Here is a 57,671-nt window from a genome sequence, read left to right on the forward strand (position 1 = left end):
AAGAAATTTCATCATCATAATCAGCTTTGTTTTTAAGTATACTTTTATTCCATAAATATAAGATTACAAATCTAAAGGCGGCAGTCAGGTTTCCAGCTTTCCGTTATATCTTTTTATGCTGAATTTATTTCAACATCTCGCGCTATTAAAACAAGTAATATAATAATCTGTAACAGGTACTGAATCGAGTTTAGCATAAAAAGGATGTCACTTCTCCCGAAACTTCGTGATAGGGCTAAACATGTTTGCCAGTTTCAGACATTACTGAAATTATGAGCTTATAAAATAGACAGATCCTTCAGGTTTCTAAAACCTTAAGGGTCTTTTCTGTTCTATAATTCCAACCCATAAAGGGTTTTAAACCCTTTATGGGTTATCGCTTTCAAACATTTTAATTCATAAATTCGTCACAATTTTTACAGCAACACTATGATCTCAATGCACCTACACGGTGATTTTTTCAGAAACTTAAAAAGTTTAATCGTGTAATTGTGTAAACGTTTACACAATTACACGATTAAACAATAGTAAAAGAATCCCTATCATTTAAAAACCCTAACTTCTTTCTTGTAGTTTCTTGTTTGTCTTTAAAAAGAATTGCACGTACAATTCCGACTTCGTTTTTCTTTAAATTAGAAAGTTCTTCACCCAAATAATCTACAAGCAAAGAATTGCCCGAATATTCATAACCATTCGCATCTTTTCCAGTTCTATTTACTCCAACAACATAACTCATATTTTCAACGGCACGTGCTTTTAAAAGTGTATCCCAAGCTTTAATTCTAGTTACAGGCCAATTTGCCATATAAATTAAAAGATCGTAATTTTCAGTGTTTCTAGACCAAACAGGAAAACGTAAGTCGTAACAAATTAACGGACAGATTTTCCATCCTTTATAATGAATCAACAACTTTTCTTTTCCAGCAGTATATACTTTATCTTCACCAGCCAATGTAAAAGAATGTCTTTTGTTATAGGTTTTAAGTTCTCCTGAAGGAAAAACAAAAACCAATCTATTATAGTATTTTATGTCTCCTTGAGCGCTATTGAAGGATTCTTTAATGACCAAACTGCCACAAATAGCTGTCTGCTTTTCAAAAGCCATTTTTTGCATCCAAGAAACCGAAAAACCATCCATTTTTTCTGCAACCTTTTCAGGATGCATCGTAAAACCCGTTGCAAACATTTCTGGAAGTATAATTAAATCAATTTTAGAAGCTAAATTTTTTATTTTTTCTTCAAAAAAAGCACTATTCTGTTTAGGATTCTCCCAAACCAAATCTGCTTGAATTCCAACAATATTTAATTCGTTTTGCATATTTAGGCGATAAAAATTTAAAGATCCATTACTCAAAAATAAGATAAAAATTGTAATTTGGTTCTTTCATTAAAACCTCTCGAGTTGCGTTCGAGCAGATATTAATTTTTATATGTCTGGTCGAGCGCAGTCGAGACCTAACTTTTTCTATGCAATCCTTTATTTCAGATACTTTAGATTTCATTTTAAAGACCACAAAGTCATTTGAAAATGTAGTGTTTATATTGCCTTCGCAAAGAGCAAAAGTATTTTTAAAACAAACTTTAAAAGATAAAATTTCTGTCGGATTTTTACCAGAAACGCTAAATATAGAGCAGTTTGTACAACAAGTTTCAGGAATCGAAAAAGCAGATAGCATTCAATTGTTATTTCATTTTTATACCATCTATAAAAGTTTAGAAAAAAATCCAGATTCTTTTGATACTTTTTCTTCTTGGGCATTTACAGTTTTGCAAGATTTTAATGAAATTGACCAACATTTAATAGATACCAAAGAGATTTTTGTGTACTTAAGAGATATTCAACGTTTAAAAAAATGGTCTGTTACAGGTACTTTTCAGGAAACAGAATTTATGAAAGATCATTATTCTTTTTTAGAAAAGTTGAATAGTTTTTATACGCCTTTGTATCAGTTTTTGCTAAATAAAAAGATAGGCTATCAAGGTTTAATGTATAGAGAAGCTTGCCATAATATTGATGGGTATATTCAAAAAAATGCACATAAAAAATTCTTTTTTATTGGTTTCAATGCATTAAATAAAGCTGAGGAATTTTTGTTTCAAAAAGTATTAGAAACTGAAAATTCAGATATTTATTGGGATTTAGATGAGATATTTTTCAACTCCAATCATCAAGCAGGAACTTTTATAAGAAAGTATAAAAAGGAATGGAAATATTACGAAAAGAACCCTCTAAAAACATTGAGCAATTCTTTTGCTACACCAAAAAACATTCAAGTAATTGGTGCTTCTAAGAATACGACTCAAATAAAATATGCTGGTGAGATTTTAGAAAAATTTTCAGATTTTAAAAATACAGCACTTATTTTAGCAGATGAAACATTGTTGCCAATTACACTAAATTCGCTTCCAAAAAACATCAACGCAATCAATATTACCATGGGATATCCTTTAAAAGACATTCCTACAACTAGTTTGTTGTTTTCTATTTTTCAGTTGTTTGTATCTCAAGAGAAATTGCAAAAAACACTGGCAAATGAATTTTACCATAAAGATGTGGTTCGCTTTTTAAAACACCAATCTATTTATAAACTATTGTCTAAAAATAAAAATGCTACTGTTGATGATTTTACGGAAGAAATTGGAAAAGAAAATCATATTTTCATCAGTAAAAAACAATTCGAAAATTTATTAAAAAATACTGACGAAGCCATTCAACAAGTAATTTTTTCAATTTTTAGTCCGTACACATCCATCAATGAATTTATAGAAAGAATTCTAAACTTAATCAATATCTTAAAAGAAGATGTAACAGCTTTAGAAAAAGAATATTTATTTCGTTTTCACACTGCTTTTACACAGTTGAAAACATTGCAAACGGAATACGAATATTTTACAGATTTAAAAACATTGTCTTTATTTTTTAAACAATTAATAGCTTCAGAAACCTTGTCTTTTCAAGGAGAACCCTTAAAAGGTTTGCAATTAATGGGAATGTTAGAAACCCGTGTTTTAGATTTCGAAAATATTATTTTAACCTCTACTAATGAAGGTGTTTTACCTGCAAGTTCTCAACAAAATTCATTCATTCCTTTTGATGTGAAAGTTGCATTTGGACTGCCAACATATAGAGAAAAAGATGCTATTTTTTCATATCACTTTTTTAGGTTATTGCAAAGAGCAAAAAATGTTTTTATCTTATACAATACAGAACATGATGTTTTTGGAAGCGGAGAAAAAAGTAGGTTTGTGACGCAATTAGAAATGATGAGAGCAGATATTGTTCAGAAAATAATAGCGCCAAAAGTAATTTCTGACAAAACGGAACTTAAAGAAATTAGTAAAACGGAAGCAACTTTTGACCGATTGAAAGAATTGGCTGCAAAAGGAATTTCACCCTCTGCATTGACCAATTATTTGCACAATCCTGTTTCGTTTTACAAACAAAAAATTTTAAGAATAAAAGAATTTGACGATGTAGAAGAAACCGTTGCTTATAATACTTTAGGTACTGTAGTTCATGAGACTTTAGATGAATTATATACTCCTTTTGTAGGGAAATTTCTGTCTGTAGAAATGATTGCTCAAATGGAAGCAGTCGCAAAAGATTTAGTGGTAAAACATTTTAAAATTCATTTTAAAAATGGCAATTTGGCAACTGGAAAAAATCGTTTAATTTTTGAGGTGGGCAATAGATTTGTGTCTAATTTTTTATCCAAAGAAAAAACGTTGCTAAAAGATAAAAACAACCAATTAAAAATTATTGCTACAGAAGAAAATTTATCCGCAGAAATACAAATCGAAGGCATTGATTTTCCTATAAAATTGCATGGTCAGGTAGATAGAGTTGATGAGTTAAATGGCGTTTTAAGAATTATAGATTATAAAACAGGGATGGTAACTGGTACTAATTTACGCGTTCCAGCATTCGAAAATTTACGAGACGAAAAATATTTAAAAGCAATTCAGGTTTTATTATATGCGTACTTGTTTACAAAAAGTAAAAACTATAGGTTCAGTCAGCCTTTAGAAGCCGGAATTTATTCGTTTAAAAATCTAAACAGTGGTTTTTTGGCCATCAATTTTTCTTCTAATTACAGACAACCAGATTTAGAAATTACAGAAGAAAAATTAGAAGAATTTATAACAACAATCAAAAGCTATATCAAAGAAATTTACAATCCAAAAATTGATTTTATGGAGCCTGCTGATTTGAGGTATTAGCGATTTTTCAATGAATTCTAATTTATAAAAACAAATCTAAGCGATAATAGTCGAGAGTTAAAAGTAAGAAACTTGTAGGTTTCGACTCCGCTCAACCTAACATAAAATACTATTTTCCCTTTAAAACCAACAAAGGTACTTTAGAGTAAAATTCTTCTTTTAAGATGGTGTTTTTCTCCCAAAGTTTTTTAAAGAAACCTCTTTTACGTCTAAATACACACAACATATCTGGATTGTGTGTTTTGATGTGTTCTAAAACACCTTGAAACGTTGTCGCATTTTCAGTAAACGTTAGTGTACCCTGAATCTCTTTTAAGTCTTTATGAAGTACAAGGTCTTCTTCTGTATAATTGGGTGTTTTAACTAAGAGTAAATGTACTTTCGCTTTAAATTTATCAATTATAAACTGTAATGGTTTTAAAACAGTTTTGCTTTTTACAATTCCAGATTTAAACGCCATTAATATATTAGAAACAGGTGCGTAGGTATAGCCATCAGGAACAGCTAACAAAGGCACATTTGTTTGTTTTACTAAACTTCCTGCGGTTCTCCCTAAAAAAAGTTCTTCTTTAATAGAGTTGCTTTTTGCACCCACAATGATAAGATCTATTCCTAATTCATTATCAATTGCCTCTACACTATCTACCACACTACCTTTGGCAGAAATTAATTTGATGACCACATTTTTTCTATCACAAGCATTTACCATGGTTTTTAAATACAGGTTTGTTTCGCGCTCAATAATAGCATCAACATTTATCATGGTTCCTGCTTTAGCGTGTGAACTGTAGGCTCTAAAAACAAAGATATTCGCATGAATATCTTCCGCGAAATCAATAGCGTATTGCAAGGTGTTTTTTGCACTTTCTGTAGATCCAATAGGTACTAAAATATGTTTCATCATGATAAATTTTAACGGTGCAAAGTTAGTTAATTTTCAGAGAATCTGTTCTTTTTCCATTTTTTAGATATGTACATTTGCAAAAAATAGTTTTTTTTGAACACAAACATTCGTTTTAAGAACATCAACAGACTAGCAATTCCCGCCTTAATTGCAGGTATTGCAGAACCCGTTTTATCTATTACAGATACCGCAATTATTGGCAATATAGATAGCAATGCTACAGAAAGTTTGGCAGCTGTTGGTATTGTAGGCGCATTTATTTCGATGTTGGTTTGGGTTTTTGGACAAACGAGAAGTGCCATTTCATCTATAATTTCTCAATATGTAGGCGCTAATAAATTAGAAGAAGTAAAAACATTACCAGCACAAGCAATTGCTATTGTTCTTTTGGTGAGTATATTCGTTTTAGCAATTTCATATCCTTTTTCTAGGCAGATTTTTCAATTTTACAATGCTTCAGGAGAAATTTTAGACTATTGTATTACTTATTTTAATATCAGAATTTTTGGTTTTCCGTTTTCATTATTAGTTTTTGCCATTTTTGGAACATTTAGAGGCCTGCAAAATACCTATTATCCAATGATCATTGCTATTGTTGGTGCCTCATTAAATATTGTTTTAGACATTGCTTTTGTTTACGGAATAGAAGGGTTTATTCCTGCTATGAATATCGAAGGAGCTGCCTACGCAAGTGTTATTGCTCAAGTATCGATGGCAGTTATTGCCGTTGTTTTGTTGTTGAAGAAGACCAGTATTTCCTTAAAAATAGTATTTCCTGTACATGCTGAAATTCCAAAATTGCTAGAAATGATTGGCAATCTATTTGTAAGAACCATTGCCTTGAATGTCGCTTTATATTTTGCAACTTCTTATGCAACGGGTTATGGTAAAGAATACATTGCAGCGTATACCATCAGTTTAAATATTTGGTTGTTAGGCGCATTTATGATCGATGGGTATTCTAGTGCTGGAAATATTTTATCGGGTAAATTATTGGGCGCAAAAGATTATAAATCTCTACTAACATTAAGTACTAAACTTTTTAAATATGGCGTTGTTGCTGGAACAGGTATCGCTTTATTAGGTTTGTTATTTTACGATTCAATTGGAAGAGTTTTTACCAAAGAAGTACTTGTTTTAGAACAGTTTTACACTGTTTTTTGGATTGTTTTGATCACACAACCTTTAAACGCAATTACCTTTATTTTTGATGGAATGTTTAAAGGAATGGGAGAAATGAAATATCTAAGAAACTTATTAGTTTTGGCAACAGGTATTGTTTTTATTCCGACTTTATTGATTTTTGATTATTTCGATTATAAATTAATTGCTATTTGGATTGCCTTTACACTTTGGATTCTTGCAAGAGGCTTGCCTTTGGTTTTTAAATTTAGAAGTACTTTTTTGCCACTTGCAAATGATGTAAAGAGTTAAAATGTCATTTTGACGTTGGAAAGAATCTCAAAATATAACATAATTTTATAGATTTCTCATTAGCTTTTCTTTTGTATTACCAAAATTAAAATGCTTTTTGATGGAAAGTATCTAACGAAATTTACGAAAGCATCAAAAAGGCTCATTTCAAAATGACATATTTCGAATTAAACCTTATTTTTACAAAAAGAACATTTCTATGACCACAACAAGACAAAACGGAAGTCTTTATACAGCTATTCAAAATAAAATTGCAACCATTGAATTCGGACATCCTGCAAGTAATTCTTTTCCAAGTGAATTATTAGCAAGATTAACAAGTGAAATCATTTCTGTTGGAAATAATGATGATGTTTCTGTAATTATTTTAAAATCTGAAGGAGAAAAAGCTTTTTGCGCAGGAGCATCTTTTGATGAGTTGGTCGCAATTTCAAACCTAGAAGAAGGAAAACAGTTTTTCTCAGGTTTTGCAAACGTAATTAATGCAATGAGAACTTGTGGGAAGTTAATCATTGGTAGAATTCAAGGAAAAGCAGTTGGTGGTGGAGTAGGTTTAGCGGCAGCTTGCGATTATGTGTTGGCGACAGAAAATGCAGCCATAAAACTATCTGAATTTACCATTGGTATCGGCCCTTTTGTAATAGAACCCGCAGTAACTCGAAAAGTTAGAGTTTCAGGAACTGCAGAACTAACTTTAGACGCTAGCAATTGGAAAAATGCCTATTGGGCAAAAGAAAAAGGTTTGTATGCAAAAGTGTTTGGATCCTTAAAAGAGTTGGACGAAGAAGTTGTATTGCTTTCAGAAAAACTGGCCTCTTACAATCCTACTGCTTTGTCAGAAATGAAAAAAGTCTTATGGAAAGGAACACAAAATTGGAACGATTTATTAGCAGAAAGAGCTAAAATTTCAGGTACGTTGGTCTTGTCTGACTTCACCAAAAAAGCATTAGAAAATTTTAAAAAATAATACGAATGAAAATCATTTCAACAAATATTGGCGAACGCAAAGAAGTCGATTGGAAAGGTAAAAAAGTAGCAACAGGTATTTTTAAATTTCCTGTTTCTAACTCTATTTTTTTGGATATTGAAGATGTAAGAGGTGATGAGATTTCAGATAGAAAATACCATGGAGGAATACTGCAGGCAATCTATGGATATTCATTAAAACATTATGATTTTTTCAAAACAGATTATCCGAATTTAGATTGGCAACACGGCATGTTTGGAGAGAATTTAACAATAGATGATTTAGATGAAACCAAAATTCATCAAGGAGATACATTTAAAGTCGGTGAGACTGTTTTAGAAGCGACTGTGCAAAGAAACCCTTGTTATAAATTAGGAATTCGTTTTAACGATATAAAAATCCTAAAACAATTCTGGAATACTACTTTTTGCGGCGTATATTTTAAAGTTTTACAGACAGGTTTTGTAAAAGTTGGTGATGAATTTACACTAATAAAAAGTTGTCCAAAAAACCCAACAATTGCAGATTTGTATGTTGCTAAAAGAATTGAAAAAAATATGTAATGAAGTCTGTCATTGCTCTGAAAACAGGAATCTATATTTCATTTTTAACCCATACTATAAGTTTTTTAAAAAGCGATCTTTCCTCTTTTTCAAAAATTCCTTTTCCAAATTATTCGTCACTTTATCTAAAGCAAGGTCAATATATTTTAGAGCCTCTTTTTTCTTGTTGATTTTTGCAAAATAATCTGCTTTTGCGCCATAAAATAAATACGCACGTTGTGCTAAATCTTGTGGATGTATTTGTTTAAAATAATAGTTGGCTTTTACATATTTTTTATTTTGAATGCAGACTACCGCCATTGTTAATAAATGAAAGGCTGAAGGTTGTAATTCGTGCAAACGCTTATACCAATGTAAAATTTTATCCCAGTTTGTTTGCTCAAAATTAGGCGCTTTTATATGTTCTGCAACAATGGCAGCTTCATAATGATAGGTAGAAAATTCGTCACTTTCAACAGCTTTATGCATCATCGTATTTCCTAATTGAATTAGTGGAAAAGACCATTTATTTCTGTCTTGATTTTTTAAATCTAACAACTGGTTTTCAGTATTAATTTTTGAATCTAGTCTTGCGGAATGAAAACACATCAAAGCAAACAAAGCATAACTAGATGAAATTTGAGTATGCTTATTTTTTAACAAAATCTTACACAAGCGAATGGCTTCTCCACACAATTCTTTTCTTATTAAAATTTCTTTTTTATTAGAGTGAAAACCTTCATTAAAAATAAGATAGATAACATTTAAAACACGCTCAATTCTTTGAGAGAGTTCTTTCCCTTGTGGAATTTTAAAGGCTAAATTTGTTTTTTTAATGGTATTTCTGGCCCTTAGCAATCGTTTTTTAATTGTTTCCTCTTTCATTAATAAGGCTGAAGCAATTTCTTTGATACTAAAACCAGCAATTGTTTTTAAAGCAAATGTAATTTGATCTTTTGAATCTAATTTTGGATGACAAGCAGTAAAAATCATCCGAAGTTGAGCGTCTTCAATTTCACTTTCTAAAAAAAGTTCTTTTATTGTAATTGCAGCAATTCCTTTTTCTATTTCTGCAAGGTGTTTCTGTTCTGATTTTAGCTTTCTGAAGATATCTAAAATTCGGTTTTTAGCAACTTTGGTTAACCAAGCTTCAGGGTTTTCTGGTTGTTCTTTTCGCCAAAGAATACTGGCTTTTAAAAAAGTATCTTGTACTGCATCTTCAATAATTTCCAGATTTGAGAGTCCAAAATAGCGTGTTAAAACAGCAACCATCTTTCCACTATGATGGCGAAAAAGATGGTCTATGAGTTTTGTTTCCATTAATGATCAAATACCATTATCTCGCGAATTTCAACAGTTCCTCCCAAATCGTAATCAGGAAAATCTTTTGCGATTTCTTGAACTGCACTAAAATCTTTTGCTTCCACAGTATAATAACCACCAACAATTTCTTTTACTTCTGCAGAGGTTAAATCTGTTACTGTTCTTTCTTTGCCAGCAATACGTCTTATTTGTGGTGTTAAAGCTTCACCACCTCTTAAAATTCCTGCTGCTTCCATTTTTTGTCCCCAAGAAAACCATTTTCCCATTCTGTGTTGCATTTCTTCTGGAGAAAGTCCTAAATCGGTGTAATCGGCACCAATAAAAATCATCATAAATTGTTTCATAATTTAAAATTTTTAAGTTTTATATGATTAAGACGTTTATCAAAATTAAAAAGAGGACACTTTTTTACTCTTTTCAATTCAGTTAAAGATATAAAATAAAAAAAATAGTTGTTTTGTAGTACAACTGTTTTCAATCAAATAATTAAGAAGACTTTAAAGGTTACTCATTTAGCGCTTTTTGAAACTCTTTTTCAAAATAGGGTAAAATGTCATCTGTCCATTTTTTGTTTAGCGCTGTTTTAGCATATACAACAGCTTTATCATATTTTACTTGGTTTTTTTCTGAAATTGCTTTTTCAAACTTACCAGATGTTAAAAAGTACATTAATATTTCAACATCTGTTTTGCCATAAAGATCTACATATTTCTTTTGGTTTTTTAATGTAATGTTTGCAATGGTATCAGAAACGTCTCGAGCAAAGTATAATAATGGCGAAAAGTATTCTTCTGATAAAATATCTTTCTTAGAATTAAAATATGCATGTAATTCTGATGGATTTACCTTCGTATTTGTTCGATTTACATAATCAACATAAAAATTTGGATATTGAGTCACATCAATTGTATTAGAATAGCCTACTATTATTTTGCTTGCTTTATTTAACTCGATACTTTCATTTGCAAATTTTAATACATTTTCACTTAATGATTGAAAATCTTCTCCTGGAAAACCATACTTTCTATTTAAAACAAATCCTTTTTTGTTAAGTACTAGCCCCGTAGGATAACTACTTACATGGTGTTTTTTAGATAAGTGGAAAATAGTATCATTTTCTGCATTGTACTTTAACAATATAAAGTCTTTTTTAAAGATGTTTTTGATGGAGTCGTTTTGAAAAACCCATTTATCTAATTTTTTGCAGGGTGCACACCAAGTTGTATAAAAGTCAATAAAAATTAGTTTATCTTCTTTAGAAGCTATTTTTAATGCCTCTTTATAGTCTTGGTCAATTGCGATTAGATTTTGATGTTCAATTGTAATGTTACTTTTTTTGCATCCGAATACAACAAGAGTAATTGCTATGAGTTTGATGAAATTTTTATTAATTTTCATTTTTTTCAACTTTGGTTGGTTCTTAATTTTAGAACCTTTAATTTATAAAAAGGTTACATTTTTAAGTTGAAAAAATAGTTAGAGAAGCGTCTTTTTGTTTTAGAAACTAAACAGTTTCTTCTTTTTTATGTAAAAAACGAGTGAGTTTCATAGAAAGATCTAGCAAAATAATTTTTGCATTTCCATTTCTTTCTATATGATACATCGCATCATTTAATTCTTTTTCTATTTCTAGAATATTTCCTGAATGTACAAAAGGTGCAAATTTAGAAAGGTCAAAACCCGTTTTTGTTTCCATAAAAACCAACTGATCTGACTGATAGTTGAGTAACAAAGCTTGTCTAAAAAACTGCAAACAATATTCTAAAAAACGTTTTTGAGTTTCACGTCCGGTTTTGGCAATAGTTTCAGACCAAGCAACTAATTGTTGCACAACAGAAGCATTTCCTTTGGCTTTAAATGCGGTTCTAATCCATGCAATAAACCATTCTTCGAAAACATTATCTGCAGCATCGTTGTGTAATATATGAACCGCTTTGTTATAATTTCCTGCTGCTTGATGCGCAATTTTAGCAGCTTCATTTTCAGAACAATTTTCTCTTTCAACCAAAGCATTTGCAATATCTTGTTCGCTTAAAACAGGAAAATGTAAAGCTTGGCAACGAGATTTTATAGTATTTATAATCTGTTCTTCATTTTCTGTAATTAAAATAAAGACAGTCTTATTTGGTGGTTCTTCAATGAGTTTTAAAAGTTTGTTGGCTGCAGCAATGTTCATTTTTTCTGCCATCCAAATTAGCATCACTTTAAACCCACCTTCGTAACTTTTTAACTGTAATTTTTTTACGACATTTTCCGCTTCATCAACACCAATAATACCTTGTTTGTTTTCTACGCCAATATGTTGTAGCCAATTAAATAAACTTCCGTAGGCTTGATTTTTAATAAAATCGCGCCAATCTTCTAAAAAAAGATTACTTACGGCGTGTTTTTTTACAGCATCGTTTGTGGTTACAGGAAATGCAAAATGCAAATCGGGATGTTGTAGTTTTTCACATTTTATAGTACAGGCTTCAGAATTTTCAGAAAAATTACATAACAAAAATTGCGCATACGCAATTGCCATGGGTAAGGTGCCACTACCTTCTTTACCAACAAAAAGTTGTGCATGCGGAATTCTGCCATTTTCAGCAGAGACTGTCAAATGGTTTTTTATATGTTCTTGACCTATGATTTGGTTGAAAAGCATCTACAAATATAAACGTTTCTCGAACTTTTATTAAGAATTTTGTACTTTTAATGCTTCAAAAAAATAAAATAAGTATGAAAAAACTTTTACAAGTTTTAAACGGAATTGCTTTTTTTTCTGTCGTTTATATGAACTATTTATCGAATACAGGATTCATGAATAATACAACGATTGGCGAAGTTTCTAGAGACTTTAACTCTCTATTTACACCTGCCAGTTATGCGTTTTCAATTTGGGGTATCATCTACTTGTTGTTATTTGGTTTTGTAATCTATCAAGGTCGGAGCCTTTTTGTAAAAGTAAGAGACAATGCTTTTGTAGAAAAGATTGGTTTTTGGTTTTTCATCTCTTGTATAGCCAATATTGCTTGGGTTTTTTGTTGGATTTATGAATACACAGGTTTGTCTTGCATTTGTATTTTTATACTACTTTTCTCACTCTTAAAAATTGTAGTAAACAATAAAATGGAACTTTGGAATGCACCTTTTTCTGTGATTTTATTTCTTTGGTGGCCGTTTGTAGTCTATAGTGGTTGGGTAACAGTTGCAAGTATTGCAAATGTGTCTTCGTATTTGGTTAAAATTGGTTGGGATGGTTTTGGAATTTCGCCAGTAATTTGGACAATACTAATGATTGGTATTGCAACAATTATAAATTTACTAGTTACTTGGAAACGCAATATGAGAGAATTTGCGTTGGTTGGTGCTTGGGCTTTGATAGCAATTGGCATTGCAAATACAAATAACATACTTGTAATAATTTCTTATGCAGCAGCTGCAGTTTTAATAATAAGTACTACTGTTCATGCCTATCAAAATAGAAAAAACAATCCATTTAAAAAAGTACAAAGCTAAAAGACCCAATTTAGGCCTCTTTGTAGAAAGATTTAAGTACGCAAACGATGTATTAATTTTTGAGGTTTCAACTTTTTAAAACCTAAAGAAATAGGTATTTTTGTTGAAAATGTAAAGACCAAAATGAAAACACTAAAAGATTTTAATTTCGAAAATAAAAAAGCAATTATTCGTGTAGACTTCAATGTGCCGTTAAATAACGAGTTTCAAGTAACCGATACCACAAGAATTCAAGCGGCAAAATCTACTATAATTGATATTTTAGAACAAGGAGGAAGTTGTGTTTTAATGTCTCATTTAGGGCGTCCAAAAGGATTTCAAGAGGAATTTTCTCTAAAGCACATCGTAAAGTCTGTAATAGATATTATTGGATGCAATGTAAAATTTGTTGAAGATTGTATTGGTGATAAAGTGGAAGAAGCGGTTGCAAATCTAGAATCTGGAGAAATTTTACTCTTAGAAAATCTTCGTTTTTATGAAGAAGAAACAAAAGGTGATGTTCAGTTTGCTGAAAAATTATCAAAATTTGGCGATATTTATGTAAATGATGCGTTTGGAACTGCACATAGAGCGCATGCATCAACAACAATTATTGCACAGTTTTTTGAAGAAAATAAATGCTTTGGAAATTTATTGGCAAGAGAAATTGAAAGTATCGATAAGGTTTTAAATAATTCAGAAAAACCAGTATTGGCAATTTTAGGAGGTGCAAAAGTATCGTCTAAAATTACAGTGATTGAAAATATTTTAGACAAAGTAGATCACCTTATTATTGGTGGTGGAATGAGTTTTACTTTTGTAAAAGCACAAGGTGGAAAAATTGGAAATTCTATTTGCGAAGATGACAAAATGGAATTAGCGCTAGATATTTTAAAACAAGCCAAAGAAAAAGGAGTAGCCATTCATATTCCTGTGGATGTTGTTGCTGCAGATGATTTTTTTAACGATGCAAACCAGAAAGTTTGTGACATTGATGCAATTCCTGATGGTTGGGAAGGTGTTGATGCTGGGCCAAAATCTAGAGAAATTTTTGATGGAATTGTAAATAAATCTAAAACTATTTTGTGGAACGGCCCTTTAGGTGTCTTTGAAATGGAATCTTTTGCTGCGGGAACAATTGCATTAGGACATTCTATAGACAAAGCCACTCAAAACGGTGCGTTTTCTTTAGTAGGCGGTGGAGATTCTGTGGCGGCAGTAAAACAATTTGGTTTTGCAGATAAAGTAAGCTACGTTTCTACTGGAGGTGGCGCTATGTTAGAAATGTTAGAAGGAAAAACGTTGCCTGGAATTGAGGCAATACTAAAATAAAAAGCCCATCCTAACCTTCCCAAAGGGAAGGAACACTCAAGAGAAAGTCACTATTTTTCTTGAATATAATTTATTTTGATAAGCGTATAATCTTTAAAAATTATACGCTTTTGTTTTGAATACAAATATGCTTTAATTTAGCAAAAATAATTATTAAAATGTAGACAAGTAATTTTTTAGGCAGAGTCAAACCTGCAAAAATCTGTATCCACTTTTTTTATTACCCAATTACATTTACACATCAAAAAATATGAAATATACAACATTACCAAACACCCATATAAAAGTTAGCAAAATCTGTTTAGGAACCATGACTTGGGGAAATCAGAATACTCAAGAAGAAGCTTTTGAACAAATGGAGTATGCGTTAGCACAAGGCGTAAACTTTTTTGATACCGCAGAACTATATCCTGTTCCTGCAACTCCAGAAACCTATGCAGAAACAGAAAGGATTATTGGAAACTGGTTTGCTACAACTGGCAATAGAGACAAAGTAGTATTGGCAAGTAAAATTGCGGGTGGTGGTGATTATACAAAGCATGTAAGAACAGGTGGTTTTACCAAGCAAAATATCACAGAAGCTATTGAAGGAAGTTTAAAACGCTTGCAAACAGATTATTTAGATTTGTATCAATTGCATTGGCCTTCACGTGGTGTTAATTGTTTTGGAACAAGAGATTATCCTTATAAAACGGCTTCTGCAGCAGCAGAAAATCATTTAGAGATTTTAGAAATTTTAAACGAGTTTGTAAAAAAGGGAACCATAAAAGCGATCGGACTTTCCAACGAAACTCCTTGGGGAACTATGAAATATTTGCAAAGTGCAGCAGCTAATAATTTAGTAAGGCCTTCTACAATTCAAAATTCTTATTCTATGATTCATAGAGCCTATGAATATGGAATGTCTGAAGTTTCAATGAGAGAAGATATCGGTTTGTTAGCATATTCACCCTTAGCACAAGGTGTTTTGTCTGGTAAATATTTAGACGGGAATTTACCTGAAGGTGCAAGAGGAACCTTGTTTCCACGTTTTATAGCACGTTATATGGGTGATGGATCTTTAGAAGCGGTAAAAAGATATGAAGCGATTGCTAAAAATGCAGGAATTACATTATCTGAAATGTCTTTGGCATTTATAAATCAATTGCCATTTGTGACGAGTAATATTATTGGTGCTACAAAAATGAGTCAGTTAAGAGAGAATATTAATAGTATCAATATTAATTTATCGGAAGAAATTCTAAAAGAAATTGAAGAAGTTCATGCAGCTATTCCAAATCCTGCGCCGTAATTGAGTTTGTAGTATTTCAGTATTCAGTTGGCAGTAAATAAAAAAAGTCCGAAGTAATTCATTTTACTTTGGACTTTTTTATTTATGATTTCTGCCTTTCGACTTTTCGACTTCGCTCAAGATAGACTTTGGTAGGAGTCTATTTTAAGGGAATAATTTATAAATATCTTCTCGTTTTAAAAAACGAGCAATGGTAATTGTTTCATCAGAATAAAAGATTCCTAATCTATAATCGCCAATTCTAATTCTGTAAGCGTCAGAATATCCAGACATTGATTTCACATTATTAATTTCTGATAAGTTTTCGGATTTTTTTAAATCAGCAACAACTTCAGCTAATTTTAGTTTTAACTTACTATTTTTAATTTTGTTTACATCTTTTAAAGCTTGACGTAAATAAATAATTTCCATTATTTTAAGGCATTTAAAAACTCTTCCTCACTAACAGTGTCTGTTCTATCTGCTTGTTGCATTAAAAGTAAAAGGCCTAAATCTTCTTTTTGTTCTTGGGTTAAATTATCTAATTGTTCTTTCTCTTTTATTTTTACAAACAATTCAATAGCCTTTTCCATCAAGGCTTTTACACTTAATCCTTCAAAAGCGGATAGTACTTTTAGTTTAGTGAGAATAGCATTATCTATTTCTATCAATTTTTTCATTTTACTATTTTTTTCATATGGATAAACAAATATATAAAATATATATAATATATTTATTTCAAGAAAAAATCCAATGAGATTTATTTTCATCAGATTATTATTTGTTTGCCATTCTTGCCTCTCGACTTTGCCTAAGATAAACTCTGGCAGGAATCTATTTTTTATCGCTTGAAGCCTGTCTCCAAAAAAAAATGTTTCTATTCTGAATCAACCAACTTTATAGCACTCGCTATAAATCTGCCGTTTTTAACAACTCCAACCAGTTCACCTTTTCGAATCACTTCACAAAAACCAGTATGTTTGTCGTGCGCATCTCCAAAATCATCAATAGAAAAACCATCAACAAAATAAGCTTTGTCGTCTATACGAACGGCTAAACTACAACCGTTTTCAGAATCTAAATCAAACTGACATTGACCACATGATACTTCGGCAATTTGTTTGATTTCTTTTTTATTTGAGCAAGATGCTAAAATTAGGAAACTTAAAAGGAGTATTTTTTTCATGATTTCTTTATTTAGTTTTATAGTCTTGAAGCAAGTTCAGCTTTAATATTTTTCATGTTCATGAATTGCAAGGGTAAAATTGCTCCACAAGAAATAGCAACACCAAAGAGTGCAACAAAAGTTCCGTTATTTTCTTTCGTTACCATTCCATAAATAGTAATTGATAAAAGTAAAATGATAACTATAGATAAAGCAATTGTAATTGCTTTTAACAAATATAAGTTAGATTGTAATTGAGCCGTTGTTTTATCGTTAAAGCTATTTTCTTTCATTTTATTATGACCTTATTTTACACAGCAGTAGCGTTAAAACATACTGCCTTCCTATAAAAATTACTAAAAACAATAAACTATCAAACTTTCCCCTTCGGGGGAAATGTCCTTTAGGACAAAGGGGCTTTCCAAGAATCTCTCAACCCAACCGTTTTATTAAAAACCAAATGCTCAGCAGTCGAATCATCATCTACATTAAAATACCCTAAACGTTGAAACTGAAAACGTTCGCCAATTTTTGCAGATTGTAAACTTGGTTCTACAAAAGCATTGATAATTTCTAAAGAATTAGGATTTATAAACTCCATATAATCTTTGTCTTTATGAGCATCTGGTGCTTCCTCTAAAAACAGTCTATCATAAGCCCTTACTTCTGCTTTTACCGCATGTTTTACAGAAACCCAATGCAAGGTTCCTTTTACTTTTCGCATACTTTCTTCGGTTCCACTTCCAGATTTTGTTAATGGATCATAGGTACATTGAATTTCAATTACGTTTCCATTTTCATCTTTTGTACAACTATTAGCCGTAATAAAATACGCATTTTTTAAACGGACTTCTTTTCCTAATTTCAAACGGAAAAATTTCTTATTCGCTTCCTCTCTAAAATCTTCTTTTTCTATATAAATTTCTCTCGAAAATGGCACTTCTCTAAAACCTGCACTTTCATCTTCTTGATTGTTTTCTGCGCTTAGCATTTCTTCTTTTCCTTCCGGATAATTGGTAATGACAACTTTTACAGGATCTAAAACAGCCATTACTCTATTGGCTGTTTTATTTAAATCTTCCCGAATTTTAAATTCTAAAAGCGCCACATCAATTACATTTTCACGTTTAGAAACCCCAACCGTTTCAATAAAATTTTTGATGGATGCTGGCGTATACCCACGTCTTCGCAAACCAGAAATGGTTGGCATTCTTGGATCGTCCCAGCCAGCAACAATTCCGTTTTCAACCAAAGTTAACAATTTACGCTTGCTCATAATGGTATAGCTCAAATTCAAACGAGAAAATTCTCGTTGTTTTGGCGGATTTGGATATTCAGATTTGGCAAATTTATATACATGGTCTCTAAACCAATTGTACAATTCTCTGTGCGGTTTAAACTCTAAAGAACATAAAGAGTGCGATATTTGTTCCAAATAATCACTTTCTCCATGCGTCCAATCATACATTGGGTAAATACACCAATCAGACCCTGTTCTATGATGCTCTTTATACATAATTCTATACATCAGCGGATCACGCATGAGCATATTATCGCTGGTCATATCAATCTTTGCACGCAACGTATGTTCGCCTTCTTTAAATTTTCCATCTTTCATTCCTTGAAACAATGCCAAGTTTTCTTCTACAGATCTGTTTCTAAAAGGACTATTGGTTCCAACTTGTGTTGGCGTTCCTTTTTGCACACGCATTTCTTCAGAAGATTGCGAATCTACATAGGCTTTCCCATCTTTAATCAATAAAATAGCCCAGTCATATAACTGCTGAAAATAGTCTGATGAGTATCGTTCTTCTGCCCAATTGTAACCCAACCAAGAAATATCATTCTTAATGGCATCTACATATTCTTGCTCTTCTTTTGCCGGATTGGTATCGTCAAAACGCAAATTTACAGGTGCATTGTATTTTTCACCCAAACCAAAACTAATTCCGATTGCTTTGGTATGACCAATGTGTAAATATCCGTTGGGTTCTGGCGGAAAACGGAAACGTAAATTTTCTTTTGGCATTCCATTTGCCAAATCTTCTTCAATAATTTGCTCTAAAAAATTAAGCGATTTTTTCTCTTCAGACATCGTTTTACATGAAAAAATTAAGTGGTAAAATTACATAAAATATTGCATTGCAATTGAGAGTTTTGTAACAAAATTGTAAATTCAACAACTAATCATAAAACACTATTTACCATGAGCGATCAAATTAGAAATTATACCTGTCCTAAATGCAACTCAAAAACGTATAAATTAGGGCAAATGCGTGCCACTGGAGGTACATTTTCAAAAATATTCGATATCCAAAATCAGAAATTTACCAGCGTAACTTGTGGGCATTGTACCTATACAGAATTTTACAAAACCAAAACAAGCGGAATTAGTAACGTTTTTGATTTTTTTACGAGTTAGTGAAATTCAATTTTAAGAAACTTACAAGACGAACTTAAAATTGTAAGTGGAACTAATACCGAATTTATTTCGGAATCTTATGACTAAAATTGAGCTTATCGAAATATGGGCGCCTGTCTGCCGCAGGTAGATTCCCTTTCAGGTCAGGCTTTCCACTGTAGTTTTTTTATGCTGAATTTATTTCAGCACCCCACTTTCAATAGAAGTAACTTAATTATTTGTACAGATGCTAGTCGAGTTCAGCATAAAAAAAGCTGTCGTTTCAATCTTTAACGCAGACCTATTTACCAGTTAAAGTTTTCTAAAAATGGAATTTACTATTTATTAATTATCGTAAATTTGCAAGTAATGAAAGATGAAGAAAAGAAACCAGACTTAGTAGTTTTTAATGAAGAAACGCAACAATACGATGCCGCTTTAAAACCCTACGGAACTTCCGCAAGTTCGCCAGTAATTAAACCCTTAAACACCGCAAGTTGGAAAAATGATGGAATACAGCGTGTCAACAAGCAATTAAAATCGAAGTTCGACGAGGTTAAAAAAGAGTACGAAACCTTAATGCAAAAGTTTCAGTATAACGATTTAATTTACAATGCAAAGTTTAATTTCGAGCCAATTTTTGGTGAGAATTATCACTTATATCATAATAAAAATAAAGAACCATTTTTGTCGATCATTTCCCCAGAACAGTGTAGCTTTGAGTTCTTGGGATCTTTTAGATTAAATACAGACAAAATGTGGGAAAAGATTGATTTAGATGATAATTCCAATGTCAGTTCGAGCGCAGTCGAGAACTAATTTGGTCACTTTATTATTTCTATTCAGCTCTGTGTGACATTAACACTTAAATTAAACTTAATTGGGAATCATAAAAATAAATAACATCAAATTGTATGCTTTTCATGGTTGTTTAGACGAAGAAGCAAAAATTGGTTCAGAATATCGCGTAGATGTTGAAGTTAAAGCCAATTTAAGAAAATCTGCAAAAACAGATAATTTAGCAGATACAGTAGATTACGTGCATTTAAATCATATTGTAAAAGAAGAAATGGCCATTCGTTCGAAGTTATTAGAAGAAGTAGCACAGCGCATTTTAAATAGGTTCTTTAAAGAACTTAGAATGATTCGAAAAGCGACTGTTGCTGTGTCAAAAATAAATCCGCCAATGGGTGGTAATGTAGAAGAAGTGGTTATTATTCTCACAAAAAAGCGATAACACAAAAAAATACTTGCAATACTTGTAAATTTGCGTAAATTTGCAATCCTTAAAATAGATTTCTGTTACCCAATCAAGTTGGTTACAAGGAATAACAATATTAGGTTTCGAAGTAAACTTCGATTAAATTTTCAAGGTGTCTTGGCCGAGTGGCTAGGCAATGGTTTGCAAAACCATGTACAGCGGTTCGAATCCGCTAGACACCTCTAAAACGTTTCAAGAAATTGAAACGTTTTTTTTATGAAAAATTTTCATCTTCCCGTTAAATCACCTCTAATAGTTCCTTTTATATAGAAGTGTCATCTCGTTGATTTCAGATTTACAGGTAAAGACGAATGTCTAAAACTAAATAATGGCACTATATATGTTGTTAATGAAAGTATTATATAAGTATTCTGAATTCTAAAAGTGCGATTTAGACAAAATTTATTATTTTATTATGCTAAATTAGCAGTATATTTTCAACGAAAATCAATTTTATGAAACAACTATTATGTAAAGTATGCTTACTTTTTAGTCTATTTGCTAGTACAAGTCTATTAGCACAAGAATTAGTTGCAGAAAAGGGAAGTTTTGGAGTGGATGAACAACATAAAATGATTGTTTGGCATGTTTCAAATTTAGACGCTGTTAAGACTACCCAAAAAAAATTGAATAGGATAAGATTTCATAAAAGCTTCAAATTAAAAGAGGCTACCATAGACAGCCTTTCCTATACAAAAAGAATTGCTGTATCCAATGGAGATACGTATACATTGTATATTTCTAAGCTTCCATTGATTCACTTAGCAGTAGATACTTCTAAAATAAAAAGTAATTTTAAAATACCAGCTTATTTTACATTGTTCAACAATAATAAATATATTAAAACTACCACTGGTGTGAGATATCGTGGAAATTTATCGTTGTCTTTTGCAAAAAAGTCATTCGATTTAGAGTTTTGGAAAGATAGTATTAGCGAACAGGAAATTGATATAAAATTAAACGGTTTACGGTCTGATGGTGATTGGATTTTGGATGCGATGTTTAACGAGCCCTTACGTTTGCGGTCTTCTGTAGTAACTAATTTATGGACTAAAATTCACAAACCTTACTATTCAAAAAAAGAGCCGAAAGCAAAAAGTGGTTTTGAAGTTAGCTATGTAGAAGTATTTCTAAATAATAAATATCATGGTATTTATCAACTTTCTGAATCTATAGACAGAAAACAATTAAAGCTAAAAAAGAATGTAAAAAGCACTGTTAATGGCGAGTTATTTAAAGCAAACTCTTACAAAGGTGGCCCCGATTTTACAAAATCGCCCGAAAAATATGATGATCATTTAATTTTTTGGAATGGCTGGGCAACGAGTTATCCGTCTGATATTTATCAATTTAGTTGGAGAAATTTAGCTGAATTTTCAAATTTAGTGGTGCATGGTTCAAATGAGGAATTTCTTAAGAACATAGAAAATAAGGTTCAAATTTCTAACGCAATAGATTACTATCTTTTTGTAAACTTATTACAAGCAACAGATAATCTCGGAAAAAATTATTATTTAGGAAAGTATGATAAAAACGAGCCTTACTTTTTTATTCCATGGGATTTAGATGGTGTTTGGGGAATTATTCAAGACGGAATTCCTGTATGGGATACAAATGACGCACTAGAGAATGGTCTTTTAAAAAGACTATTAGAAGTGAATCCAAATGGTTATAAAGAGAAAGTAAAAACAAGATGGGCAGAATTACGATCAAAAGAATTTAGTAACAAAGCGCTATTTTCAAAAATTAACAAGATTTATAATAAATTCACTGTTGAAAAACTCTACGAACGTGAACAATTGGTTTGGAAGAACAAATTAAACGAAACTACAAATGAAGCTCATTATGACCATTTGAAAACATGGCTAACAAAAAGGTTAAACTTTCTTGATGCCCACTTTAAAAACTTATAATTATTTTAAAAGTTCTTTTCTAGCGTTGGCATCAATTATAAATTCTTTATGATTTTCTATCAATAACCCTTGAGTTTTACTTGAAAATTTTTTATTTCCATGTCTTACATCGGTTCTTATGATTTTTCCATTAAAATCGGTAGATACTTTTTTTACAAACGTATGGCCAACTACTATTTTTTCTGACTTGTAATAGTTTAAAATACTGTCAAGTTCTAAAACAGTAATTTTTTTATAATTAGGTCTTTTAGTAAAAAAACCCCTGTACCAAAGAGGCCCTCTCGAGTTAAATAAAAATCTAACAACACTTTCTTTTGATCTGTTTTTATTTCGAAAGTCTATACGCGCCAAATTATTTATGTCTCTTAAACTTAATTTATAATTTAAAATTTTAGGACTCAAACCCGCATGAACAAAAATATAATTGCCTATTTTTTCAATTATATTTTTTGTTGTTAACCATTTTCCTAATTCAGAATTTACAGAATACATATACTTAAGCGCTTCTTTCTTATCCTTTATTTGACTTATTTCTTGAGCAGCTTTGATATATTTTTTACGGTTATACCTATAATCACCATTAAAATTAAGTATTTCATGATTTCCCAAGATAAAATGCACAACACCATTATGTTTTTTTGCTTGCTGTTCAAGCTTGTATATTAACCATAAAACTTGCGTGACATTTTTACCTCTATCTACAAAATCTCCAACTAAAACTAAATGTCCATCGCCGTACATCCAATTATGATTTTCATCAATTAACTGATTGGAATATAAGAAGCCAGCGAAAGCTTCATAGTTACCTTCAATATCAGAAATTACGACCATTTTTTTTGGTAAGTCATAATTTGTTTTAGGAATTGTATACTTTTTTTCTAAAGAAACGTAGAATTCATTTTGATCTTTATTATCTACACGAACAATGATTGAATCTTTATTAAATTTAGGTAGAATTACAAGTCTATTTCGTGAATCTACTCGAAATAAAGTATCGTTAATGATATACGGCCCATCATTACCATTATATAACGGTATGTTTTTCTTTTTTTTGCTAACGCTATCTGTTTTTAGTAATTTATCTAAGATGTCTTTTTGAGCAAAACATTTTGTATTGGTTATAAATAAAAAGAAAATTCCTAAGTAATAGAAGTAGAGAGCGCTGTTTTTTAAGGATGTAGTTTTCATTTTTTTAAGGGGAATTTAGAATAAATTAATAAATTTTATAGAGGTTAGTAGCTAGTTACTTATTAAAAATAATAATTAACTAACGATGTCTGGTTGTCCCGAAATTTCGGGAGCAGTCGAAACCTATATAAAGCAGACCAATATTTCTCGATAGCTTTGCTAGCTACTTTCAATGAAAATACATTTTCATTTTAGTAATGCTACCATTGACGTAGCTTGTAAGTTACTGTTTTACAAATTATTAATATATGTCTGGTCGAGCGCAGTCGAGACCTCATTAAAACCTCTCGAAAACTGCGTTTGCTACTTTCAATCAAAAAATATTTTGATTTCAGTAATGCTCGAGGAGACATTACGTCATTCCAACCGCTTGATAAAAATTTTTCTCGGGTCTCGAACGGACAATAACGAATAACTCAAGTGTCTGGTAAACAGTATTTTAAAATTTGAACTTAGTATGTATTTAACTACTGATCTCTAAAATTGTAATCATGTAAACGTTAAAAATAAACATAATATTTCAATTTATTTTAATATTCAAAAAACGTGCCTGAATTATAGAAATCATTAATAGAGTAAATAAAATTTAATCAAGTATATTTTACTTAGGTGTGTCAATGTAATTTTGTTTTTCATTTCTCTTAGCATTTCTAATTTTATTCGTTTTAAAAATGCTTGCGTTCTCTCAAATTTGTAAATAACCTTCCAGTTTATCCATAAATCTGTTTTCAAAATAGATGATTTAAGTTGGGATGCAAACTCTAAAGGAAAGATACTTCAGTCAAGCGACTATCGGTTTTATATATCATATTAGGCAATATAAATGTTAACAGAATTAAACTAGAAACCTTAGTTCATTGAGATAGTAAACTCGAAATTAATTATTGAGCTGCAATTGTATTACCTACTTCTTTTTTTTCCAAAGACCTTCCATTTCTTCTAACGTTTTCCCTTTGGTTTCAGGAACATATTTTAGGATGAATAGCATGGCTAAAACACTCATAACACCATACACCCAATAGGCAAAACCATGGTTAAATAGCCCTGTTAAATACGAATTGTCATTCATCATTGGGAAGGTTAAAGAAACTACATAGTTAGAGATCCACTGGGCTGCGACTGCAACAGCTAGTGCTCTTCCTCTTATTTTATTTGGAAAAATTTCTGCTAATAGTACCCAAGCAACAGGTCCCCAGCTCATTGCAAAACTTGCTACATACAACATCATACAAAACAATGCGAAGTAGCCTGTGGCACCAGAGAAAAAGACAAAACCTAAAGAAATCATAGCTACTGCCATACCTAAGGCACCGATAATCATTAATGGTTTTCTACCATATTTGTCTACAGTTTTTACAGCGATAATGGTAAATAAGAAGTTTACAACGCCTACAATAATAGTCATTAACAAGGCACTATCTGTACCTGAAGAAATTGTTTTAAAAATTTCTGGCGCATAATATAAAACTACATTGATTCCTACAAATTGCTGAAAAACAGAAATTAAGACTCCAATAATAATTACGAGCCACCCAAAAGATAAAATATGTCCTGAAGTTTTTTCATTCATCGAATTTTCAATTTCTGTCAAAATCCTATGACCTTCTTCTTGACCGTTTACCTTTATTAAAACTTTTAACGCCGCTGTTGGCTTGTTGCGCAATACTAATGAGCGTGGTGTATCTGGTACAAAAAATAACAATCCTAAAAATAAACCAGCAGGAATTATTTCTGATGCGAACATCCATCTCCAACCCACAGCATTTAACCATTCATCTGAACCACCACTTCTAGAAATAAAGTAATTGACAAAATACACCACCATAAAACCACCAACAATGGCTAATTGATTGAAAGAAACCAATTTTCCTCTACTTTTAGCAGGTGCAATCTCTGCAATATACAACGGTGATAACATAGATGCTAAACCAACGCCAATACCTCCAATAATTCTGTAGACAATAAAAATTGTTGAAAATGTATGATCTAACTCGCCAATGGGTGCTAAAAACATTTCTGGCATTGCAGAACCTAATGCAGAGATTAAAAATAAAATAGCTGCAAGTATCAGTCCTTTTTTTCTTCCTAGTTTTTTACTTACGATGCCTCCAAAAATACCTCCAATAATACATCCTATTAATGCACTAGACACTAAAAAACCTTTAAAAGCACTTGCCGCAGTTTCAGAGAGTCCTTTTGGCATTACAAAAAAACTATCTAAAGAACCTACCGTTCCTGAGATTACACCTGTATCGTAGCCAAATAGTAAACCTCCTAAAGTGGCTACTAATGTAAGTTTAATTAGATATGCTGAATTTGTTGATTGAGCCATGATTTTAGTTTTAGACCTAGACAGATCATTAGTAAGAAGTTGTATTGATGTTGAATAACCCAGACCTCACAGGTTTTTAAAACCTGTGAGGTCTTTAGTGAGTTCTATTATTAGTTTTAAATGTATTGATTGATAATATTTTCAAATAATTCTTGCTTTCCGCTCTGTAAAGTCAATTCACCGTTTTCTTGAGCGATGCTGTACAAATCTTTAAGGTCTAATTTTCCAGCTTCAAAAGCTGCACCTTTTCCTGCATCAAAAGAACGGTATCTTTTTTCTCTTAAAGATTTGTAAGACGAAGAAGTCATAATTTTATCCGCAGTAATTAAAGCTCTTGCAAAGGTATCTGCGCCACCAATATGTGCGTGAAATACATCTTCCATATCTGTTGAATTTCTTCTGATTTTTGCATCAAAATTAACACCGCCACCTTGTAAACCTCCAGCTTCTAAGAAAACCAACATGGCTTCTGTTGTTTCTTGAATATTGTTTGGAAACTGATCTGTATCCCAACCATTTTGGTAATCTCCTCGGTTGGCATCGATACTTCCCAACATGCCTGCTTTGGCTGCAACTGCCATTTCGTGTTGCATGGTATGTTGTGCTAACGTTGCGTGATTTACTTCGATGTTCATTTTAAAATCTTGGTCTAAACCATATTCCTTTAAGAATCCAATGGCTGTTGCCGCATCAAAATCATATTGGTGCTTCATTGGCTCCATGGGTTTTGGCTCTACAAAGAACGTGCCTTTAAATCCTTGTGCTCTTGCATAATCTCTTGCCATGGTTAAAAACTGTGCCATGTGGTCTAATTCACGACCCATATCTGTATTTAACAAAGACATATATCCTTCTCTACCTCCCCAAAACACATAGTTTTCTCCGTTTAGTTTTATAGTGGCATCTAAGGCCAATTTTACTTGTCCACCAGCTCTTGCCATTACATTAAAATCAGGGTTTGTTGCAGCCCCATTCATATAAAGCGGATTTGAAAAACAGTTGGCTGTTCCCCACAATAATTTTATGCCACTGTCTGCTTGTTTTTCTTTGATATAATCTGTAATAGTGTCTAATCTTTTTTCAGATGCTGCAAACGTTGCACCTTCTTGAATTAAATCGAAATCATGGAAACAGAAATACTCAAAGCCCATTTTGTTGATAAATTCAAACGCTGCATCTGCTTTGTCTTTTGCTGCTTGAATGGCATCTGATGATTTGTCCCAAGGAAAATTCTGTGTCCCAGATCCAAAAGGGTCAGAACCTTGTCCGCAGAAGGTATGCCAGTACGCAATGGAAAATTTAAACCATTCTTTCATGGGTTTTCCGGCAACTATTTGCGCTGGATTATAGTATTTGAATGCCAAAGGATTGTCTGATTCCTTTCCTTCAAATTTTATTTTGCTAATTCCTTTAAAATATTCTTTAGTTGCCATAATAAAGTGTGTAATTGTTTATTTATTTAATCTTTTGCTATTAGCCTTTGGGCATTGGCTTTTGCCAAAGGGAATCGCTAAAGGCTATTATTATTATTATTATTTATTCAACACGAGTTCTAACTCTTTTTTCCATTTTTTATAGGCTTTTAGATAGGGCTTTTTATCTTTAAATGGCACAAACGTCATTACATGATCATTATCCATAATTGTTTTTCCAAACTTTTTAAAACCTCCTTTGTGCAAATCGGCTGCTCTTGCTGCGCCTATTGCGCCTGTGGTGTTGTAAATTTCTATTTCTTGTTCTATTAGAGTGGCTATTGTATTTGCGAAAATTTCTGAACGAAATAAATTGTCATTTCCTGTTCTTATAACCGTTGGATTAATTCCATCTGATTTTAAAATTTCCATTCCGTAGAAAAAAGAGAATGCAATGCCTTCTAAAGCGGCTCTACAGATATGACCTTTGTGATGATTGTTGAGGTTTATATTTACAATTCGAGTACCTATTTCTTTGTTATTTAGCATTCGCTCTGCACCATTTCCAAACGGAATGAAACAAACACCCTCTGAACCTACAGGAATTTCTGACGCCAAAGAATTCATCTCTTCATAAGAGTCCACTGCCAAATTATTTAACAGCCAGCGATATTGAATTCCTGCGCCATTGATGTTTAACAATTTTCCGATTTTTGGGTTCGATTTGGTGTAGTTTACATGCGCAAAATTGTTAACTCTGGTATTTTCTTTTCCTGATAAATTATCTGTAATGGCATATACAACGCCAGATGTTCCTCCAGTAGCAGCGACCTCGCCAGGATTAAAAACGTTTAGTGAAAGTGCATTATTTGGTTGGTCTCCTGCTCTGTAATATATTGGTGTTCCTGTGGCAATGCCGCTTTCTTTTTCGCCCTTTTTATTTACGAAAGATTGAATGCTAAAAGTAGCTACAATAGCTGGCACCAAACCTTTGTGAATTCCGTAATATTCTAATAGAAAATTTGCAATAGCATCGTTTTTAAAATCCCAAAAAACACCTTCTGATAAACCCGAAATTGTGGTGTTTATTTTATTTGAAAATTTATAAGCGATAAAATCTCCGGGCAACATAAATTTATAAATTTGTTTATAAATGTCTGGTTCGTTATCTTTTACCCATTTTAATTTTGATGCTGTAAAGTTCGCCGGAGAATTTAATAAATGCGCAGCACATTTGTCTTCACCCATTTCCTGGAAAGCCGTATGGCCTATTTCTACGGCTCTACTATCGCACCAAATAATACTTTTACGCAGTGGATTTCCTTGTTTATCTACAATAACCAAACCGTGCATTTGGTAAGAAATACCAATACCTTTTATTTGAGCTCTGCTAACCTTAAATTGTTTTTTTAGCTTTGTAATTGCGTTACAAACATGTAACCACCAATCATTTGGATTTTGTTCTGCCCAACCATTTTTTTGCGCAAACATGCTCATTTCTTTTTTGGGTTCTTGCACAACGCCTAAACTCTTTCCAGAAGAAACCTCAACCAAAGCTGCCTTTATAGAAGAACTTCCAATATCTAGTCCTAAATAATAAATCATTACAATGAGTCTCTTAATATTAATTTTGTAGGAACATTATGTTGCATCGGCTCATTTTGAAGCACAAATGCTGCAGCTTTTGTTCCTAATTCTACGAAATCTGTTGAAATGACAGAAATTCCTTTGTAAATAAATTTTTTCATAGGTGTTTCATTATAGGATAGAAAGCCAACATCTGCTCCTGGCTCTAATTTTTTAATTCTACACTGCTCTAAAAAAATACCTAATATTCTATCACTAGTGCTTAAATATGCCACCTGTTTTTCTACCAAAAACAAATTTGGATCTGTTACTATTTCATAGTCTAAATGAAATTGTTTACAATATTTTTTAAAATAAGTGATGGTTTCTTTGGGATGATAGGTATATGTTGGAAATACAAATACTAATTTTTTATATTTTTTAAAAACGGCTAAAGCACCTTTTAAAGCTTTAAAAAAAGCACTCCCAAAATCTTGGAATACGTAATTATGTTTCCCATTCGAGTGAACATTCCAATCTATTAATAAGAGTTTTTCATTGTCAATATCTGATAGAACAGCAGGAACCTCATCATGGTTAAAGGTCATCACTATATATTTATAGTACTTTCCTTTGCTATTATTTAAAATGATCTTAAAATTATCAATATTATAATGATGAAATTGTACATCTGTTACAATATTATCAGGTAAATTTTTAATGAAAGAATGGTAAAGAACTTCTTTGTAAGCCTTAAAAGTATCTAAAACAAGCAATATTTTTCGCGTTTTATTTGCCACATAATATCCTTTATTGGGAACAGATTTTATGATGCCCTGCTTTTTTAAAATAGCATAGGCCTTAAAAACAGTATCTCTAGAAAGCTGGTGTTTATTACATAGTTGATTTACAGAAGGTAAGGGGTCACCGATGTTCAAACTATCATTGGCAACTTCTTTACTTATAGCATTTACTAATTGTTGGTACTTTGGTATTTGACTTTGACTTTTAATCTTAAAATTTACGTTCATAAATACATGCTGTTCTGTTCTGGTAGGTAAATATAAAAAAATAATTTACACGAATTAAATATCTCATTCTGTAAATGCTTTTATCTAGAAATCAATCGCTAATTACAACTTAATCTGTTTTTGAAATTTTCTTGGAATACTATTTATGGTCTTAATCTGAATGTTTTTATAAAATACCTCTGCAGCTTCAGACTGAATTTGAATTTTTCCTTTGGTTAGTGGAACAATTTTACCCTCAGCATTTTTATATCTAGAATTGTACAAAGCCATCACCACTTTACCATTTACAATATGATAACTGGTTCCTTCAAAACAAACCAATTCTAAGGTGTTCCATTCGCCATGTAAATTTTCATTATCAAACCCTTTATTGGCATGATTTGGTGGGGAACGTTGCAAACTGGAAAACGGATGTAACACCCCATCTTTAACATATGTAAATTCTTTTTCACCTGCTTTTTTTTCTGATGGAATATCTATTAAAACGCCGCTTAACCCATAGTAATCCCCTACATCCGTTTCTTGCACTTGAAATTCTTGTGAAGACATCCAAACATTCCAAAACGATGTATAAGCACCATAGCAATGGTACAAAATTCCACTATCTTTTTTTTTAAGTAAACGAGGTTCCCAAATTTGTTCTCCCCATTTAAATTCTAATTTTAGATGATAGTTTTCATATTCTACTTTTGAAGTGAATGCTCCATAAATTTCTCCTGAAATGTGCAGTACTTGTTCTCCATCTATCGTTTTAAAAGTAAATACATTTTTAGGATCATTATTTAAACCCAATGGCTCTGAATACTTACCGTTACTATTGAATGCTATATTTTCTATACCTTTTACAGTAGCATGAGGTACGCCTATAAAAACATCCCAATTTTTAGAAACATCGCCTGCCAAAAGATGTGTCCATTTTTTTCTAGAGGGCTGTTTTATTTGTTTTAGATCTGCTGCCCAAAGAATGGCTTCTTTTATCATTTTTTTAAAACGAATATCTTTGTAAGATTCCTTGGTATGTCCTAAGCCTGTATAAAAAATACGACCACCATCATAGTGATGATACCAAACAATCGGATGGTTTTTAGTACGCATCTGTTTGCCTTTGTAAGAAGTTTCATCTACAGATGCTAAAACATTTACATGTTTGGCAACAGGCTTTAAAAAATTGTACCATTCGTCTTTAAATACTTCTTCTTTTTTTAAATGATGAATTGCAGGATGTTCACTAGATGTATCAATATGTAAAGTAGCATTTTGTACTTTTGGATGGTCTTTAAAAGTAGCACCAATCATATCTGTAAACCAGAGCCATTCTTTTTCAGTATCTGATGCTGCATGAATACCTACAAAACCATTCCCATTTGCTATGTATTTTTGAAACGCCTTTTTTTGCTTTTCATCAAAAATATTTCCTGTTGTATTTAAGAAAACTACAACATTATAATTCTTTAAATTTTCTGAAGAAAAATCATTCGCATCTTCAGAAAAATGAATGCTCCAATTAGTTTCTTTTTTTAAAGAGGAGAAAAATTGAATTCCAGCGGGAATAGATTTGTGTCTAAAAGCTGCTGTCTTTGAAAATACTAAAACAGCAGGTTCTTTTTGTTGAGAAAAATTTTTACTTATAATTAGAGACAATACGATAAAAATAATTTTCTTGAAATTCATAGCTAGTCATTTTGGTTTGAAAAAAAAATATTTGTGTCGTTAATATTTTCTATTCTTTCGCTCACGCATTTTATTGGCTTGTCTATTGCCTTTGAATTTTTCTTTTTTAGGATTCCAATAGAGTGTTTCTCCTAGTTCATATGCAATATTTGCTGCGTTACAAACGGTAGCGGTTCTATGTCCAATTTCTGCAGTACAAATAGGTTGCTTTCGAGACTTTATCCCATCAATCCAATTTTGATAATGGTTGCCTTGGGATTTCATAATTGTTTTTTTATCAACATGTATGTTCGAAAGTAAAATGGATGCTGGTGTTGTTTCTAAATAACTACGGCTCACATCTATAGTACCTTCGGAACCGATAAAACGAACGCCCCAACCTCTACCAAAGTCTTCATGAACCATCTCGATACCATTTTCATAGAACATTTTTAAACCCCTTACTGCTTTTGGATCTGTTGGTGGTATAAACTTTACGGGACCAGAATGATCCATCCCTAAACACCATTGCGCAATATCAAACATATGTGCTCCCCAATCTGCAAGAATACCTCCTCCAGTTTCTTTGTAATCTCTCCAATCTGGATAGGTTTTTACTATTCTTGGTGCTATCTTATCATTGTAACCTAATAATGGAGCAGGACCGCACCACCTGTTCCAATCTATTCCGTTTGGTAACGGTTCCGTTGGTAAATCGTAGTTTTTTGCAGGATCACCTACGTTTACCAATACTTTTTTTATTTCTCCTAATTTACCTGAACTTACAATCTCTTGCGCCGTTATAAACTTAGCCCAAGAACGCTGCATGCTACCTGTTTGAAATATCTTTTTTGTTTTTTCGACAGTGTCAGCAATTGCTCTTCCTTCAACAATGGTATTTGTTAAAGGTTTTTCGCAATAGACATCTTTTCCTGCCTTCATTGCATCTATAGACTGAATGGCATGCCAATGATCTGGTGTAGCAACAACAACAGCATCAATATCGTTTCTTTCTAGCAATTCTTTATATTCTAAATAAGTACTAACACCTTTATAACTGTTTGCATTTCTATGTTTTGCATATAGACTCTCTAGTTTATTTTTAAAAAATTCTCTTTTAGAATTCCAAACCTCACTTCCTGCAACAATTTGTACTTCTGTATTGGAAAGAAATTTGTTTGACAATATATTTCCTTGCTTACCTAAGCCAATAATTCCTAAATTTATTTTGTCGCTAGGTGCTAAAAAACCTCTTCCTAAGACGTGTCTAGGAATAATGGCGATTGCTCCAAAAGCTAATGAAGTATTTTTGATAAACTTTCTTCGAGAAAAAGCTTGCGTATTTTTTTCTTCAATTTTAATTGATTTTTCACTTTTTTTCATTTTGATGATTTATTTAAACGAATTCTTTTGAATAGGAAATACCTTCATAAAATTTTGATTTACCTCCTTTTCTTAACACTCCTTATAATTATGTAAACTTTTATTCATTCTAAATTATGATTTTAGAAATACAATCAAACCATTTAAAATGAACAACTTAAATGCAAATTACGAAAGAATTTTGAAAGTTTTATTAGAAATAAAAAAAAATAACTGTCAAATTATTTAAAAAAAGTTTTTAAAGATGAGTTAATAAGTATAAACTTAAAGTCAGAATTTATTGATTTAAAGAAAGAAAATATTATTTAATAGATCAACAAATTTATATTTGATAAAAATATCAATACTACAATTAGTATTATTTACAATGTATAATAGGTGTTTTGAAATAATCAATAATTGTATTTTACGATTTTAATCTCTTTCAAATTCTAATTAGAAGTCAACGAATTCTAATTTATCAAATTTTAAGATAATTAAAATACTATTTTTGAGTTGTGTTTCTAAATGCACGACTATGAAAACAAAAAACATACTTTCAGCTTTCGTTATTTTTTTATTGATTTTTTCTTGTAAAAAGTCAGCAATAAAAACAGATAACATTTACAAATTCAAAGAATATATTAGTTACACAACTTCTGGAGTGGTTTCCGTAACTGAAAAAATCAATATAAATCTTGCCAAAGAAGTGGAAGGCTGGGAAGCAGATCAAGAAATTTCTGCGGATATTTTAGCGATAAAACCATTTGTAAGCGGAAAAATTAAAACGATAAATAAACATGCTTTTGTTTTTATTCCTGATGAGAATTTAGATGCAGATACAGCGTATTCTGTAACTTTAAAATTGAAGGAAATTTATAAAAATATTTCTCAAGTATTTAAAGAATATACATTTCAGTTTAAAACGATTACCCCAAATTTTAGCATTCAAACTAATAATTTACAATCTTATAATAAAGAATATCAATATTTAGAAGGTGTTGTAAAATCTGCGGATATTATTTCTTTAGAGCAAGCAAAGTTGCTGATAAATGCCAATCAAGAAGGAACTTCAAAAAGTATAGTTTGGAACGAATCATATCAAAAAAGTAAAATTTTCGAGTTTAAAATTGATAGCATTCAACGTTTTGTAGAAGATTCTAAAATCCAAGTTTCTTGGAGTGGAAAACCAATAAATGCAGATTCTAAAGGTGAAAATGAGATTGTAATTCCAGGTAAAAATAATTTCACAGTTTTAAGTGTAAAAGTCAATAATACAAGTGAACAATACATTTCTATCAACTTTTCTGATGCGTTAAAAAAACAACAAAATTTCGATGGTTTGGTTACTATCAAGAATGTAAAAGAACCACGATTTATTATCAACGGAAATGAGTTAAAAGTGTTTTCAGAAACGAAGTTCCAAGGCAATATTTTAGTGTCTATTTTTGAAGGAATAAAAAATTCTGATGGTTATAAATTGAAATCTAATTATACAGAAACCATTACTTTTCAGGAAAAAAAACCACAAATTAGAGCAATTAGTAACGGAACTATTTTGCCAAATTCTAACGATTTAAAATACAATTTTGAAGCAATTAATGTGAAGGAAGTAGATGTTAGAATCATAAAAATTTATGAAGATAATGTTTTGCAATTTTTACAAGAAAATAATATCAATAGTAATAATGAATATGCTATAAAAAAGGTTGGAAGAAGAGTTGCTAAAAAAACAATTACGTTAATTGACAGTAAAAAAAATAACACTCAAAAATGGAAATCGTATAGCATAGATATTTCTAAAATGGTGGTTACTGAACCTGGCGCAATTTATAGAATTGAGTTAAGCTTTAACAAAAATCAGACATTTTATAATTGTTCAGAAAGTACAGTTTCAACAAATATTAATGAGTTTGAAGACGAATATTTTTCAGCATATGACAATTTTAGTGAAATTGAAGATGAAGAAGAAAGAGAAGAATTGTATTGGGATAACAAACTATATCAATACAAAAATAATAGATACAATTGGCAGGAAAGAGACAATCCTTGTCACGATTCTTATTATAATAATAAGGGAATTACACAAAATTTATTGGCTTCCAATTTGGGAATCATCGCCAAAAAAGGAGCTGATAACTCTTACTTTTTTGCGATAACGAATATTTTAAACACAAAACCAGAAGCTGGTGCAACTGTAAAACTATTTAATTATCAGCAACAAGAAATACTGTCTACAAAAACAGATACTGAAGGTTTTACAACGGTTGAAACTCCAAAAAATGCTGCTTTTGCTATTGTTTCTAAAGGAAAGCATAAAGGATATATTAAACTTTTTGATGGTAATTCTTTGTCTTTAAGTAAGTTTAATGTTGCTGGTAGTAAAACTCAAAAAGGTTTAAAAGGATTTATTTATGGCGAACGTGGTGTTTGGCGACCAGGAGATTCTTTACATTTAACCTTCTTGCTAAACGATGCTGATAACCAATTGCCAAAAAACCATCCCGTAAAATTAGAAGTTAGAGATCCAAGTGGAAAATTAGTGTATAAAAAAGTGACTTCAGAAAACTTAAATAACTTCTACAAATTTACAGTGACTACTTTGCAAGAAGCAAAAACAGGAAATTATGCTGCAAAAATTTCTGTAGGTGGTGCAAAATTCTATAAGAATTTGAAGATTGAAACGGTAAAACCAAATCGATTAAAAATTAAAGTCGATTTTGATGATGAAATTCTATCAAGTAAAAACCCAATCAAAGGAAATTTAGATGTAAAATGGTTGCATGGAACACCTGCAAAAAATTTGAAAGCAGAAATTAAAGCAAAAATTTCAACAACAAATTACAGTTTTAAAAATTATGAAAGATATGTTTTTTCAGACCCGTCAAGAAAATTTTCATCAGAAGAAATCAATATTTTTGAAGGAAAATTAGATGCAAACGGAGTCGCAAAAATCAGCAGTAAATTAAAAATTGGTAAAAATGCTCCTGGAATGTTAAACGTTCAGTTTTTAGTAAGAGCTTTTGAAAACGGTGGTGATTTTTCGATTGATGCTTTTACCAAAAAGTATGCACCTTTTACTTCTTTTGTAGGTTTAAAATCGCCAGAAGGAAATCGATATGGTTCCTTTTTTACAGATGAAAATCAGACTTTTTCTGTAGTTTCTGTTGATGAACAAGGAACCCCAGTTCAAAGAGATGAAATTGAAGTAGAAATTTATCAAATTCAATGGCGTTGGTGGTGGAGTGCTGCTGAAGATAATTTATCTAAATATACCTCAAGCAGTTATAATAAGCCCTATAAAACGCTAAAATTAAGCACCAATTCAAAAGGAAAAGGAAGTTTTAATCTGAATATTCCAGAGGAAGATAAAGGACGGTTTTTAATAAGAGTTATTGATAAAAAAAGCGGACACGCAACAGGAAGAACTGCGTATTTCTATAAAAATTGGTGGCAAAATTCTACTTCTGGTGACAAAGAAGCTGCAAAAATGTTGGTTTTTTCTGCAGATAAAGAAATTTACGATGTTGGTGAAACTGCTAAAATTACATTTCCTTCAGGAAGTAAAGGTCGTGCGTTAATAAGTATTGAAAATGGTACAAAAGTGTTGGAAACTAAATGGATAAAAACTACCAAAGGAACCACTTCTGTAGAAATTCCTATCAATAAAAATATGACACCAAATGTATTTGTAAATATTTCTTTGTTACAGCCACATCAAGTTTTAGAAAACGATTTACCAATTCGTTTGTATGGTGTAATTCCGATTTTAGTTGAAGACAAAAACACCAAATTAGAACCACAAATTTCAATGCCAAATGAATTGCAACCGCAAAAAGAATTTGTTGTAAACGTTTCAGAAAAAAACAACAAACCTATGACCTATACTTTGGCAGTTGTAGAAGAAGGTTTGTTAGATTTAACACGATTTAAAACACCAAATGCATACACAACATTTTACGCAAGAGAAGCTTTGGGTGTAAAAACTTGGGATATTTTTGAGGATGTAATTGGTGCGTATTCAGGAAGTGTAGACCAGGTTTTTGCCATTGGTGGAGATGGAAATGTTGCCAAAGGAAAAAACCAAAAAGCGAACAGATTTAAACCAGTTGTAAAATATTTAGGACCATTTTATTTAGAAAAAGGAAAAACAAAATCACATAAAATTACCTTGCCAAATTACATAGGTTCTGTGAGAACTATGGTAATTGCTGGTGATGTGAATAATGAAGCTTTTGGGAATGCAGAAAAAGCAGTTTCTGTTAAAAAACCTTTAATGGTATTGGCTACGTTGCCAAGAAAATTATCGCCAAAAGAAAAGGTGACGTTGCCAATTTCCGTTTTTGCAATGGATAAAAAAGTGAAAAATGTTAAAATTCAAGTAAAAACTTCAAACGGAATTTCAGTTATTGGAAATTCATCTAAAACCATTAATTTTGAAAAACCAGATGAAAAAATGATGTATTTTGAATTAGACGTTTTAAAAGCAAACGGCATTAATACTGTTGAAATTATTGCGACAGGAAATGGAGAAAAATCAACATATAAAGTGGAATTGGATGTTGTAAATCCGAATCCGATTACATCAAAAATAATAGATAAAACTGTTGAAGGCAAACAAACTCGAAAGCTCAATTTTGAAACTTTTGGAGTAGAAGGTTCTAATACTGCAATTTTGGAGTTGTCTACAATTCCATCCATCAATTTTACGGGAAGATTAGCATATTTAATTCAATATCCTCATGGTTGTGTAGAGCAAACAACATCGAGTGTTTTTCCACAATTATTTTTGAATGATATTTTTGATTTGACTTCAGAAAAGAGACAGGAAATTCAAAGAAATATAGAAAAAGGAATTCAGCGTTTAGGAAATTTCCAAAAAGCAAATGGCGGTTTAAGCTATTGGATGGGAGAAGATTCTGTAAACGATTGGGGAACAAGTTACGCAGGTCATTTTTTGTTAGAAGCAGAAAAAAAAGGATTTGTTTTACCATTAACTTTTAAGAGTAATTTTATTAGATATCAAAAAAATGCAGCAAGAAATTGGCGTCCAAATTACAATAGGTACACAAGAGATTTAGCGCAAGCTTATAGATTATATACACTGGCTTTGGCTGGCAGCCCAGATTTATCTGCCATGAATAGATTGCGAGAATTTAAGCAAATTTCTAACGAAGCAAAGTGGCGTTTGGCTGCAGCTTATGCGTTGGTTGGCCAAAAAGAAGCAAGTGAAGAAATTATGCAAAAAGCGAATTTAAATTTCTCTGGGTACAATTATTATAATTACGGTTCTGTGAATAGAAACAGGGCAATGGCTCTAGAAACAATGCTGTTAACAAATAATAAAGAAGCAAAAGATATTGCTAAAAAAATAGCGAAAGAGCTTTCAACTAAAAGTTGGATGAGCACACAAACGACTGCTTTCTGTTTGTTATCTATGGGGAAAATGGTGGTTAAAAATGGCGGAAAAGCCATCAACATTAAATATACAAATGACGGGAAAAGTGAAGTTGTAAAAACAGAAAGTACGTTAGTTCAAAGAACGTTAAAAGTGAAGAAAGGTCAGAATTCTATCAATATTAATAATAACGAAAGTAATATCGTTTTTGCAAGAATTATAAATTCTGGAAAGTTGCCTTTGGGTGAAGAAATTCAAGAAAGTAGAGGTTTAAGCGTTTCTGTTGCTTATAAAGATTTGAAAGGCAAAACGATTAACATAAATAATTTAAAACAAGGTCAGGATTTTGTGGTAAAAATTACAGTAAGCAATCCGAAAAATGAAACGCTAAAAGATGTTGCTTTGACGCAAATTTTTCCATCAGGATGGGAAATTGTAAATACACGTTTTACAGATTTTGGAACGACTGCAAAAAGCGATGCACGTTACACAGATATTAGAGATGATCGCGTTAATTTTTATTTCGATTTGAATGAAGGTAGAAAAACTTCAGAAACAAAAACATTTACAGTTTTGGTAAATGCGGCGTATTTAGGGACCTATTATTTACCAGGAATTCAGGTCGAAGCGATGTATGACAATGATTATCTGGTGAGAACAAAAGGTGGTTGGATTGAGGTGATTAAGTAAAATATTGTCATTGCGAGGAACGAAGCAATCTCTTAATGATAAAGTTCGAGTGTCATTCCGAAATGAGCCTTTTTCGGCGATTGAGGAATCTACAGAATTATCTAAAATTTGAGATTCCTCCTCATTCTTCGTTCGGAATGACATTCGAATTTAAAATATAAAACGTAAGAATTGAATATAAAAAACTACATAAAACGTCATAAAAAGAAAACAATTTTCATTGTTATTCTGATGATTTTCTATGCTTTTTGTTTGCCAAAAGAATTATTTATAAAACCAACTTCAACAGTAATTACAAGTAAAAATAATGAATTATTGGGCGCTTTAATTGCAAAAGATGGTCAATGGCGTTTTCCATATAATGATGCTGTTCCAGAGAAATTTAAAACCTGTTTAATTCAGTTTGAAGATGAACATTTTTATAAACACCCTGGTTTTAATCCAGTGTCAATTTTTAAAGCTTTCAAACAAAACTTACAAGCAGGAAGTGTAAAAAGAGGGGGCAGTACAATTACGCAACAAGTAATTAGATTAAGTAGAGATAACAGAAAAAGAACGTACTTCGAAAAACTAAAAGAATTAGTTTTAGCAACACGTTTAGAATTTAGAGCATCCAAAGAAAAAATTCTTACTTTTTGGAGCTCAAATGCGCCTTTTGGAGGAAATGTTGTGGGTTTAGATGCCGCTTCTTGGCGTTATTTTAATCGGAAATCTGCTGATTTATCTTGGTCGGAATCAGCAACTTTAGCAGTTTTACCGAATGCGCCAAACTTAATATATCCAGGAAAAAATCAACAAAAATTACTGGTAAAAAGAAATCGACTATTGAAAAAATTACTCATAAAAAAAGTAATAGATTCGCTGACTTATGAATTGTCAATATTAGAAAAATTACCACAAAAAGCATATTCAATTCCGCAAATTGCACCACATTTATTGCAAAAAATAAACAAACAGAAAAAAGGCAAATTCGTAAAAACTACCATTGATAAAAGATTACAAAACCAAGCAAATACAATTGTTAAAAATCATTACAATCAGTTAAGTAAAAACGGAATTTATAATATTTCTGTGTTGGTTTTAGATGTAAAAACAAGACAAGTATTGAGTTATGTTGGGAACTCACCAACAGATAAAAAGCATCAAAAAGATGTGGATGTAATTGACAAACCAAGAAGTACAGGCAGTATTTTAAAACCTTTCTTGTACGCTGCAGTGTTAGATAGTGGAGATTTGTTGCCAAATACTTTAGTTGCAGATGTTCCCACAAATTTTGGAAGTTACAAACCAGAAAATTTCGACAAAAAATATGCTGGCGCAATTTCAGCAAAATTGGCATTATCAAGATCTTTAAATGTGCCAACGGTTAGAATGTTGCAGAGTTTTGGTTTGGAGAAATTCCATCATTATTTGCAAAAATTACAGTTAAAAGATTTAAAAAAGAATCCTAATTATTATGGATTAACTTTAGCTTTAGGTGGCGCAGAAAGTAATTTGTGGGATTTATGCAAAAGCTATGCTTCGTTAGCATCTACAATAAATCATTATACCGAAAATTCGAGTAGATATTTTACAAACGAGTTTTTTGCACCCACTTTTTACGCTGATGAAAAACTTGATTTTGGATCAACATCATCAGAAAAAATACTATTTGATGCAGCTTCCATTTACTTAACTTTTGAAAGTTTGAAAGAAGTAAACAGACCAAATTCTGAAGAAAACTGGGAGTTTTTTGATTCGTCAAAAAAAATTGCATGGAAAACAGGCACAAGTTTTGGTTTTAGAGACGCTTGGGCAATTGGCACTACTAAAGATTTTGTAGTGGGTGTTTGGGTAGGAAATGCAGATGGAGAAGGAAGACCAGGCTTGGTTGGCGTGCAAACTGCAGCACCAATTTTGTTTGATATTTTTGATAAATTACCCAATTCAGAATGGTTTGAGAAACCTTTTGACGAAATGACTCAAGTTGAAATTTGTACAAAAAGTGGTTACAGAGCAACTGAAATTTGCACAAAAAAGAAGTTAGAATTTGTCCAAAATTCAGGGTTAAAAACCAAGCCTTGTCCTTTTCATATTTTGGTAAATGTTGATGCTTTAGAAAATTATCAAGTAAATACTTCTTGTGAGAATTTGAGTAACATTAAGCAGAAATCATGGTTTGTGTTACCGCCTTTAATGGAATATTATTACAAAAGTAAGAATCCGTTTTATAAACCATTACCAAAATTTAGAAATGATTGTTTAGGAGAAAATAAAAATAGTATGAAATTTATTTATCCATCAGAAAAAAGCACTATTTTTTTACCTAAAGATTTTGATGGAAAAAAGAATGAAATTATTTTAAAAGTAGCACATTCAAATAAAGAAATAATGCTGTATTGGTATCTAAATAAAACTTTTTTAGGAACTACAAAAGAGCTTCATGAATTTGCTATAGATTTAAATAGCGGGGATTATAAAATTTCTGTAACCGATAGTTTCGGCAATGAAATAAAACAACAAATTAGTGTAAAAGATTAATGTTCTTAAAGTTAGATAATTGTCAATCATCGAAACGAAACGACCATTTATCGAAAAACTCAATTAAAAACGATATTTCAATTGTATTTTTGTCAAACAAATTAATACTACTTTAAATGATGTTTTTACAAATTTTACCACCAGAAACAGTTGCAACTTCAAGTATTTTTGACACTCATTTACTATTTATAATCTTAGGGTTGGCAATAGGAGTTTTTGCAATCATAAAAACAGCCAAACTTCTTAGTAAAATTAAAGTTTCTAAAACAGCAGAAAAACCGAGTTATACATCTTAGAGAATTAGAATTTTCTTAACAGAAAATTACACAATTTTCTTCATCTTTGTAAACTGCATAAATTATTCTTTGCAGATACTATTTAACAAATCATTAAATTATTTTTTTAAAAGTAATCTTTAATGATTTTTTAATTTACAAAAATGAAGATTTATCCTATAGAAACAGGAAATTTTAAATTAGATGGTGGTGCAATGTTTGGTGTTGTTCCTAAAACTATTTGGCAAAAAACAAATCCTGCAGATTCAAAAAACTTAATTGAAATGAGCATGCGTTGTATGCTTATTGAAGATGGCGATCGTCTAATTTTAATAGACACGGGTTTGGGTGCTAAACAATCAGACAAATTTTTTGGCTATTATTATTTATTTGGAGATTTTTCTCTAGACAGTTCTTTAGCAAAACACGGTTTTCATAAAGACGATATTACAGATGTGTTTCTAACACACCTTCATTTCGATCATTGTGGAGGTGTTATAACATGGGATTCGGGTAAAACACTTTTAAAACCTGCTTTTAAAAATGCAAAATTCTGGTCTAATGACAACCACTGGAAATGGGCAACAGATCCAAATCCAAGAGAAAAAGCCTCTTTTTTAAAGGAGAATATCAATCCTATTAAAGAAAGCGGACAACTGAACTTTATTCATAGAAATGCCATAGATCAAATTGGTTTTGATGTATTGTTTATGGACGGTCATACCGAAAAACAGATGTTACCCAAACTAACATATCAAGACAAAACCATTGTTTTTATGGCAGATTTATTACCCACTATTGGGCACATTCCTTTGCCTTATGTGATGGGTTATGATACCAGACCTTTATTAACAATTAAAGAAAAAGCAGCTTTCTTAAATGAAGCTGCAGATAATAATTACTACCTTTTTTTAGAGCATGATGCCTTCAATGAAATTTGTACAGTGCAGCATACAGCAAAAGGAGTTCGATTAAAAAACACCCATAAATTTACAGATATATTTAATTAAGAAAAAGAAAATAAACAGAAATGAAAGTATTAAAACCAATTATGTATACAGCGGTTGCTGGAATGTTATTAGCAGGTTGTAAATCGTCAATAAATACAATTCCAGTTCCAAATGGAGCGGATACCGTAATTAATATTCCTGCAAAGAAAGGTAAATTATCAGAAATTGAGGTTCAAACTTGGAGTCATATGGATCTGGAAACAGATTCTATTCCTGGAATGAGTATTGCAAAAGCATATCAATTTTTAGAAGGAAAAAAAGGAGTATCTATTATTGTTGGGATTGCAGATTCTGGCGTAGACGTAGAACACGAAGACTTAAAAAATGTTGTTTGGATCAACCCTAAGGAGGTTGCGGGAAATAATAAAGATGATGATAGAAATGGATATACAGATGATGTTCATGGTTGGAATTTCTTAGGAAACAAAGACGGCAAAATTGTAAATGCAGACCAATTAGAAATCACCAGGATTGTAAAAAATGGAATGGATAAATTTGGTGATAAAAATGCTTCTGAAATTGCTGATGCTGATAAAGACGAGTTTCAACAATATTTAAAATTAAAAGAAGTGTTTGAAGCGAGAGAGGCAGAAAAAAAGACGGAAATTGAGAATCTAAAAAGTACAACAGAAAGAATTCGTCAAATAGAAAACAATTTTAAAGACGTTAAAGAATTAGCAGGTACAGAAAATTTAACGGTAGCTATTGTAAAGAGTTTAAAAGCAACGGATGATAAAATGGCTGCAAAGATTGCAGATATTTCTGGCATGTTGCAAAGAGGAATGACGGAACAAGGTTTACAAGATTATAAAAAACAACTTTCTAATTACCTAAAATCTCAAGAAAAAGGGAAAAGTTATGATTTAGATTTTGATGCACGTCAAACTTTAGGAGACAATTTATATGATATTACGGATAAATACTATGGAAACAATAACGTAATTGGTTCAAAAGATTTAGAAAGTCATGGAACACATGTTGCTGGTATTGTAGCCGCTTCTCGAAATAATGACAAAGGTGTAAATGGAGTCGCAAATAATGTAAAAATTATGGCGGTAAGAGTTGTGCCAGATGGCGATGAGCATGATAAAGATGTAGCTTTAGGAATCCGTTATGCGGTAGATAATGGTGCAAAAATTATCAATACAAGTTTTGGAAAAGCATATTCGCCAAACAAGCAATGGGTTTACGATGCGATTAGATATGCCGCTAAAAAAGACGTTTTAATTGTAAATGCAGCAGGTAACGATGGAAAAAATATTGATATTGTAAAAACATTTCCGAATGATTCTGAAGATTTGGCAAACGAAATTTCAGACAACGTGTTAACAATTGGTGCTATGAGTTTACATTATGATGAAAAATTACCTGCAGGTTTTTCGAACTACGGAAAAATGAATGTGGATGTTTTTGCGCCAGGAGTAGATATTTATGCAACCATGCCAAAAGATGAATATGCACCAAATAGTGGAACTTCTATGGCGGCACCTTCTGCAGCAGGAGTTGCAGCTTTGGTTCGTTCGTACTACCCAAAATTATCTGCGAGTCAAGTAAAACATATTTTAATGAATTCTGGGACTAAAATTAATTTTGAAGTAATTAAACCAGGTTCACAATCTCGAGAAAATCCAGATGGCGAAAAAGTTCCATTTTCAGATTTATCTGTTTCAGGTAGAGTTGTAAATGCGTACAATGCCTTAAAAATGGCAGATAGAATTGTAAACGGCAAATAAAAATATAAATACTGTTACGCGGAGTCGAAATCCATTCAAACCATCATTTAGTTTGAATTCTTGACTCCGTTCAAATAGAAAAAATTATTTTAAATAATTCTTATTACTTTTATACTTAAATACAATCAATCAATAACATGAAAAAATTTCTACTTTTAAGTCTTGTCGTTGCTTTAATCTCTTCTTGTTCGCAAACAAAAGAAGTAAGCTATCAACAAAAAAATAATGCTAAGTTTACAACCTATTGGCAACAACATATCGATTATTCTATGTATATTGATATGAATGTAAATACCTATCAATACAAAGGAACGCAGAAAGCTGTGTATACCAATAACTCGCCAGACGAATTAAACAAAGTTTACTACCATTTATATTTTAATGCATTTCAACCAGGTTCTCAAATGGATGTAAGGTCTTTAAACATTAAAGATCCAGACAGACGTGTTAGAGATCGAATTAGCAAGTTACAACCCAATGAGATTGGTTATATAAAGGTGAATTCATTAAAACAAAACGGCACAGCAGTTACTTATGAAACTGTGGGTACAATTTTAGAGGTTACTTTAAACAAACCTATTAAATCTGGCGAAAGTGTAACCTTAGACATGATTTTTGATGCACAAGTTCCTGAGCAAATTCGTCGTTCTGGAAGAAATAATAAAGAAGGTGTTGCCCTTTCTATGGCCCAATGGTATCCTAAAATGGCAGAATATGATGTTGAAGGATGGCACACACCACCTTATATTGCTAGAGAATTTCACGGAGTTTGGGGTAATTTTGATGTAAAAATTTCAATAGATCGGAATTATGTACTTGGTGGAACAGGATATCTACAAAACCCACAAGAAATTGGTCATGGGTATGAAAATAAAATGAAACCTTTAAATGTGCCAGATACAGACAAATTAACTTGGCATTTTAAAGCACCAAATGTGCATGATTTTATGTGGGCTGCAGACCCAGATTTTAACCACGATATTTTAAAAATGCCAATCGGAATCAATTTGCACTTCTTGTACAAAAAAGATTTAGAAGCAGAATATTTAAGGAATTGGAAAGATTTACAATCTCCAACAGCAGAATTAATGGCGTATTTTAGTAAGCATATTGGAAAATATCCTTATAAACAATACTCAGTAATTCAAGGTGGAGATGGAGGAATGGAATATGCAATGTCCACTTTAATCACAGGAAAACGTAAATTTGGAAGCCTTTTTGGAGTTACAGCACATGAAATGGCACATACATGGTTTCAGTTTTTATTAGCTACAAATGAAAGCAAGCATCCTTGGATGGATGAAGGATTTACTTCTTATATTTCTTCAAAAGCTTCCTATGAAATTATGAAAAGAGGAGATAAAAATCCAAATGCAGGACCGTATAGAGGTTATAATTATTTGGTAAAGAATAATATCGAAGAACCGTTAAGTACCCACGCAGATAGATATAACACAAATGCTGCTTATAGTACAGGTAGTTATGGTAAAGGAAGTATGTTTTTATCTCAGTTAGAATATATTATTGGGGAAGAAAATACTGCAGCAGGGCTTAAAAAATATTTTGAAGATTTTAGTTTTAAGCATCCAACACCAAATGATGTAAAACGTTCTATGGAAAAAGTGTCTGGAATTCATTTAGATTGGTATTTAAATGAATGGACACAAACAGTTCATACCATCGATTATGGCATTAAATCGGTTGATGGAAATAAAGTGACTTTAGAGAGAATTGGACAAATGCCAATGCCAATAGATTTAGAAGTAACGTATACAGATGGTTCTTCAGAGAGTTTTAATATTCCTTTAAGAATGATGAGAGGAAACAAACCCACTTCTGCAACTATTTTAGAAGACTGGGCTTGGGCAAATCCTATATATTCTTTTACAACAGCTAAAAATATAAAAGCTGTAGAAATTGATAAAAGCAAGTTAATGGCAGATATTGACTTAGATAATAATCAGTACAACGTCGATTAGTTGGATGTATATTTTCTATAAAAAAAGCGAGGTTTTTAAACCTCGCTTTTTTTATAGAACAGTAATAAAATCTTCTATTTTTTCATTCGGAATAAACCCTTTTAGCATTAAAAGGAACCCAAAAACAATCAGAATCATTCCCATGATTTTTTTAACTTTATAGACCACCATAGGTGTCATTTTATTTTTAAGTTGCTTAGCGAGTAAAATTTTACCAATATCTGTAACAAAATAACCAATTAAGATGGTGCCGAAATACCAGAATATTGCATTCTGATTCATATCTAGCGTTGGACCTATAACCAAAACAGTTCCTAGCCAAAATGCTAAAACGCCAATATTTATAAAATTTAAAAAGAACCCTTTTATAAATAATTTTAAATAATTATTTTTTATGGGGACGTCTACAATTTTTGAAGTTTCTATGGCATCTTTTTTATTTTCTTTGTCTAAGTAAGTAATAAGTCCGTAAATTATTAAAACCAAACCACCAATAAAAAATAACCTAGGGTCGTCTTTTATTTTTTCAAGAAACGACCTACTGCCATAATAGGCAATTAAAATAAAAGCCATGTCTCCTAAAATTACTCCTAAATCAAAAGCAATTGCAGCTCTAGCGCCTTTTAAAACACTTGTTTGTATCAACATAAAAAAAACAGGTCCTATCATAAAAGCCATGAAAAAACCTATAAAAAAAGCATTCTTAAAGTCGTGAAAATCCATATTTAACAAAAATACGGAAATTTAAACATCATCAAAGTCAATTTTAATTTTTGATGTTGTTGGGTGTGCTTGACAAGTTAAAACAAAACCCTCTGCAACTTCACTATCGGTTAAAATAGAATTTTTAGCCATCACAGCTTTTCCTTCAGTAACTTTAGCCAAACAAGAACTACAAACACCACCTTGACACGAATAAGGAGGATCTAAATCGTTTCTTAAACTTGCCGCTAAGATATTGTCTGTTTGAGACATTGCAAAAGTAACTTCTTCCTCATCCAATAAAATAGTAATTTCAGAAGTTCCTTCTTTTATTTCAGAAGAAGCTTCTTCATCTATAGAAGCTGTAAACAATTCAAAATGAATATTTTCTTCTGAAAAATCAGCTTCTTTTAAAGTATTAGAAACAATCTGTATCATTTCTTCTGGTCCACATAAAAATGCAGCATCAAAAGAAATATTTTTGTATTTATTTTTAATGAAAAAATTAGTAATTCCACTATCAATTCTACCAAATAAAGAATTTTCCTGACGTTCTCTGCTGCAAATTAATTCTAAATTGAATTGTGGGTATTTCTTATCTAATTGCAGTAATTCATCATAGAAAATAGTATCAGCCACCGTTTTATTCCCATAAATTAACGTAAAAGTAGCCGTTGGTTCTGTTTCTAGAACCGTTTTTATCATAGATAAAATTGGTGTTATTCCCGAGCCTGCGGCAAATGCAATGTAATTTTTATTTGCTTCTGGGTTCAGTAAAAAACGCCCTTCAGGAGCTGTTATTTCAATGGCATCGCCTACTTTTAAATCAGAAGTTGCGTATGTAGAAAATGTTCCATTTTCTACTTTCTTTATTGCGACTCTAACTTCACCACTTTGTGGAGTAGAACAAATAGAATATGCTCTTCTAATTTCTTCTTTATTGATTACTTTTTGAAGTGTAATATATTGCCCTGAAGTAAAATTAAAGTTAGATTTTAAGTGTTCAGGGATGTCAAATACTACAGAAACCGCATCTGCGGTTTCTTGTTTTATTTCTTGTATGTGTACTGTATTAAATTTTGCCATAAATGTTTTACACTAAATTATTTTCAACCAAATATTCAGCTATTTGAACTGTGTTTGTAGCAGCTCCTTTTCTTAAGTTGTCTGCAACAATCCACAAATTTAAGGTATTTTCTTGAGATTCGTCTCTTCGAATTCGCCCAACAAAGACTTCATCTTTGTTATGTGCATTCATTGGCATTGGATACACGTTATTTGCCAAATCATCTTGTACAATAACTCCTGGAGTTTCGCTTAATAAAGTACGAACTTCATCCAAATCAAAATCATTTAAAAACTGTACATTTACAGCTTCAGAATGCCCGCCAGCAGTAGGAATTCTAACCGCAGTTGCAGTGACAGAAAAAGAAGCATCGCCTAAAATTTTCTTTGGTTCTTTTACCAATTTCATTTCTTCTTTTGTGTAGCCGTTTTCTAAAAAAACATCACAATGAGGTAAGGCATTTCTTCCAATTTTATGCGGATACGCCATTTCGCCATCAATACCAGCTTCTTCATTATCTAATTGCTGCACCGCTTTTACGCCCGTTCCAGAAACAGATTGATAGGTAGAAATTACCAAACGTTTCATCTTGTATTTTTTATGCAAAGGCGCTAAAGCCATTACTAACTGAATCGTAGAACAATTTGGATTGGCTATGATTTTATCATCCGCAGTTAAAACAGCACCATTAATTTCTGGAACTACTAATTTTTTAGTAGGATCCATTCTCCAAGCAGAAGAATTATCAATTACAGTAGTACCAACTGCTGCAAATTTAGGTGCCCATTCTAAAGAAGTATCTCCACCAGCAGAAAATAACGCAATATCTGGCGTCATTTTTACAGCGTCTTCTAAAGTGACTACAGTATATTCTTTTCCTTTATACGATAATTTTTTACCAGCAGATCTTGCAGATGCTACAGGTATTAATTCCGTTATTGGTAAATTACGTTCTTCTAAAACTTTCAACATTACTGTGCCAACCATTCCAGTTGCGCCAACTACAGCTACTTTCATTCTTTTTAATTTAGATTCCTGCTGAAGTTTATCTTGAGCGATAGACGAAAGACAGAAAGACAGTTTAATTGTTTTTTGAAAAATTTTAAAAAGCATTTTTCATTGTTACAAAGATGCTTAAAAAAGCGCAAAATAAATGGGTAAAAATGTTATAAATCAACTAAAGTTTAAAATTTAGTTACATATTTTTCTGATGTTTAAAATTAAACTTTTTATTTTTTTGAAGCTATTTCCAGCTTTCCGCACTCGCTTTTTTTGCTGAAAAACAAAAAAGAGCTCAAACAAATGCTTCAATCTGGGCTAAACCCTTTTGCTAACTTTTAGTTTTCAGCAATTATCAGTGAAAATCTGTGAAATCCGTGTCCAAATTTGTATTTTTGTAACCACATTTAATTATAAACTTAAAAAAGTATAGCATGCAACTGTACAACAAGTTAAGCGCCATAGAACGCGCTGCACTAATTGATGAAGCTGGCAAAGACCGCCTCACCATTTCTTTTTATCAATATTTTAAGATAGAAAATCCACAATTACTTAGAGATAAATTATTCTTAGAATGGAACGCCTTAGATGTTTTAGGTAGAATTTATGTTTCTTTTGAAGGCATCAATGCACAATTATCAGTTCCGTCAGAAAACTTTTATGCGTTAAAAGAGCAGTTAGACAGTATTTCTTTTTTAAAAGATATTCGACTGAATGTTGCAGTAGAACATAATAACAAGTCCTTTTTAAAATTGAAAGTAAAAGTTAGAGACAAAATTGTTGCTGATGGTTTAAATGACGAAACCTTTGATGTGACCAATAAAGGTGTGCATTTAAATGCTGCGGAATTTAACGAAATGTTAGCAAATCCTGCTACGATTTGTGTAGACATGCGCAATCATTACGAAAGCGAAATTGGTCATTTTGAGGGCGCAGTAACTCCAGATGTAGATACATTTAGAGATTCTTTAGATATTATTGAAGCAGATTTAAAAGATAATAAAGAAGATAAAAATCTATTGATGTATTGTACGGGCGGAATTCGTTGCGAAAAAGCATCTGCATATTACAAACACAAAGGTTTTAAAAATGTTTTTCAGTTAGAAGGTGGCATTATAGAATATACACGTCAAGTAAAAGAAGAAGGCATCGAAAACAAATTTATTGGTAAGAATTTTGTTTTTGATCATCGAAGAGCAGAAAAAATTACAGACGATGTGGTTTCCAATTGTCATCAATGTGGAAAACCTTGTAATACTCATACAAATTGCGCAAACGAAGCCTGTCACTTATTATTTATTCAATGTGATTCATGTTCAGAAACCATGGAAAACACCTGCTCTACAGATTGTCAAGAAATTATTCAATTGTCTTTTGAGGAGCAAAAAGAACTTCGAAAAGGCAAGGGAAATAGTAATAAAATCTTCAAAAAAGGCAGGAGTGAAGTGTTGAGGTTTAAGAGGTAAGTTTCTAAGATTCTAAGACTGTAAGAATTTCAATTTAAAAGCGAACTGTCAAACTGAGCCTGTCGAAGTTTTTATTAAAGATTCTTCACTTCGTTTCTTGTTCTGAATGACAGGATAAACTTAAATATAGATAAATGATTAGTAATCAGACTGTCATTCAGAGGGAAGTATGACCGATGAATCTCAGCTTCAAAAGTATTTTAGCAATCAATAAAGTACGTAAACAAGTACTTTTTTTAGTATCTTTGCAATATGGAAACAGTAAATTATACAGATTTTCGCTCAAACTTAAAACATTGGTTCGATAAAGTTTTTGATAATGTAAGCGATATCATTATCAAACGAAAAGATGGAAAAGATCTTGTTTTAATCTCCTTAGATGAGTATAATTCTTTAAAAGAAACTACGTACTTGCTAACCGGAAAAAATAGAGATGTTTTATTAAACGCTATCAAAGAATTGGAGGCAGATAAAGGCGTTCAAAAAGAATTAATAGAATAGATGAAACTGATTTGGTCTACTTCTTCGTGGGAAGATTATTTATATTGGCAAAAGGTTGATAAAAAAATCGTAAAACGAATGAACGAGCTCATTAAAAGTTGTTTAAGAACACCTTTTGAAGGAATTGGGAAACCAGAATCATTAAAAGGAGATCTACAAGGGTATTCGTCTAGACGAATAACATCAGAACACAGATTGGTATACAAATACGAAAACGAGCAAATTTTTATTGCAGCTTGTCGTTATCATTATGGGAAGTAAGTTTTTCTTATAAATTTCTACTACGAATTCTATCAATTCATTTGCGTATTATAATTCAATATTTTTTGTCAAAAATTTACCTTTTACTTCTCAATGAGATTTCATATATTTACTGATTAGACTTTGTTAAGTTGCTTTTTTGTAGCAACTTGATAATCAAATTATGAACAGTAAAAAGCTTCGAGCTTTTCTAAAAATATAAATTACATGGCATGTGGAAGTTGTGGTACAACAGAAAATGGCGTACCAAAAGGATGTAAGAGTAATGGTAATTGTGGGTCAGGAACTTGTGGAAGTGGTAGCAATAAGCTAGCAGTTTTTGATTGGTTATCTAATATGACTTTACCAAGTGGACAAGAAAGATTCAATATTTTTGAAGTCCGATTTAAAAACGGAAGAAAACATTTTTACAAAAACCCAGATAATTTACCCGTTACAATGGGAGACATTGTGGCTGTAGAAGCGAGTTCTGGTCATGATATTGGTACCGTTTCTTTGGCGGGAGAATTGGTAAAAGTGCAAATGAAAAAGCGCAAAATTACTGCAGACCATGAAGATGTTCTAAAAATTTATAGAAAAGCTAGTCAAAGAGATATTGATGTTTGGCAAAGATCTAGAGACAAAGAAAAAGAAACACAACGTAAAGGAAGAGAAATTCTAGGAGCTTTAGGGTTACAAATGAAACTTTCTGATGTAGAATATCAAGGAGATGGTAACAAAGCTACTTTTTATTATACAGCAGAATCTCGTGTAGATTTTAGACAATTAATTAGAGAATTGGCAAGTGCATTTTCTATTCGTGTAGAAATGAAACAAGTAGGTGCCAGACAAGAAGCAGCACGTTTAGGTGGCGTTGGTTCTTGCGGTAGAGAACTATGCTGTTCTACGTGGTTAACAGACTTTAGAAAAGTAACAACATCTGCGGCTCGTTACCAACAATTGTCATTAAATCCTTTAAAATTAGCGGGCCAATGTGGTAAGTTAAAATGCTGTTTAAACTTTGAGCTAGACACTTATTTAGATGCACTAAAATCATTTCCAAAACAAGATTTGATTTTAAAAACCGAAAAAGGAGAAGCCGCTTTTGTAAAGATGGATATTTTTAAAAATCATCTGTGGTACACCTATAAAGAAGAGCGTTCTAAATGGTTTCGATTAACGCTAGAACAGGTTTTAGAAATTATTGAGCTGAATAAAAATAATGAGAAATCTGCAACCTTAGAAGAGTATGAATCTGATGTTATTGTTCCAGAGAAAGTAGACTTTGAAGATGCTGTTGGGCAAGATAGTTTAACGCGTTTTGATGCTCCAAAAATTAACAAACGTAAAAGAAATAATCGAAATAAAAATAAGAAAAGACCCGTTGCTGCTAGTGGTCATACAACACAACAGATGTCAAATATAAAAAGAAAACCACAAGCAAAACAACAAAATAAACCACAACGGCAACAAGAGCAGAAGCCTAAGCCAAAGCCGAGGCAAAACCCAAATACAAAAGCGAATCCAAATCAGCCAAAAGGTGAAGTAAAAAAAACAAACAAACCAAGAAGACCCAACAATAGAAATCGAACCAACAACACTCCAAAAGATGGAAGCGATTCGGGAAAATAGGTTTTTAATATTTTTATTGATGGCATCTTTAATGATTTCCTGTGATGATGCAATAGAATTTAATCAATACAAAACATTAGAAAATAGTTCTTGGAAAGCGCAACAAAAAGTAACCTTTCAGTTTGAAGTAAAAGATACCATTGCAGCAAAAAACTTATTTTTAAACATTAGAAATAATAACGATTTTGGTTTCAGTAATTTATATGTCATTACAGAATTAAAATTTCCAGATAATTCTTTGGTGATAGATACGTTACAATATCAAATGACAGATGTTTCGGGGAAATTTTTAGGAAATGGTTTTTCTGAAATTAAAGAGAACAAACTTTTCTATAAAGAGCAAAAGGTTTTTCCTGTTTCTGGAAATTATACGTTACAAGTAAGACAAGCAATGAGAAAAAATGGTGAGATAAAACCAATAGAAAGTCTTGTAGGAATACAAGATGTTGGCTTTAGTATTGAAAAAATAAATTAAAAATGGCAAAGAAAGAAAAAACAAGTTTTAAGAATTATTTAAAATGGTTCTGGGGAATTATTTTAGGAGGTTTTGCCTTCGTATTAGTGTTCTTTTTAATTGCTTCTATAGGTGGTTTTGGTGCATTACCAACTTTTGAAGAATTAGAAAATCCGCAAACAAATTTAGCAACAGAAGTAATTTCTATTGATGGGAAAACCATTGGTAAATACGCTACAGAAAACAGAACACCTATAAAATTTAAAGAATTACCTACCGTTTTGGTAAATGCTTTAATAGCGACTGAAGACGAGCGATTTTTCGAGCATTCTGGTATTGATTTTAGAGGAACTGCAAGAGCGGTTTTAAAACCAGGAAGTGGTGGTGCCAGTACAATTACACAACAATTAGCAAAAAACTTATTTACAAAAAGAGCCTCTAGAAACATCTTTAAAAGAGTTTTACAAAAGATGAAAGAATGGGTAGTTGCTACAAAATTAGAGCAACAATATACAAAGCAAGAAATCATTGCAATGTATTTAAATACACAAGGTTTTTTATTTAATGCATCTGGTATTCGTTCTGCAGCAAGAATTTATTTTGGAAAAGAAGCAAAAGATTTAGACGTGCAAGAAGCGGCAATTTTAGTAGCGATGCTAAAAAACCCGAGGCAATACAATCCAAATAGAGAAATTTCTAAAGGAAAATCTTTACTTCGAAGAAATGTGGTTTTTGCTCAAATGGCAAGAAATGGATTTTTAACGGAACAAGAAAAGGACTCCCTTCAAAAATTACCCTTAACAATTAATTACACTCCAGAAAGCCATAGTGATGGTTATGCAACCTACTTTAGAGGTCATTTGCAAAAAGTTATGCGAACTTGGGTTAAAAATCATCCAAAACCAAGTGGTGAAGAGTACAATATTTTTAGAGACGGTCTAAAAATTTATGTAACTTTAGATTCTAGAATGCAAAAATATGCCGAAGAAGCTGTAACAGAACACATGGCGAATTTGCAGTCACATTTTTTTAAAGAACAAAACAACAATAAAACAGCTCCTTTTTATGACCTTGAAAAAATTCAAATTAATGGAATTTTAGAGAGAGGACAAAAAAATTCAGATAGATATAAGCGTTTGAAAAGCGCAGGTAAATCTTCAGAATATATTGATAAAGTTTTTAAGAAGAAAACAGCAATGAAAGTGTTTTCTTACAAAGGTGATATCGATACCATCATGTCTCCTTATGATTCAATAAGATATTATAAATACTTTTTACGTTCAGGTATGTTATCTATAGAACCACAAACAGGTCATATCAAAGCATGGGTTGGTGGTGTAGATTATAAACATTTTAAGTTTGATGCTGTAGAACAACAAAAAAGACAAGTAGGTTCTACTTTTAAACCTTTTGTGTATGCAACTGCAATTAATCAATTGAAGTTGTCTCCATGTGAAGAGTTTCCAAATATTCCATATACAATTCCTAAAGGAAAATACGGAATTCCGGATGAATGGACTCCAGAAAACTCTAACGAAAAATATGGAGGAATGTTGACTTTAAAAGAGGGTTTAGCAGGTTCTGTAAATACAATGTCTGCTAGATTAATAGATATGGTAACTCCAGAAAATGTTGTTCGTTTGGCAAAAGCAGCAGGTATAAAAAGTGACATTCCAGCAAATCCTTCTATTGCTTTAGGAGCGGTAGAGTTATCATTATTAGAAATGGTAAGTGCCTATTCTACATTTGCAAATAGAGGTTTGCGCGTTAGCCCGATGATTATTACACGAATTGAAGATAAAAACGGAACCGTCTTAGAAGAGTTTACACCAACAACTCAAGAAGTTTTAAGTGAAGAATCTGCTTATGTGGTTTTAAATTTATTAGAAGGAGTTACACAATCTGGTTCGGGAGTTAGGTTGCGATCTACTTGGAATTCAGGTGGAAGCGCGGTTACTGGTTTTCCTTATAACTTTAAAAATGATATAGCGGGAAAAACAGGAACCACTCAAAACCAATCTGATGGTTGGTTTATGGGAATTGTGCCCAATTTAGCAACAGGAGTTTGGACGGGTGGAGAGGAAAGAGCAACGCATTTTGAAAAAATTGCGAAAGGTCAAGGTGCAACAATGTCTCTACCTTCTTGGGCTTTATTTATGCAAAAATGTTATGCAGATGAAAGTTTACATATTAGTAAAGAAGCATTTGAAAAGCCAGAATATTTATCAATCAATATCAATTGTGTAAAAAAGGCAGACAAAGAAGAGGATATAAATAATCCTATTCCAAAAGAAGATACAGATTTCTAGTTCTAAACCTTTTCATTGAGTTTGCTGAACTATAGTTATAAAATCTTATAAAAAGATAAAAAATGATTCATAAAAAAGTAAATAACGTAGCAGAAGCGTTAGCTGGTGTAAAATCTGGAATGACTTTTATGTTAGGTGGTTTTGGTTTGTGTGGAATTCCAGAAAATGCCATTTCAGAATTGGTAAAATTAAACGTTAGAGAAGTTACTTGTATTTCTAACAATGCTGGTGTAGACGATTTTGGTTTGGGTTTACTTTTACAGGGAAAACAAATTAAAAAAATGATTTCATCTTATGTAGGTGAAAATGACGAATTTGAAAGACAAATGTTGTCTGGAGAATTAGAAGTAGAATTAACACCACAAGGAACTTTGGCTGAAAAGTGTAGAGCTGCACAAGCAGGTTTTCCTGCATTTTATACACCTGCAGGTTATGGAACCGAAGTTGCTGAAGGAAAAGAAACGAGAGAATTTGAGGGTAAAATGTATGTGTTAGAGCCTGCATTTAAAGCAGATTTTGCTTTTGTAAAAGCTTGGAAAGGCGATGCTGCAGGAAACTTAGTATTTAAAGGAACGGCAAGAAATTTTAACCCTAATATGTGTGGAGCCGCAACAATTACGGTGGCAGAAGTAGAAGAAATGGTAGAAGTTGGCGAGTTAGATCCCAACAATATTCATATACCAGGAATCTTTGTACAGCGTATTTTTCAAGGAAAAAATTATGAGAAAAGAATTGAACAGAGAACTGTAAGACAAAAATGATTTGAAAATGTATTAATTTGATGATTTGAAAATTATGCGAAATGATAAAAAGAATATTATTGTAGACTTAACTTTTGAATTTTCTTTGAAAATTATTGAGTATTCAGAATTAATCAGAAGTAACAAAAGGTTTGAAATGTCATCTCAAATTTTTAGAAGTGGAACATCTATTGGCGCAAACACAAGAGAAGCTCAAAATGCAGAAAGTAAAAGAGATTTTATTCATAAATTTAAAATTGCAGCAAAAGAAGCTGACGAAGTAGAATATTGGTTAAAACTTTGTAAAGCGTCAGAATTTTATCCAAATCCAAATGAAATAATGTTTAAAGAATTAACTGTAATCATAAAAATAATTAGTAAAATTATAGCATCATCAAAAAATTAATTATCCACAAACAGGAATTATCAAATTAACGAATTATCAAATTATTATGTTAGATAAAAACGGAATAGCGAAAAGAATTGCACAAGAAGTTCAAGATGGTTTTTACGTAAATTTAGGAATCGGAATCCCAACTTTAGTGGCTAATTATGTTCGAGATGATATAGAAGTTGAATTTCAGAGTGAAAATGGAGTGCTGGGAATGGGTCCTTTTCCTTTTGAAGGTGAAGAAGATGCAGACATTATAAATGCAGGGAAACAAACCATTACAACCATGCCAGGAGCAAGCTTTTTTGATTCTTCTATGAGTTTTGCGATGATTCGTGGCAAGCATGTAGATTTAACCATTTTAGGAGCCATGGAAGTTGCAGAAAATGGAGATATTGCCAACTGGAAAATTCCAGGAAAAATGGTAAAAGGAATGGGTGGTGCTATGGATTTAGTTGCCTCTGCCGAAAACATTATTGTTGCCATGATGCACACTAATAAACGTGGCGAATCTAAAATTTTAAAGAAATGTTCTTTGCCTCTAACAGGAGTTGGTTGTGTAACAAAAGTGGTAACGAATTTGGCTGTTTTAGAAGTGAAAAATAATCAATTTTATCTGTTAGAAAGAGCTCCAGGCGTTTCTGTAGAGGAGATTCAAAAAGCTACCGAAGGCACTTTAATGATTGATGGAGAAATTCCTGAAATGGATGTTTAGCATGAAGTTATTTAAAAAAACATATTGGCTAATTTACCCTGTTTTATTAGTGCTTTTTTTATTCACTTTTGATCAAATTTATACGACTGAAAATTTT

48 protein-coding genes and 1 tRNA gene (1 of these 49 running past the window's edge) are annotated in these 57,671 nt (G+C 31.7%); 28 read left to right on the forward strand and 21 right to left on the reverse strand.

The window, feature by feature from the left end:
- Positions 1 to 517 precede the first annotated feature (517 nt).
- Entirely contained in the window at positions 518 to 1,318 is an 801-nt protein-coding gene (locus Q0998_RS15500; RefSeq protein ID WP_299671436.1) for a nitrilase family protein, read from the reverse strand.
- Between the two features lie 149 nt (positions 1,319 to 1,467).
- On the opposite strand from Q0998_RS15500, the gene Q0998_RS15505 reads away from it, so the two are divergent.
- Positions 1,468 to 4,221 (forward strand): PD-(D/E)XK nuclease family protein, encoded by a 2,754-nt coding sequence (locus tag Q0998_RS15505; RefSeq protein WP_299671438.1) that lies wholly within the window; start codon positions 1,468 to 1,470, stop codon positions 4,219 to 4,221.
- A gap of 109 nt (positions 4,222 to 4,330) precedes the next feature.
- On the opposite strand, the gene Q0998_RS15510 is transcribed toward Q0998_RS15505, so the two are convergent.
- Complete coding sequence (locus tag Q0998_RS15510) at positions 4,331 to 5,122, reverse strand: universal stress protein (protein ID WP_299671440.1); 792 nt, start codon at positions 5,120 to 5,122, stop codon at positions 4,331 to 4,333.
- Between the two features lie 96 nt (positions 5,123 to 5,218).
- Here Q0998_RS15510 and Q0998_RS15515 point away from each other — a divergent pair, with 96 nt between their 5' ends.
- The 3 genes from Q0998_RS15515 to Q0998_RS15525 all read left to right on the forward strand — a co-directional run bounded on the left by Q0998_RS15515 (position 5,219) and on the right by Q0998_RS15525 (position 8,089).
- Positions 5,219 to 6,559 carry an MATE family efflux transporter gene (locus Q0998_RS15515; RefSeq protein ID WP_299671442.1) on the forward strand — a complete coding sequence of 447 codons (1,341 nt, stop codon included), beginning with the start codon at positions 5,219 to 5,221 and terminating at the stop codon, positions 6,557 to 6,559.
- 199 nt (positions 6,560 to 6,758) lie between these two features.
- Positions 6,759 to 7,526 carry an enoyl-CoA hydratase/isomerase family protein gene (locus Q0998_RS15520; protein WP_299671445.1) on the forward strand — a complete coding sequence of 256 codons (768 nt, stop codon included), beginning with the start codon at positions 6,759 to 6,761 and terminating at the stop codon, positions 7,524 to 7,526.
- A 5-nt stretch (positions 7,527 to 7,531) separates the two neighbouring features.
- Complete coding sequence (locus Q0998_RS15525) at positions 7,532 to 8,089, forward strand: MOSC domain-containing protein (RefSeq protein ID WP_299671447.1); 558 nt, start codon at positions 7,532 to 7,534, stop codon at positions 8,087 to 8,089.
- Between the two features lie 54 nt (positions 8,090 to 8,143).
- Here Q0998_RS15525 and Q0998_RS15530 read toward each other — a convergent pair whose 3' ends face one another.
- The 4 genes from Q0998_RS15530 to Q0998_RS15545 form a co-directional block, all read right to left on the reverse strand.
- Positions 8,144 to 9,388: a sigma-70 family RNA polymerase sigma factor gene (locus tag Q0998_RS15530; protein WP_299671449.1), complete on the reverse strand. Its 1,245-nt coding sequence runs from the start codon at positions 9,386 to 9,388 to the stop codon at positions 8,144 to 8,146.
- Complete coding sequence (locus tag Q0998_RS15535) at positions 9,388 to 9,735, reverse strand: YciI family protein (RefSeq protein ID WP_299671452.1); 348 nt, start codon at positions 9,733 to 9,735, stop codon at positions 9,388 to 9,390. Before Q0998_RS15535 ends, Q0998_RS15530 begins: the two co-directional genes overlap by 1 nt.
- A gap of 160 nt (positions 9,736 to 9,895) precedes the next feature.
- Positions 9,896 to 10,789 carry a thioredoxin family protein gene (locus Q0998_RS15540; protein WP_299671454.1) on the reverse strand — a complete coding sequence of 298 codons (894 nt, stop codon included), beginning with the start codon at positions 10,787 to 10,789 and terminating at the stop codon, positions 9,896 to 9,898.
- Positions 10,790 to 10,895: 106 nt separating this feature from the next.
- Positions 10,896 to 12,038, reverse strand: coding sequence for a DNA polymerase III subunit delta' (locus tag Q0998_RS15545; protein ID WP_299671457.1), 1,143 nt, complete (start codon positions 12,036 to 12,038; stop codon positions 10,896 to 10,898).
- A 74-nt stretch (positions 12,039 to 12,112) separates the two neighbouring features.
- Between Q0998_RS15545 and Q0998_RS15550 the strand changes: the two genes are divergently transcribed.
- The 3 genes from Q0998_RS15550 to Q0998_RS15560 all read left to right on the forward strand — a co-directional run bounded on the left by Q0998_RS15550 (position 12,113) and on the right by Q0998_RS15560 (position 15,494).
- Complete coding sequence (locus Q0998_RS15550; protein ID WP_299671460.1) at positions 12,113 to 12,892, forward strand: tryptophan-rich sensory protein; 780 nt, start codon at positions 12,113 to 12,115, stop codon at positions 12,890 to 12,892.
- Positions 12,893 to 13,015: 123 nt separating this feature from the next.
- On the forward strand, positions 13,016 to 14,203 hold the full coding sequence (locus tag Q0998_RS15555) for a phosphoglycerate kinase (RefSeq protein ID WP_299671462.1): 1,188 nt from the start codon (positions 13,016 to 13,018) through the stop codon (positions 14,201 to 14,203).
- A gap of 250 nt (positions 14,204 to 14,453) precedes the next feature.
- A complete protein-coding gene (locus Q0998_RS15560; RefSeq protein WP_299671464.1) occupies positions 14,454 to 15,494 on the forward strand; it encodes an aldo/keto reductase in 1,041 nt (346 codons plus the stop codon).
- Between the two features lie 144 nt (positions 15,495 to 15,638).
- On the opposite strand, the gene Q0998_RS15565 is transcribed toward Q0998_RS15560, so the two are convergent.
- From Q0998_RS15565 to Q0998_RS15585, 5 genes are all read right to left on the reverse strand, one after another.
- The gene (locus tag Q0998_RS15565) at positions 15,639 to 15,905 is read right to left on the reverse strand and encodes a type II toxin-antitoxin system RelE/ParE family toxin (RefSeq protein WP_299671467.1); all 267 of its coding nucleotides are present in this window, start codon (positions 15,903 to 15,905) and stop codon (positions 15,639 to 15,641) included.
- Positions 15,905 to 16,153: a hypothetical protein gene (locus Q0998_RS15570; RefSeq protein ID WP_299671469.1), complete on the reverse strand. Its 249-nt coding sequence runs from the start codon at positions 16,151 to 16,153 to the stop codon at positions 15,905 to 15,907. The genes Q0998_RS15565 and Q0998_RS15570 overlap by 1 nt, the downstream gene beginning before the upstream one ends.
- A 197-nt stretch (positions 16,154 to 16,350) precedes the next feature.
- The gene (locus tag Q0998_RS15575) at positions 16,351 to 16,659 is read right to left on the reverse strand and encodes a DUF6370 family protein (protein ID WP_299671471.1); all 309 of its coding nucleotides are present in this window, start codon (positions 16,657 to 16,659) and stop codon (positions 16,351 to 16,353) included.
- A gap of 17 nt (positions 16,660 to 16,676) precedes the next feature.
- Positions 16,677 to 16,931, reverse strand: coding sequence for a hypothetical protein (locus Q0998_RS15580; RefSeq protein ID WP_299671472.1), 255 nt, complete (start codon positions 16,929 to 16,931; stop codon positions 16,677 to 16,679).
- A 110-nt stretch (positions 16,932 to 17,041) separates the two neighbouring features.
- Positions 17,042 to 18,733 carry a glutamine--tRNA ligase/YqeY domain fusion protein gene (locus Q0998_RS15585; protein ID WP_299671474.1) on the reverse strand — a complete coding sequence of 564 codons (1,692 nt, stop codon included), beginning with the start codon at positions 18,731 to 18,733 and terminating at the stop codon, positions 17,042 to 17,044.
- 111 nt (positions 18,734 to 18,844) lie between these two features.
- On the opposite strand from Q0998_RS15585, the gene Q0998_RS15590 reads away from it, so the two are divergent.
- The 5 genes from Q0998_RS15590 (at position 18,845) to Q0998_RS15610 (ending at position 22,213) form a co-directional block, all read left to right on the forward strand.
- Entirely contained in the window at positions 18,845 to 19,060 is a 216-nt protein-coding gene (locus tag Q0998_RS15590) for a zinc ribbon domain-containing protein (RefSeq protein ID WP_299671476.1), read from the forward strand.
- A 348-nt stretch (positions 19,061 to 19,408) separates the two neighbouring features.
- Positions 19,409 to 19,858 carry a DUF2452 domain-containing protein gene (locus Q0998_RS15595; protein ID WP_299671478.1) on the forward strand — a complete coding sequence of 150 codons (450 nt, stop codon included), beginning with the start codon at positions 19,409 to 19,411 and terminating at the stop codon, positions 19,856 to 19,858.
- A gap of 61 nt (positions 19,859 to 19,919) precedes the next feature.
- Complete coding sequence (gene folB, locus Q0998_RS15600; RefSeq protein WP_299671480.1) at positions 19,920 to 20,276, forward strand: dihydroneopterin aldolase; 357 nt, start codon at positions 19,920 to 19,922, stop codon at positions 20,274 to 20,276.
- A 135-nt stretch (positions 20,277 to 20,411) separates the two neighbouring features.
- Positions 20,412 to 20,482, forward strand: a tRNA-Cys gene (locus tag Q0998_RS15605).
- 273 nt (positions 20,483 to 20,755) lie between these two features.
- A complete protein-coding gene (locus tag Q0998_RS15610) occupies positions 20,756 to 22,213 on the forward strand; it encodes a CotH kinase family protein (protein ID WP_299671482.1) in 1,458 nt (485 codons plus the stop codon).
- Here Q0998_RS15610 and Q0998_RS15615 read toward each other — a convergent pair whose 3' ends face one another.
- From Q0998_RS15615 to Q0998_RS15645, 7 genes are all read right to left on the reverse strand, one after another.
- Positions 22,214 to 23,401: a metallophosphoesterase gene (locus Q0998_RS15615; RefSeq protein ID WP_299671484.1), complete on the reverse strand. Its 1,188-nt coding sequence runs from the start codon at positions 23,399 to 23,401 to the stop codon at positions 22,214 to 22,216.
- Between the two features lie 904 nt (positions 23,402 to 24,305).
- Positions 24,306 to 25,733: a D-xylose transporter XylE gene (gene xylE / locus Q0998_RS15620; RefSeq protein WP_299671487.1), complete on the reverse strand. Its 1,428-nt coding sequence runs from the start codon at positions 25,731 to 25,733 to the stop codon at positions 24,306 to 24,308.
- A gap of 116 nt (positions 25,734 to 25,849) precedes the next feature.
- Complete coding sequence (gene xylA / locus Q0998_RS15625; protein ID WP_299671489.1) at positions 25,850 to 27,166, reverse strand: xylose isomerase; 1,317 nt, start codon at positions 27,164 to 27,166, stop codon at positions 25,850 to 25,852.
- A gap of 99 nt (positions 27,167 to 27,265) precedes the next feature.
- Positions 27,266 to 28,747, reverse strand: coding sequence for an FGGY family carbohydrate kinase (locus Q0998_RS15630; RefSeq protein WP_299671559.1), 1,482 nt, complete (start codon positions 28,745 to 28,747; stop codon positions 27,266 to 27,268).
- 2 nt (positions 28,748 to 28,749) lie between these two features.
- Positions 28,750 to 29,742, reverse strand: a complete 993-nt coding sequence (locus tag Q0998_RS15635; protein ID WP_299671491.1) for a GntR family transcriptional regulator — start codon at positions 29,740 to 29,742, stop codon at positions 28,750 to 28,752.
- A 102-nt stretch (positions 29,743 to 29,844) separates the two neighbouring features.
- Positions 29,845 to 31,413, reverse strand: coding sequence for a ThuA domain-containing protein (locus Q0998_RS15640; RefSeq protein WP_299671493.1), 1,569 nt, complete (start codon positions 31,411 to 31,413; stop codon positions 29,845 to 29,847).
- 39 nt (positions 31,414 to 31,452) lie between these two features.
- Positions 31,453 to 32,775, reverse strand: coding sequence for a Gfo/Idh/MocA family oxidoreductase (locus tag Q0998_RS15645; RefSeq protein ID WP_299671496.1), 1,323 nt, complete (start codon positions 32,773 to 32,775; stop codon positions 31,453 to 31,455).
- Positions 32,776 to 33,292: 517 nt separating this feature from the next.
- On the opposite strand from Q0998_RS15645, the gene Q0998_RS15650 reads away from it, so the two are divergent.
- From Q0998_RS15650 to Q0998_RS15675, 6 genes are all read left to right on the forward strand, one after another.
- Positions 33,293 to 38,842, forward strand: coding sequence for an MG2 domain-containing protein (locus Q0998_RS15650; protein WP_299671499.1), 5,550 nt, complete (start codon positions 33,293 to 33,295; stop codon positions 38,840 to 38,842).
- A 231-nt stretch (positions 38,843 to 39,073) separates the two neighbouring features.
- Positions 39,074 to 41,362, forward strand: coding sequence for a penicillin-binding protein 1C (pbpC, locus tag Q0998_RS15655; protein WP_299671561.1), 2,289 nt, complete (start codon positions 39,074 to 39,076; stop codon positions 41,360 to 41,362).
- Positions 41,363 to 41,478: 116 nt separating this feature from the next.
- Positions 41,479 to 41,658, forward strand: coding sequence for a hypothetical protein (locus Q0998_RS15660; protein WP_299671501.1), 180 nt, complete (start codon positions 41,479 to 41,481; stop codon positions 41,656 to 41,658).
- 143 nt (positions 41,659 to 41,801) lie between these two features.
- Positions 41,802 to 42,647 (forward strand): MBL fold metallo-hydrolase, encoded by an 846-nt coding sequence (locus tag Q0998_RS15665; RefSeq protein ID WP_299671503.1) that lies wholly within the window; start codon positions 41,802 to 41,804, stop codon positions 42,645 to 42,647.
- A gap of 20 nt (positions 42,648 to 42,667) precedes the next feature.
- Positions 42,668 to 44,380, forward strand: a complete 1,713-nt coding sequence (locus tag Q0998_RS15670; protein WP_299671506.1) for a S8 family serine peptidase — start codon at positions 42,668 to 42,670, stop codon at positions 44,378 to 44,380.
- A gap of 137 nt (positions 44,381 to 44,517) precedes the next feature.
- A complete protein-coding gene (locus Q0998_RS15675) occupies positions 44,518 to 46,359 on the forward strand; it encodes a M1 family metallopeptidase (protein ID WP_299671508.1) in 1,842 nt (613 codons plus the stop codon).
- A gap of 51 nt (positions 46,360 to 46,410) precedes the next feature.
- On the opposite strand, the gene Q0998_RS15680 is transcribed toward Q0998_RS15675, so the two are convergent.
- Genes Q0998_RS15680 through Q0998_RS15690 form a run of 3 tightly spaced genes read right to left on the reverse strand, consistent with a single transcriptional unit; the run spans position 46,411 to position 49,144 of the window.
- Positions 46,411 to 47,082: a LysE family transporter gene (locus Q0998_RS15680; protein ID WP_299671511.1), complete on the reverse strand. Its 672-nt coding sequence runs from the start codon at positions 47,080 to 47,082 to the stop codon at positions 46,411 to 46,413.
- Positions 47,083 to 47,103: 21 nt separating this feature from the next.
- Positions 47,104 to 48,147 (reverse strand): 2Fe-2S iron-sulfur cluster-binding protein, encoded by a 1,044-nt coding sequence (locus tag Q0998_RS15685; protein WP_299671513.1) that lies wholly within the window; start codon positions 48,145 to 48,147, stop codon positions 47,104 to 47,106.
- Between the two features lie 7 nt (positions 48,148 to 48,154).
- A complete protein-coding gene (locus Q0998_RS15690; protein ID WP_299671515.1) occupies positions 48,155 to 49,144 on the reverse strand; it encodes an aspartate-semialdehyde dehydrogenase in 990 nt (329 codons plus the stop codon).
- A gap of 416 nt (positions 49,145 to 49,560) precedes the next feature.
- Here Q0998_RS15690 and Q0998_RS15695 point away from each other — a divergent pair, with 416 nt between their 5' ends.
- The 10 genes from Q0998_RS15695 to Q0998_RS15740 form a co-directional block, all read left to right on the forward strand.
- The gene (locus Q0998_RS15695) at positions 49,561 to 50,592 is read left to right on the forward strand and encodes a rhodanese-related sulfurtransferase (RefSeq protein WP_299671518.1); all 1,032 of its coding nucleotides are present in this window, start codon (positions 49,561 to 49,563) and stop codon (positions 50,590 to 50,592) included.
- Positions 50,593 to 50,844: 252 nt separating this feature from the next.
- Entirely contained in the window at positions 50,845 to 51,093 is a 249-nt protein-coding gene (locus Q0998_RS15700; protein WP_299671520.1) for a type II toxin-antitoxin system Phd/YefM family antitoxin, read from the forward strand.
- Positions 51,094 to 51,354: a Txe/YoeB family addiction module toxin gene (locus tag Q0998_RS15705; protein WP_299671523.1), complete on the forward strand. Its 261-nt coding sequence runs from the start codon at positions 51,094 to 51,096 to the stop codon at positions 51,352 to 51,354.
- A gap of 207 nt (positions 51,355 to 51,561) precedes the next feature.
- Positions 51,562 to 52,965 (forward strand): regulatory iron-sulfur-containing complex subunit RicT, encoded by a 1,404-nt coding sequence (ricT, locus tag Q0998_RS15710; RefSeq protein WP_299671526.1) that lies wholly within the window; start codon positions 51,562 to 51,564, stop codon positions 52,963 to 52,965.
- A complete protein-coding gene (locus Q0998_RS15715; RefSeq protein ID WP_299671528.1) occupies positions 52,943 to 53,440 on the forward strand; it encodes a gliding motility lipoprotein GldH in 498 nt (165 codons plus the stop codon). The genes ricT and Q0998_RS15715 overlap by 23 nt, the downstream gene beginning before the upstream one ends.
- 2 nt (positions 53,441 to 53,442) lie before the next feature.
- Positions 53,443 to 55,728, forward strand: coding sequence for a transglycosylase domain-containing protein (locus Q0998_RS15720; RefSeq protein ID WP_299671531.1), 2,286 nt, complete (start codon positions 53,443 to 53,445; stop codon positions 55,726 to 55,728).
- A 62-nt stretch (positions 55,729 to 55,790) separates the two neighbouring features.
- Positions 55,791 to 56,489 (forward strand): CoA transferase subunit A, encoded by a 699-nt coding sequence (locus Q0998_RS15725; protein ID WP_299671534.1) that lies wholly within the window; start codon positions 55,791 to 55,793, stop codon positions 56,487 to 56,489.
- A 34-nt stretch (positions 56,490 to 56,523) separates the two neighbouring features.
- The gene (locus Q0998_RS15730; RefSeq protein ID WP_299671537.1) at positions 56,524 to 56,874 is read left to right on the forward strand and encodes a four helix bundle protein; all 351 of its coding nucleotides are present in this window, start codon (positions 56,524 to 56,526) and stop codon (positions 56,872 to 56,874) included.
- 46 nt (positions 56,875 to 56,920) lie between these two features.
- Positions 56,921 to 57,574: a CoA transferase subunit B gene (locus Q0998_RS15735; protein WP_299671540.1), complete on the forward strand. Its 654-nt coding sequence runs from the start codon at positions 56,921 to 56,923 to the stop codon at positions 57,572 to 57,574.
- Between the two features lies 1 nt (position 57,575).
- Positions 57,576 to 57,671 carry the beginning of a hypothetical protein gene (locus Q0998_RS15740; RefSeq protein WP_299671543.1) on the forward strand. It continues 132 nt past the right edge of the window, so only the first 96 of its 228 coding nucleotides appear in the window; it begins with the start codon at positions 57,576 to 57,578; the stop codon falls past the right edge of the window.

Origin of the sequence: uncultured Polaribacter sp., assembly GCF_947501385.1 — a bacterium.
Classification (GTDB): Bacteria; Bacteroidota; Bacteroidia; order Flavobacteriales; family Flavobacteriaceae; genus Polaribacter.

Excerpts from the sequence above, each read along its gene's own strand:
- Q0998_RS15685 (WP_299671513.1), bottom strand. The coding sequence starts at position 48,147 with ATGGCAAAATTTAATACAGTACACATACAAGAAATAAAACAAGAAACC.
- Q0998_RS15555 (WP_299671462.1), top strand. The coding sequence starts at position 13,016 with ATGAAAACACTAAAAGATTTTAATTTCGAAAATAAAAAAGCAATTATT.
- Q0998_RS15510 (WP_299671440.1), bottom strand. The coding sequence starts at position 5,122 with ATGAAACATATTTTAGTACCTATTGGATCTACAGAAAGTGCAAAAAAC.
- Q0998_RS15675 (WP_299671508.1), top strand. The coding sequence starts at position 44,518 with ATGAAAAAATTTCTACTTTTAAGTCTTGTCGTTGCTTTAATCTCTTCT.
- xylA (WP_299671489.1), bottom strand. The coding sequence starts at position 27,166 with ATGGCAACTAAAGAATATTTTAAAGGAATTAGCAAAATAAAATTTGAA.
- Q0998_RS15530 (WP_299671449.1), bottom strand. The coding sequence starts at position 9,388 with ATGGAAACAAAACTCATAGACCATCTTTTTCGCCATCATAGTGGAAAG.
- Q0998_RS15645 (WP_299671496.1), bottom strand. The coding sequence starts at position 32,775 with ATGAAAAAAAGTGAAAAATCAATTAAAATTGAAGAAAAAAATACGCAA.
- Q0998_RS15665 (WP_299671503.1), top strand. The coding sequence starts at position 41,802 with ATGAAGATTTATCCTATAGAAACAGGAAATTTTAAATTAGATGGTGGT.
- pbpC (WP_299671561.1), top strand. The coding sequence starts at position 39,074 with ATGATTTTCTATGCTTTTTGTTTGCCAAAAGAATTATTTATAAAACCA.
- Q0998_RS15640 (WP_299671493.1), bottom strand. The coding sequence starts at position 31,413 with ATGAATTTCAAGAAAATTATTTTTATCGTATTGTCTCTAATTATAAGT.
- Q0998_RS15635 (WP_299671491.1), bottom strand. The coding sequence starts at position 29,742 with ATGAACGTAAATTTTAAGATTAAAAGTCAAAGTCAAATACCAAAGTAC.
- Q0998_RS15565 (WP_299671467.1), bottom strand. The coding sequence starts at position 15,905 with ATGGAAATTATTTATTTACGTCAAGCTTTAAAAGATGTAAACAAAATT.
- Q0998_RS15525 (WP_299671447.1), top strand. The coding sequence starts at position 7,532 with ATGAAAATCATTTCAACAAATATTGGCGAACGCAAAGAAGTCGATTGG.
- xylE (WP_299671487.1), bottom strand. The coding sequence starts at position 25,733 with ATGGCTCAATCAACAAATTCAGCATATCTAATTAAACTTACATTAGTA.
- Q0998_RS15610 (WP_299671482.1), top strand. The coding sequence starts at position 20,756 with ATGAAACAACTATTATGTAAAGTATGCTTACTTTTTAGTCTATTTGCT.
- Q0998_RS15500 (WP_299671436.1), bottom strand. The coding sequence starts at position 1,318 with ATGCAAAACGAATTAAATATTGTTGGAATTCAAGCAGATTTGGTTTGG.
- Q0998_RS15720 (WP_299671531.1), top strand. The coding sequence starts at position 53,443 with ATGGCAAAGAAAGAAAAAACAAGTTTTAAGAATTATTTAAAATGGTTC.
- Q0998_RS15575 (WP_299671471.1), bottom strand. The coding sequence starts at position 16,659 with ATGAAAAAAATACTCCTTTTAAGTTTCCTAATTTTAGCATCTTGCTCA.
- Q0998_RS15735 (WP_299671540.1), top strand. The coding sequence starts at position 56,921 with ATGTTAGATAAAAACGGAATAGCGAAAAGAATTGCACAAGAAGTTCAA.
- Q0998_RS15590 (WP_299671476.1), top strand. The coding sequence starts at position 18,845 with ATGAGCGATCAAATTAGAAATTATACCTGTCCTAAATGCAACTCAAAA.
- Q0998_RS15730 (WP_299671537.1), top strand. The coding sequence starts at position 56,524 with ATGCGAAATGATAAAAAGAATATTATTGTAGACTTAACTTTTGAATTT.
- Q0998_RS15690 (WP_299671515.1), bottom strand. The coding sequence starts at position 49,144 with ATGAAAGTAGCTGTAGTTGGCGCAACTGGAATGGTTGGCACAGTAATG.
- Q0998_RS15570 (WP_299671469.1), bottom strand. The coding sequence starts at position 16,153 with ATGAAAAAATTGATAGAAATAGATAATGCTATTCTCACTAAACTAAAA.
- Q0998_RS15700 (WP_299671520.1), top strand. The coding sequence starts at position 50,845 with ATGGAAACAGTAAATTATACAGATTTTCGCTCAAACTTAAAACATTGG.
- Q0998_RS15585 (WP_299671474.1), bottom strand. The coding sequence starts at position 18,733 with ATGTCTGAAGAGAAAAAATCGCTTAATTTTTTAGAGCAAATTATTGAA.
- Q0998_RS15580 (WP_299671472.1), bottom strand. The coding sequence starts at position 16,931 with ATGAAAGAAAATAGCTTTAACGATAAAACAACGGCTCAATTACAATCT.
- ricT (WP_299671526.1), top strand. The coding sequence starts at position 51,562 with ATGGCATGTGGAAGTTGTGGTACAACAGAAAATGGCGTACCAAAAGGA.
- Q0998_RS15615 (WP_299671484.1), bottom strand. The coding sequence starts at position 23,401 with ATGAAAACTACATCCTTAAAAAACAGCGCTCTCTACTTCTATTACTTA.
- Q0998_RS15550 (WP_299671460.1), top strand. The coding sequence starts at position 12,113 with ATGAAAAAACTTTTACAAGTTTTAAACGGAATTGCTTTTTTTTCTGTC.
- Q0998_RS15535 (WP_299671452.1), bottom strand. The coding sequence starts at position 9,735 with ATGAAACAATTTATGATGATTTTTATTGGTGCCGATTACACCGATTTA.
- Q0998_RS15505 (WP_299671438.1), top strand. The coding sequence starts at position 1,468 with ATGCAATCCTTTATTTCAGATACTTTAGATTTCATTTTAAAGACCACA.
- Q0998_RS15520 (WP_299671445.1), top strand. The coding sequence starts at position 6,759 with ATGACCACAACAAGACAAAACGGAAGTCTTTATACAGCTATTCAAAAT.
- Q0998_RS15540 (WP_299671454.1), bottom strand. The coding sequence starts at position 10,789 with ATGAAAATTAATAAAAATTTCATCAAACTCATAGCAATTACTCTTGTT.
- Q0998_RS15595 (WP_299671478.1), top strand. The coding sequence starts at position 19,409 with ATGAAAGATGAAGAAAAGAAACCAGACTTAGTAGTTTTTAATGAAGAA.
- Q0998_RS15560 (WP_299671464.1), top strand. The coding sequence starts at position 14,454 with ATGAAATATACAACATTACCAAACACCCATATAAAAGTTAGCAAAATC.
- Q0998_RS15660 (WP_299671501.1), top strand. The coding sequence starts at position 41,479 with ATGATGTTTTTACAAATTTTACCACCAGAAACAGTTGCAACTTCAAGT.
- Q0998_RS15650 (WP_299671499.1), top strand. The coding sequence starts at position 33,293 with ATGAAAACAAAAAACATACTTTCAGCTTTCGTTATTTTTTTATTGATT.
- Q0998_RS15715 (WP_299671528.1), top strand. The coding sequence starts at position 52,943 with ATGGAAGCGATTCGGGAAAATAGGTTTTTAATATTTTTATTGATGGCA.
- Q0998_RS15670 (WP_299671506.1), top strand. The coding sequence starts at position 42,668 with ATGAAAGTATTAAAACCAATTATGTATACAGCGGTTGCTGGAATGTTA.
- Q0998_RS15545 (WP_299671457.1), bottom strand. The coding sequence starts at position 12,038 with ATGCTTTTCAACCAAATCATAGGTCAAGAACATATAAAAAACCATTTG.
- Q0998_RS15695 (WP_299671518.1), top strand. The coding sequence starts at position 49,561 with ATGCAACTGTACAACAAGTTAAGCGCCATAGAACGCGCTGCACTAATT.
- Q0998_RS15705 (WP_299671523.1), top strand. The coding sequence starts at position 51,094 with ATGAAACTGATTTGGTCTACTTCTTCGTGGGAAGATTATTTATATTGG.
- Q0998_RS15680 (WP_299671511.1), bottom strand. The coding sequence starts at position 47,082 with ATGGATTTTCACGACTTTAAGAATGCTTTTTTTATAGGTTTTTTCATG.
- Q0998_RS15725 (WP_299671534.1), top strand. The coding sequence starts at position 55,791 with ATGATTCATAAAAAAGTAAATAACGTAGCAGAAGCGTTAGCTGGTGTA.